The organism is Solibacillus sp. FSL R7-0668 (genome assembly GCF_038006205.1).
Lineage (GTDB): Bacteria > Bacillota > Bacilli > Bacillales_A > Planococcaceae > Solibacillus.
On record NZ_JBBOUU010000001.1, the window covers coordinates 1,576,444 to 1,634,114 of the forward strand.

General features: G+C 38.5%; 51 protein-coding genes, 1 pseudogene, 2 CRISPR repeat arrays and 1 other annotated feature (2 of these 55 only partly in view). Of the genes and pseudogenes, 36 read left to right on the forward strand and 16 right to left on the reverse strand.

The features are described from left to right. The 4 genes from MKX47_RS07615 to MKX47_RS07630 all read left to right on the forward strand — a co-directional run. Positions 1-710 carry the 3' portion of an ABC transporter ATP-binding protein gene (locus tag MKX47_RS07615; protein WP_340772626.1) on the forward strand. The gene continues 169 nt to the left of window position 1, outside the view, so only the last 710 of its 879 coding nucleotides appear in the window; the start codon falls outside the window, past its left edge; it ends in the stop codon at positions 708-710. After that, positions 694-1,305 (forward strand): ABC-2 transporter permease, encoded by a 612-nt coding sequence (locus MKX47_RS07620; RefSeq protein WP_340772628.1) that lies wholly within the window; start codon positions 694-696, stop codon positions 1,303-1,305. The genes MKX47_RS07615 and MKX47_RS07620 overlap by 17 nt, the downstream gene beginning before the upstream one ends. An 11-nt stretch (positions 1,306-1,316) precedes the next feature. Then, the gene (locus MKX47_RS07625; protein ID WP_340772630.1) at positions 1,317-1,613 is read left to right on the forward strand and encodes a YfzA family protein; all 297 of its coding nucleotides are present in this window, start codon (positions 1,317-1,319) and stop codon (positions 1,611-1,613) included. A gap of 125 nt (positions 1,614-1,738) precedes the next feature. Then, positions 1,739-2,521 (forward strand): MBL fold metallo-hydrolase, encoded by a 783-nt coding sequence (locus MKX47_RS07630; protein ID WP_340772633.1) that lies wholly within the window; start codon positions 1,739-1,741, stop codon positions 2,519-2,521. Positions 2,522-2,639: 118 nt separating this feature from the next. On the opposite strand, the gene MKX47_RS07635 is transcribed toward MKX47_RS07630, so the two are convergent. After that, positions 2,640-3,488: an MBL fold metallo-hydrolase gene (locus MKX47_RS07635; protein ID WP_340772635.1), complete on the reverse strand. Its 849-nt coding sequence runs from the start codon at positions 3,486-3,488 to the stop codon at positions 2,640-2,642. 255 nt (positions 3,489-3,743) lie between these two features. Here MKX47_RS07635 and MKX47_RS07640 point away from each other — a divergent pair, with 255 nt between their 5' ends. The 7 genes from MKX47_RS07640 to MKX47_RS07670 all read left to right on the forward strand — a co-directional run bounded on the left by MKX47_RS07640 (position 3,744) and on the right by MKX47_RS07670 (position 11,346). Continuing rightward, on the forward strand, positions 3,744-5,546 hold the full coding sequence (locus MKX47_RS07640) for a M3 family oligoendopeptidase (RefSeq protein ID WP_340772638.1): 1,803 nt from the start codon (positions 3,744-3,746) through the stop codon (positions 5,544-5,546). Positions 5,547-5,582: 36 nt separating this feature from the next. After that, positions 5,583-6,587 carry a YeiH family protein gene (locus tag MKX47_RS07645; protein ID WP_340772640.1) on the forward strand — a complete coding sequence of 335 codons (1,005 nt, stop codon included), beginning with the start codon at positions 5,583-5,585 and terminating at the stop codon, positions 6,585-6,587. A 71-nt stretch (positions 6,588-6,658) separates the two neighbouring features. After that, positions 6,659-6,877, forward strand: a binding site (T-box leader). A 38-nt stretch (positions 6,878-6,915) separates the two neighbouring features. Continuing rightward, the gene (gene argS / locus MKX47_RS07650) at positions 6,916-8,592 is read left to right on the forward strand and encodes an arginine--tRNA ligase (RefSeq protein WP_340772642.1); all 1,677 of its coding nucleotides are present in this window, start codon (positions 6,916-6,918) and stop codon (positions 8,590-8,592) included. Between the two features lie 429 nt (positions 8,593-9,021). Further along, a complete protein-coding gene (locus MKX47_RS07655; RefSeq protein ID WP_340772644.1) occupies positions 9,022-9,240 on the forward strand; it encodes a helix-turn-helix transcriptional regulator in 219 nt (72 codons plus the stop codon). Next, positions 9,237-9,596, forward strand: a complete 360-nt coding sequence (locus tag MKX47_RS07660) for a hypothetical protein (RefSeq protein ID WP_340772647.1) — start codon at positions 9,237-9,239, stop codon at positions 9,594-9,596. The genes MKX47_RS07655 and MKX47_RS07660 overlap by 4 nt, the downstream gene beginning before the upstream one ends. A 12-nt stretch (positions 9,597-9,608) precedes the next feature. Next, positions 9,609-9,887: a DUF3784 domain-containing protein gene (locus MKX47_RS07665; protein WP_340772650.1), complete on the forward strand. Its 279-nt coding sequence runs from the start codon at positions 9,609-9,611 to the stop codon at positions 9,885-9,887. A gap of 128 nt (positions 9,888-10,015) precedes the next feature. Next, positions 10,016-11,346 (forward strand): IS3 family transposase gene (locus MKX47_RS07670; protein ID WP_340772652.1). Its coding sequence is split into 2 segments (ribosomal slippage): positions 10,016-10,397 and positions 10,397-11,346, totalling 1,332 coding nucleotides; the frame shifts between segments, so codons are not numbered across the junction. Positions 11,347-11,409: 63 nt separating this feature from the next. Here the strand turns inward: MKX47_RS07670 and MKX47_RS07675 are convergent. Continuing rightward, positions 11,410-12,282: a helix-turn-helix transcriptional regulator gene (locus tag MKX47_RS07675; RefSeq protein ID WP_340772655.1), complete on the reverse strand. Its 873-nt coding sequence runs from the start codon at positions 12,280-12,282 to the stop codon at positions 11,410-11,412. A 291-nt stretch (positions 12,283-12,573) separates the two neighbouring features. On the opposite strand from MKX47_RS07675, the gene MKX47_RS07680 reads away from it, so the two are divergent. Both MKX47_RS07680 and MKX47_RS07685 read left to right on the forward strand, forming a co-directional pair. Continuing rightward, positions 12,574-13,116, forward strand: coding sequence for a DJ-1/PfpI family protein (locus tag MKX47_RS07680; RefSeq protein WP_340772657.1), 543 nt, complete (start codon positions 12,574-12,576; stop codon positions 13,114-13,116). A gap of 56 nt (positions 13,117-13,172) precedes the next feature. Further along, positions 13,173-13,349 (forward strand): annotated as a pseudogene (locus tag MKX47_RS07685) (NUDIX domain-containing protein); the annotation flags it as partial. Between the two features lie 281 nt (positions 13,350-13,630). On the opposite strand, the gene cydC reads toward MKX47_RS07685, so the two are convergent. Continuing rightward, a complete protein-coding gene (gene cydC / locus MKX47_RS07690) occupies positions 13,631-15,304 on the reverse strand; it encodes a thiol reductant ABC exporter subunit CydC (protein WP_340772659.1) in 1,674 nt (557 codons plus the stop codon). Next, positions 15,292-17,004, reverse strand: coding sequence for a thiol reductant ABC exporter subunit CydD (gene cydD / locus MKX47_RS07695; protein ID WP_340772661.1), 1,713 nt, complete (start codon positions 17,002-17,004; stop codon positions 15,292-15,294). The genes cydC and cydD overlap by 13 nt, the downstream gene beginning before the upstream one ends. Positions 17,005-17,191: 187 nt before the next feature. On the opposite strand from cydD, the gene MKX47_RS07700 reads away from it, so the two are divergent. The 7 genes from MKX47_RS07700 (at position 17,192) to MKX47_RS07725 (ending at position 22,913) form a co-directional block, all read left to right on the forward strand. Next, the gene (locus MKX47_RS07700; RefSeq protein WP_340772663.1) at positions 17,192-18,226 is read left to right on the forward strand and encodes a sensor histidine kinase; all 1,035 of its coding nucleotides are present in this window, start codon (positions 17,192-17,194) and stop codon (positions 18,224-18,226) included. After that, positions 18,219-18,854, forward strand: coding sequence for a response regulator transcription factor (locus tag MKX47_RS07705; protein ID WP_340772665.1), 636 nt, complete (start codon positions 18,219-18,221; stop codon positions 18,852-18,854). Before MKX47_RS07700 ends, MKX47_RS07705 begins: the two co-directional genes overlap by 8 nt. A 502-nt stretch (positions 18,855-19,356) precedes the next feature. Next, positions 19,357-20,688: a cytochrome ubiquinol oxidase subunit I gene (locus MKX47_RS07710; RefSeq protein ID WP_340772666.1), complete on the forward strand. Its 1,332-nt coding sequence runs from the start codon at positions 19,357-19,359 to the stop codon at positions 20,686-20,688. Continuing rightward, a complete protein-coding gene (locus MKX47_RS07715) occupies positions 20,688-21,716 on the forward strand; it encodes a cytochrome d ubiquinol oxidase subunit II (RefSeq protein ID WP_340772669.1) in 1,029 nt (342 codons plus the stop codon). Before MKX47_RS07710 ends, MKX47_RS07715 begins: the two co-directional genes overlap by 1 nt. Before the next feature lie 11 nt (positions 21,717-21,727). Then, complete coding sequence (gene cydS / locus MKX47_RS21430) at positions 21,728-21,823, forward strand: cytochrome bd oxidase small subunit CydS (protein WP_445683575.1); 96 nt, start codon at positions 21,728-21,730, stop codon at positions 21,821-21,823. A gap of 249 nt (positions 21,824-22,072) precedes the next feature. After that, positions 22,073-22,396, forward strand: a complete 324-nt coding sequence (locus tag MKX47_RS07720; protein WP_340772672.1) for a PadR family transcriptional regulator — start codon at positions 22,073-22,075, stop codon at positions 22,394-22,396. After that, positions 22,389-22,913, forward strand: a complete 525-nt coding sequence (locus MKX47_RS07725) for a DUF2812 domain-containing protein (protein ID WP_340772673.1) — start codon at positions 22,389-22,391, stop codon at positions 22,911-22,913. Before MKX47_RS07720 ends, MKX47_RS07725 begins: the two co-directional genes overlap by 8 nt. Before the next feature lie 73 nt (positions 22,914-22,986). On the opposite strand, the gene MKX47_RS07730 is transcribed toward MKX47_RS07725, so the two are convergent. Beyond that, positions 22,987-23,541, reverse strand: coding sequence for a hypothetical protein (locus MKX47_RS07730; RefSeq protein ID WP_340772676.1), 555 nt, complete (start codon positions 23,539-23,541; stop codon positions 22,987-22,989). Positions 23,542-23,707: 166 nt separating this feature from the next. On the opposite strand from MKX47_RS07730, the gene MKX47_RS07735 reads away from it, so the two are divergent. Beyond that, the gene (locus tag MKX47_RS07735) at positions 23,708-24,235 is read left to right on the forward strand and encodes a GNAT family N-acetyltransferase (RefSeq protein WP_340772677.1); all 528 of its coding nucleotides are present in this window, start codon (positions 23,708-23,710) and stop codon (positions 24,233-24,235) included. Between the two features lie 471 nt (positions 24,236-24,706). Continuing rightward, positions 24,707-24,889, forward strand: a complete 183-nt coding sequence (locus tag MKX47_RS07740; protein ID WP_340772680.1) for a hypothetical protein — start codon at positions 24,707-24,709, stop codon at positions 24,887-24,889. 693 nt (positions 24,890-25,582) lie between these two features. Next, positions 25,583-27,803: a CRISPR direct-repeat array (repeat unit 33 nt; unit sequence GTCATTCCCTGTATTGGGGATGTGGATTGAAAC). 120 nt (positions 27,804-27,923) lie between these two features. On the opposite strand, the gene MKX47_RS07745 is transcribed toward MKX47_RS07740, so the two are convergent. From MKX47_RS07745 to MKX47_RS07755, 3 genes are all read right to left on the reverse strand, one after another. Further along, positions 27,924-28,838, reverse strand: a complete 915-nt coding sequence (locus MKX47_RS07745) for a zinc-binding dehydrogenase (protein WP_340777752.1) — start codon at positions 28,836-28,838, stop codon at positions 27,924-27,926. Between the two features lie 136 nt (positions 28,839-28,974). Then, on the reverse strand, positions 28,975-29,370 hold the full coding sequence (locus tag MKX47_RS07750) for an SDR family NAD(P)-dependent oxidoreductase (RefSeq protein ID WP_340772682.1): 396 nt from the start codon (positions 29,368-29,370) through the stop codon (positions 28,975-28,977). 232 nt (positions 29,371-29,602) lie between these two features. After that, entirely contained in the window at positions 29,603-29,752 is a 150-nt protein-coding gene (locus MKX47_RS07755) for a hypothetical protein (RefSeq protein WP_340772685.1), read from the reverse strand. Positions 29,753-30,271: 519 nt separating this feature from the next. Between MKX47_RS07755 and MKX47_RS07760 the strand changes: the two genes are divergently transcribed. The 8 genes from MKX47_RS07760 to cas2 all read left to right on the forward strand — a co-directional run bounded on the left by MKX47_RS07760 (position 30,272) and on the right by cas2 (position 38,558). Then, positions 30,272-30,556 (forward strand): helix-turn-helix domain-containing protein, encoded by a 285-nt coding sequence (locus MKX47_RS07760; RefSeq protein ID WP_340772687.1) that lies wholly within the window; start codon positions 30,272-30,274, stop codon positions 30,554-30,556. 175 nt (positions 30,557-30,731) lie between these two features. Beyond that, entirely contained in the window at positions 30,732-33,113 is a 2,382-nt protein-coding gene (gene cas3, locus MKX47_RS07765) for a CRISPR-associated helicase Cas3' (RefSeq protein ID WP_340772689.1), read from the forward strand. Positions 33,114-33,136: 23 nt separating this feature from the next. Beyond that, complete coding sequence (gene cas5c / locus MKX47_RS07770; protein WP_340777754.1) at positions 33,137-33,853, forward strand: type I-C CRISPR-associated protein Cas5c; 717 nt, start codon at positions 33,137-33,139, stop codon at positions 33,851-33,853. Continuing rightward, positions 33,850-35,766 carry a type I-C CRISPR-associated protein Cas8c/Csd1 gene (gene cas8c, locus MKX47_RS07775; protein WP_340772691.1) on the forward strand — a complete coding sequence of 639 codons (1,917 nt, stop codon included), beginning with the start codon at positions 33,850-33,852 and terminating at the stop codon, positions 35,764-35,766. Before cas5c ends, cas8c begins: the two co-directional genes overlap by 4 nt. Then, complete coding sequence (gene cas7c / locus MKX47_RS07780) at positions 35,763-36,587, forward strand: type I-C CRISPR-associated protein Cas7/Csd2 (RefSeq protein ID WP_340772693.1); 825 nt, start codon at positions 35,763-35,765, stop codon at positions 36,585-36,587. Before cas8c ends, cas7c begins: the two co-directional genes overlap by 4 nt. After that, entirely contained in the window at positions 36,574-37,227 is a 654-nt protein-coding gene (gene cas4 / locus MKX47_RS07785; protein WP_340772696.1) for a CRISPR-associated protein Cas4, read from the forward strand. The genes cas7c and cas4 overlap by 14 nt, the downstream gene beginning before the upstream one ends. Next, positions 37,227-38,258, forward strand: a complete 1,032-nt coding sequence (gene cas1c, locus MKX47_RS07790) for a type I-C CRISPR-associated endonuclease Cas1c (RefSeq protein WP_340772698.1) — start codon at positions 37,227-37,229, stop codon at positions 38,256-38,258. The genes cas4 and cas1c overlap by 1 nt, the downstream gene beginning before the upstream one ends. Before the next feature lie 9 nt (positions 38,259-38,267). Further along, entirely contained in the window at positions 38,268-38,558 is a 291-nt protein-coding gene (gene cas2 / locus MKX47_RS07795; RefSeq protein ID WP_340772700.1) for a CRISPR-associated endonuclease Cas2, read from the forward strand. A gap of 160 nt (positions 38,559-38,718) precedes the next feature. Then, a CRISPR array of direct repeats spans positions 38,719-43,601; the repeat unit is 33 nt; unit sequence GTCTCTCCCAACATAGGGAGAGTGGATTGAAAT. A gap of 559 nt (positions 43,602-44,160) precedes the next feature. Here the strand turns inward: cas2 and MKX47_RS07800 are convergent. The 5 genes from MKX47_RS07800 to MKX47_RS07820 all read right to left on the reverse strand — a co-directional run bounded on the left by MKX47_RS07800 (position 44,161) and on the right by MKX47_RS07820 (position 46,983). Continuing rightward, positions 44,161-44,595, reverse strand: coding sequence for a hypothetical protein (locus MKX47_RS07800; protein ID WP_340772702.1), 435 nt, complete (start codon positions 44,593-44,595; stop codon positions 44,161-44,163). Between the two features lie 431 nt (positions 44,596-45,026). After that, complete coding sequence (locus MKX47_RS07805) at positions 45,027-45,290, reverse strand: 2TM domain-containing protein (RefSeq protein WP_340772705.1); 264 nt, start codon at positions 45,288-45,290, stop codon at positions 45,027-45,029. A gap of 44 nt (positions 45,291-45,334) precedes the next feature. After that, positions 45,335-45,760: a DUF3021 domain-containing protein gene (locus MKX47_RS07810; RefSeq protein WP_340772707.1), complete on the reverse strand. Its 426-nt coding sequence runs from the start codon at positions 45,758-45,760 to the stop codon at positions 45,335-45,337. A gap of 1 nt (position 45,761) precedes the next feature. Further along, the gene (locus tag MKX47_RS07815) at positions 45,762-46,214 is read right to left on the reverse strand and encodes a LytTR family DNA-binding domain-containing protein (RefSeq protein ID WP_340772710.1); all 453 of its coding nucleotides are present in this window, start codon (positions 46,212-46,214) and stop codon (positions 45,762-45,764) included. A 181-nt stretch (positions 46,215-46,395) separates the two neighbouring features. Next, complete coding sequence (locus MKX47_RS07820) at positions 46,396-46,983, reverse strand: hypothetical protein (protein WP_340772712.1); 588 nt, start codon at positions 46,981-46,983, stop codon at positions 46,396-46,398. A 142-nt stretch (positions 46,984-47,125) separates the two neighbouring features. Here MKX47_RS07820 and MKX47_RS07825 point away from each other — a divergent pair, with 142 nt between their 5' ends. Together MKX47_RS07825 and MKX47_RS07830 are read left to right on the forward strand one after the other, a co-directional pair. Then, on the forward strand, positions 47,126-47,893 hold the full coding sequence (locus MKX47_RS07825; RefSeq protein WP_340772715.1) for a hypothetical protein: 768 nt from the start codon (positions 47,126-47,128) through the stop codon (positions 47,891-47,893). 567 nt (positions 47,894-48,460) lie between these two features. Beyond that, complete coding sequence (locus tag MKX47_RS07830; protein ID WP_340772718.1) at positions 48,461-50,887, forward strand: heavy metal translocating P-type ATPase; 2,427 nt, start codon at positions 48,461-48,463, stop codon at positions 50,885-50,887. A 113-nt stretch (positions 50,888-51,000) separates the two neighbouring features. On the opposite strand, the gene MKX47_RS07835 is transcribed toward MKX47_RS07830, so the two are convergent. Then, the gene (locus MKX47_RS07835) at positions 51,001-51,675 is read right to left on the reverse strand and encodes a Dph6-related ATP pyrophosphatase (protein ID WP_340772720.1); all 675 of its coding nucleotides are present in this window, start codon (positions 51,673-51,675) and stop codon (positions 51,001-51,003) included. Between the two features lie 156 nt (positions 51,676-51,831). Beyond that, positions 51,832-52,476 (reverse strand): 2OG-Fe(II) oxygenase, encoded by a 645-nt coding sequence (locus MKX47_RS07840; RefSeq protein WP_340772722.1) that lies wholly within the window; start codon positions 52,474-52,476, stop codon positions 51,832-51,834. Between the two features lie 293 nt (positions 52,477-52,769). On the opposite strand from MKX47_RS07840, the gene MKX47_RS07845 reads away from it, so the two are divergent. The 4 genes from MKX47_RS07845 (at position 52,770) to MKX47_RS07860 (ending at position 56,592) form a co-directional block, all read left to right on the forward strand. Further along, positions 52,770-54,407: a YceG family protein gene (locus tag MKX47_RS07845; protein WP_340772725.1), complete on the forward strand. Its 1,638-nt coding sequence runs from the start codon at positions 52,770-52,772 to the stop codon at positions 54,405-54,407. Positions 54,408-54,490: 83 nt separating this feature from the next. Beyond that, entirely contained in the window at positions 54,491-55,108 is a 618-nt protein-coding gene (locus MKX47_RS07850) for a TerD family protein (protein WP_340772726.1), read from the forward strand. Between the two features lie 17 nt (positions 55,109-55,125). Next, positions 55,126-55,701: a TerD family protein gene (locus tag MKX47_RS07855; RefSeq protein ID WP_340772727.1), complete on the forward strand. Its 576-nt coding sequence runs from the start codon at positions 55,126-55,128 to the stop codon at positions 55,699-55,701. A gap of 363 nt (positions 55,702-56,064) precedes the next feature. After that, positions 56,065-56,592 carry a DUF3841 domain-containing protein gene (locus MKX47_RS07860; RefSeq protein WP_340772729.1) on the forward strand — a complete coding sequence of 176 codons (528 nt, stop codon included), beginning with the start codon at positions 56,065-56,067 and terminating at the stop codon, positions 56,590-56,592. Positions 56,593-56,687: 95 nt separating this feature from the next. Here MKX47_RS07860 and MKX47_RS07865 read toward each other — a convergent pair whose 3' ends face one another. Further along, positions 56,688-57,671, reverse strand: partial view of an aminotransferase-like domain-containing protein gene (locus MKX47_RS07865; RefSeq protein ID WP_340772731.1) — the 3' portion only. It continues 465 nt past the right edge of the window; 984 of the gene's 1,449 nt are visible here — the last part of the coding sequence; the start codon falls outside the window, past its right edge; its stop codon occupies positions 56,688-56,690.

Consider the following 57,671-nt stretch of genomic DNA (forward strand, 5'->3'; position numbering starts at 1 on the left):
AAGGAGAAGTATCTGTATTTGGTTTAGATTATCAAACGCATGAGCGTGAGATTAAACAACGTATTGGCTTTGTCTATGATGAACATGTCTTTTACGAAAATTTAACACTGCAAGAGATGAAAAAAATTATTGAGCCGGCCTACGATAATTGGGATGAAGGGATTTTTCAGCGCTATGTAGCTGAGTTTCAATTGCCGCTCAAGAAAAAGCTTAAAACGTTTTCGAAGGGCATGCAGATGAAAGCATCACTTGCAATTGCATTATCACATCACGCAGACTTAATTATTATGGATGAACCAACAGCAGGGCTAGACCCGGTATTTCGACGGGAATTGCTGAGCTTATTACGCACGATTGTGCAGGATAGTGAAAAAACGATTTTCTTCTCGACACATATCACATCTGATTTAGATCGCATTGCAGATTATATCGTATTTATTCATGAAGGACAGCTTATCTTTACACAGGAATTTTATAAGCTGGAGCAGCAATATGTTCTTGTAAAAGGTGGCTTGGACTTACTGGATGCCGATACTAGAAAATCATTTATTGCGATTCAACAATCAAAACATGGGTTTGAGGGATTATCGGCTGACAAATCGGCTGTAATGGAGCTGTTTGGCGACTTGGCGATTTATGAGCCTGCAACGTTAGAAGATATTTTATACTACACGAAGAAGGGGACGAAGGAAGTTGCTGAAACTTATTAAAAAGGATTTTTATATTCAAAAAATGGTTTGGCCATTTATGATTTTAGCCATTGCGGTTTATACTTTTGTGCAAGTATCACCACTATTTGTTGGAATTGTTTTTGGGATTGTGATGTCTGTTAATCTCTTTGCAATAGATGAAAAAAAGTCGGCACAATTATTGCTAAATTCCTTACCATTTACGCGGAAAGAAATTGTAAGCTCCAAATATATTGCCGCGTTTCTATATATTATGTGCATTATCGCCACGATTAGCGTGTTGCATTTAATCGTAAATCAAGCCATTCCGAATATGTATCATTTACTTATGATTGGTATTATGAGCCTGTTGGCCGTTGCGATTTTTTATCCGTTTGCCTATCGATTCAGCAGTAAATACTTTACGTTTTTATTTATCGGTATTTTTGCGGCCTACTTATTATGTGTTCGATTATTTATTCCGAATATTAATGATCAAATTCGTGCGTTTGTTGGCTATTTATCAAGTGCCAGCCAGCCGATGATTTATGCGTATATTTTTGTAGGCACTGTTATTTTTTACAGTATCTCTTGGCTGCTTTCGATTCGTATTTATTCGAAAAAAGTGTTTGAATAGGGGGAATGAACGTGAATAAAAATCAAAAAACCCCTTTTTATAATCGTACATGGTTTGTATCTATTGCCGTATTTTGCATTGTGCAGTTGCTATTCTTGTTTGTGGAAAAAACAGGTTGGATACCAAATGTAAGAGATTTTGACGGAAAGCTATTAGGAAAAGTAACGGAATTTCACTTTTTTAAAGAATGGTTCCAGTTTTATGAAACGCAGTGGTTTAATCTATTTACAGTGTTTTCAGCATTATTTGTGATACTTCAACTTGCGGCTAGCGCGGTGAAGGGGATTTCACTGAAGTGGAAGGGATAATATTTGAACGAGGGCCTAGTTTGTAGATACTAGGCTCTTTGATTTGGAATATTAAGATAAATAGATTTCGAATATAGCTTTCGTAGTGTTATATTTGATCTATAGTATAAATCTGGAGGTGTATCATGTTAAAGGATGATTGGTTTACCGTTAGACAAATTGATGATAAGACCTATGCAATTAGTGAATTAGGTCATTGGGAAAAAGTACATTCTTTTTTGTTGTTAGGGGAATCCAAAGCCGCTCTTATCGATACAGGCTTAGGAATTGACAGCATGAAGCGAATTACAGACCAGTTAACAACCTTACCAATTGATGTACTTACAACACATGTTCACTCTGATCATATTGGTAGTCATGGGGAATATCCGCGCATTTTTGTACATGAGGATGAAGAATCTTGGCTAACGAATGGCATTGTAGGATTATCCATCGAGCAGATCAGAGCAAATACAGCCAGGGATATTTCGATTCCTACACCGAAAAGCTTTAACCCCGATACATATATGCCATTTACAGGAAAGCCTACTGGATTGTTAAAAGATGGGGATGTCATTGATTTAGGAAATCGAAAATTAATGATTTATCACACACCTGGGCATTCACCAGGACATATTGCTATATTTGATGAAGCGAAAGGCTATTTATTTACCGGTGATTTGCTTTATGATGAAACTCCGATCTATGCCTTTTACCCAACAACGAATCCTGTAGATTTAGTCAATTCTTTAGAAAAAATAACGGGAATTCCTAATATAAATATTATATATGGTTCACACAATTCATTAGGCATTACACCAGATATCTTAAACGAGGTTAAATTGGCAGTAGCACACTTAAGAGATAAAGATTTAGTGAAATTCGGTACAGGCATACATAAATTTAATGGTTTTAGTGTGCAATTTTAGTGGAACTATTTTTCTAATATAAAATATCATTTTCAACATTATTAAAGATAGAAAAACCATCTCATTTAAAATGTAAATGAGATGGCTAATTTTTATACTTTTTTAATATCTTAGTGGATTATTGCGATTGAATAATATGATCATTAACAAAAGCTTTTATGAAAAATAATTCATTATCATTAGGGTCTCTCTTATTTTCTAGCTTAAAGCATGCTACAGCATTTTCTATTGAGCCTGATGTTACAGCCTGACTTGCTGCTGTTAACTCTTCCCAGAATATATTCATTTCATTTAAATCACATATTGATTCATGACCAAGTAGGAACCCTTCTGCATCATACTTTTGGATGTCGTCAATCATTGGTAATAGCAAGGATTGCCTATAATGATGTAAAGAATTTGTCGTTTTACCGTATGGACAGTCTCCTAAGAAAATTACTTTTTCGTCCGGAATATAAACGACTGTAGAATCATCAGTATGGGTAGCTTTAATTCTCTCAATTATGCAAAGTTTATTTCCTAAATCAATCGTTAATGAATCTTCAAAAATAACATCTGGAGAACGCAATTGAAAGCTATCTCTGTTGGGTATTTCAGATTGTATAATTTCCATGCACATAGAGTTGATTTCATTATTAGCTACATACTCATGTAATGAATCATCATCAAATGTATAGTTTCTCCATTTTTCCAACATTTCATTAGTTAGACGATTAACAATAATTGTTGCATCAATTTCATTCATTCCTAAAAAGTGATCCCAATGCGCATGCGTAATCACCATATATTTAACTGGGGGTACATTTAGCTTTTCGATTTCTACTAAAAAATCAAGAGCATGCTGTGTTGAATTCCCAGCGTCAATTATTAAACTATATTGGTCACCACATACCAAGCCTAATGTTGGTCGGTCTTTTTCATCTTGATTCGGTAAATAATAGATTGTATCACTTAGTTTATTTAACATGTTATGTTTCCTCTATTCTTGAAATTTGTTGTGATGAAAGAGAAAATCTACATGTATATGATTAAAATTATGAAAGATTTCCTCGTATTATTTTTTTACCATTGGACTAATACCTCCTACATTATTAGGTAAATTATAACATATTTTATTTCTTTTGGTTGATAAAATCACAAATGCAACTTTGAGTGTTTTGTAGTCGGAAAATTCAACTTAATGTAATATAGAATGTACGTTCTTGAAGTGGGGGGAGATTAAGTGGCTAAAAATAAATATCGACAAGTCTGGAATTTAGATAGTATCTTTCAAAGTATGAAAAAATCAAATCAATTGACAAATCATATACAGGATATTGAACAAGGATTAGCTAAATTAGATGGATGTATTGCAGTTACAAGAATTTCAAGTGTAGAAGATGCTGAGCCTATTCTCAACATACTAATGGATTTCGACAGGTTGAAGCTTAAATTGTCACAAGCCTCCTCCTTTATCACTTGCGTTTTAGCTCAAAACTCACCTGATCAAGAGGCGAGTGTTTTGCAAGGCAGAGTTACTAAATTAAAAAGTAAATATGGTATTACATTAACAAATTTTCAGGCTATCTTAGCGAGCACTGCATTGGAAATCTGGATTAATGTTCTTGAATCTGAAGAGTTGAAAGCCTTTAAATTTATTTTGGCAGAATGGCGTGAAGAAGGTGAAACAACATTAACTTCTAATGAAAAAGCGATTGTGTCTAAGCTATCAATTGATGGCTATCATGCGTGGGGACAGCTCTATCAAACATTAATGGGCAATCTCGAAATCGAAATTCAACTGGATGGGAAGTCGCAAAAATATTCAATAGGGCAAGCTTTGAATTTGCGCGCACATCCGAATGAAGAACTTCGTAAAGTAGCACACGAAAAATTAGAGCTTACATGGTCAGAACAAAAAGAAAACTTTGCCAAAGTGTTAAATCATATCGCTGGTTTTCGACTTCAACTATATGGTTTTCAAGGTAACGAGGATGTTTTAGAAGAGCCTTTACGTAAAAATCGAATGAAAAGACAAACACTTGAGGCAATGTGGTCTGTTGTCAGTAAGCATAAAAATGCCTTTGCACAATATTTAATTCGAAAAGGGAAAATGACTGGTGAAGAAAAGATGCAATCCTATAACTTTTGGGCAAATTTTGAATCAAACAGCCAAAAGATTCATTATGATGATGCATTTGATTTCGTAAAAGGCTCCTTTCGTAAATTTGGAAAGGAGTTAGAAGCATTCGTAATAACAGCAGTTGAAGAGGGGTGGATTGAAGCGGAAAATCGCCCTAAAAAGTCAGCCGCTGCATTTTGTGCGGGCTTTCCGATGTCTGAGGAATCAAGAATTTTTATGACATTTGATGGAACGATGAAAGGTATTTTAACACTTGCACATGAACTAGGTCATGCCTTTCATAATACAGCCATGAAGGGGATTTCAAGTTTGAACCGACAATATCCACTATGTATTGCTGAAACGGCTTCATTCTTTGCTGAAATGATTGTATTGGATGCTGCAATTGAAGCGGCTGAATCGACATCAGAAAAAATAACATTACTTGACGAGAAATTAAAAAGAAGTGTCATGAATTTTATGAACATTCACAGTAGGTTTCTTTTTGAGCAAAATTTTTATGAGGAAAGAAGAAATGGGCTCGTTTCGACACAGCGATTAAATGAGTTAATGCAAGAAGCAATTTTGGATGGATATAGAAATTCTCTTGATAATGTCTCAGTATATACGTGGCTTTGGACACCGCATTTTTATATTACAGATGCACCATTTTATAATTTTCCATACACATTTGGCTATTTACTAACATATAGCTTATATGAAAAAGCTAAAGAAATTGGTCCTGACTTTGAAAATATGTATATTCTATTGTTGCGAGATTCAGGGGAAATGTCCATGGAAAAATTGATCCTAAAGCATTTAGGTGAGGATATTACAAAAGAAGCCTTTTGGGAAAAAGGAATGAAGCTTTGTGTACAGGATGTCGAACTTTTTCTGGAATTAACCGCGTTAGAAAGAGTTTAAAAATATAAGCATTAAAGGGCGAAAGAAGTGAACTAGATGGACATTCGAAAGCATTTTTCTGCACCGTTTGTGAAAGGTTTATTATTAACGCTTGTCATTGCAATCGCCGCAAAATACATTGCCTTGTTGCCTTTTTTCTCGATTATGGGGCAGCTTGTCATTTCAATCATCATCGGGATGATTTGGAAAGCAACGATTGATGTTCCAGAGGCATGGCAAACGGGTATTTCATTTTCAAGCAAAAAATTATTACGTTTAGGGATTATTTTACTAGGAATGCGCTTAAATTTAGTGGATATTTATCATGCGGGCGCGAGTGTATTTTTGATTGCTTTGATTAATTTAGTTTTTGCATTATTTATCGTATACGGACTTTCAAAGGTTTTCGGCATAGAGAAAAAACTTGGCATTTTAACAGCATGTGGAACCGCTATTTGTGGTGCGGCTGCGGTTGTAGCGATTGCGCCCCAAGTGAAAGCAAATGAAAAAGAAACCGCCATAAGTGTCGCGATTGTGGCATTACTTGGAACGACCTTTACCCTTGTTTATACGCTGTTATATTCAGTGCTTGGTTTAACACCGACAGAATACGGAATTTTTGCCGGTGGGACATTACATGAAATTGCCCATGCCATTGCAGGCGCTGCAGCTGGTGGTGATGAAGCAGTCAATATTGCCATCGTTGTAAAGTTAACACGTGTTGCTTTATTAGTGCCGGTAGTGATTTTGATTGGGTTTTGGTATCGCAGAAGTGAAGAGGGACAAGAGAAAGAGCCATTTTCATTAAAGACGATACCTTGGTTTATCGTTGGATTTTTAGCAATGAGCGCCTTTAATTCACTGGGCATTGTCCCGCAGTCTGTTGCACAGGTTATTGTTAGTATTGCCTATATTTTAATTGCCATGGCGATGGCTGGTTTAGGATTAAATGTGGAACTAAAAACCTTCAAGAAATTAGGTGGAAAAGCATTTGGTGTAGGGCTTATTGGGTCCGTTTGTTTGTCCGTTTTAGGATATCTGTTAGTTGTTTTGTTTCAGTAAGATGAGAATGGGTAATCAAAATAACTATTGACTAACCTCCTATTATATGTATATAATCAATCTCAAATTTAGAAAAATCAGTGAAGAAGAAAGTAGCTTATATGATTTTGGCGAAGCGAGTTAGGGACGGTGGGAGCCTAATGCAAAAAATATCGGTGAAGCGCACTTTGGAGATGCATCCTGAATGGAGTAGGGAATGCCGGGGAGTCACCTCGTTACGAATGGAAAGCGGTCACAGCAATGTGGCAACTAGAGTGGTACCACGGGAATCAATAGCTCTCGTCTCTTTTTTAGAGACGGGGGCTTTTTATATTGGAGGGAGAAAAAAATGATTCAAACAGTCGCAAAGGTTTTAGAACAGACCATTGAAGGTGAGCTAACAACAGTAGAAATTACCGCTTTACTAGAAAAGCCCAAGCATCAGCATTTAGGGGATCTCGCGTTTCCATGCTTTACACTTGCTAAAAAAATGAAACAAGCACCGCAGCAAATTGCTCAATCCATTGCCGAGAAAATCGAGCACCCATTTATACAAGACGTTCAAGTAGTTGGGGGCTATATTAATTTCTTTGTCAATCAGTCAGCAGTTACGCAGCAGGTTTTGATAAGCATTAGGGATAGTGGGGATAACTATGCTCAGGCAGAGAATAATGGTCAACGTGTTGTCATTGATTTTTCATCACCGAATATCGCAAAGCCGTTTTCGATGGGCCATTTACGTTCGACGGTCATCGGCAATGCACTTGCGAATATTGCACAAAAGAATGGCTATGAGGTTGTTCGTATCAACCATTTAGGGGATTGGGGGACGCAATTTGGTAAGCTAATTGTTGCCTACCTATTGTGGGGTTCCAAGGAAGCAATTGAGGAAGCACCGATTCAAGAGCTATTAAAACTTTATGTGAAGTTTCATGACGAAGCAGAGCAAGATGAAGCACTGAATGACAAAGCGCGTGCTGCCTTTAAAGCCTTAGAGGATCAAGACGCGGAAGCAACTGCATTATGGGAATGGTTTAAAAATGTATCACTTGTGGAGTTCAGGGGAATTTATGAACAGCTTAGTATTGAGTTTGATTCCTTAGAGGGGGAAGCTTTTTACAATGACAAGATGCAGACTGTAGTAGAGGAGCTACATGCTAAACAATTATTAACAGTTTCAGATGGCGCAAATGTGGTGGAGCTAGATGATGAGATGCCGCCGTGCTTAATTACGAAGCAGGACGGCGCAACGCTTTATGCGACACGTGATTTAGCAGCAGCCTTTTATCGTCAAAAACACTATCGCCCAGAGAAAATTTTCTATGTTGTAGGCAATGAGCAAACACTGCACTTCAAGCAATTCTTCAAGGTTATAGACAAGATGGGCTATTCATGGGCAAAGCGGCTCCAGCACGTACCTTTTGGAATGATATTAAAGGACGGTAAGAAAATGTCGACACGTAAAGGTAGAGTGATTTTGCTAAAGGATGTGTTAGATGAGGCTGTTCAAACCGCAAAGCAAAATATTAAGGACAAAAATCCAACGTTATCAAACATTGAGGAAGTGGCACAGCAGGTAGGCGTTGGCGCGGTAATCTTCAATGATTTGAAAAATTTCCGTATGAATGATATTGAATTTTCATTAGAGCAGATGATGAATTTTGAAGGTGAAACCGGTCCTTATGTGCAGTATACCTATGCGCGTATTTCGTCTCTGTTGGAAAAAGCGCAATTTACATCATTTAATCTTGAAGTAACAGACTTAGAGGAACAAGCTTGGCCAGCTATTCTTTGTTTACAAGACTACCCGAAAGCGGTGAAAGAGGCTTACGAGCAGGCTGATCCATCCATTATTGCGAAATATGTGCTTCAATTAGCGAGAGCGTTTAATAAATATTATGGTCATACAAAAATCTTAGTGGAGGATTCGGCAAAGGAGAGCCGATTACTGTTTTGTTACTGTGTAGCAACCGTATTGGAGGACGGGCTGAAGTTGTTAGGATTGAAGGCACCGAGGGATATGTAATAAGAAAAATAATGATTCATTGTAATGAAAAGATGTCCGAGCAGAAATATATGGCTCGGGCATCTTTTTGTGTTTGATGTGTAATATATAATTGATAAAAGTAATTTATATATTACAATTGGTGGTATAGGTAATCATTCCCTTTTATGCGTTTTAGAGTTTCATAACCCGAATATGAGCTTGATTATCCAAATTGGCTTTGCTAAATGCTTCGGTGGGCTATCGCATAATTAGAATGCATAAATATACGTGAGATTTTACAGGTTTTATTTATGATTTCACGTAAGATACGTGCGAATTTTCAGATTTACGTGCGATATTTGGGAAATACGTACGAATTATCAAAAAACTCCAATTAAAATCAAGAGCTTATGGTGATGAGCCATAAAAGAACACAATTTATAAAGTATATCGAAAGGGGGCTTGCTGTTGAAGGATGTTGTGATAACGAATCATGTGAAGGTTCGACGGATTGAGCTCGGCAATTTAACGCAGGGGGAATTAGCTAAACAAGTGGGTGTCACCAGACAAACGATGAATTTAATCGAAGCACAAAAGTATAACCCGACAATTAAAGTTTGTTTGCTAATTGCGGCTGCACTGGATACGTCAATAGATAAATTATTTTGGTTGGAGGAAAAGTCATGACGAAAATATTCACCTATATTCCGCTTGTTTGTTTTTTATTGGTGTTCTTTTTAATGGAAGCTATGTTGTTAAAAGGCTTGCTACTAATCTTAATGATTGTGTTAATTATTTTTGCAAAATATAAACGCAGTCAGTTTGAAGAAGACGTTGAATTTGATGACCGTGTCAATGCTAATATTACAAAATGGTCTTTACGAACTATTTTTATACTCAATACGGTGCTGTTGGCGTTGTTACTGTTAGAGAGCCAAGGTGTTGCACTGCTTGATATGAATATGAACTATATGATTGCGTATTTATTGGTGACGCTCTGTGTACCTTTTTACATTGTTCCAGCGATAGTAAAACGATATTAGGAGGAATTGAACATGACGGTGGATTTAATTATTATTGGTGCAATATTTTTAGTGATGGGCTTTTTAGTTGGCGTGAAAAAAATGACGTGGTTATTGGCAGGCTATAATCAAAAGCGCGTGAAAGATCAAGAAAAGTTAGCGCGTTTAGTTGGTGGTACATTTGGGCTTGTTGGAATTGCTTTAGGTATTTGTGGTGTCGTTGGTTTCACGCAGGTGGAGACGCTACTACCGATAGCTTTAGGTGTTATTTTACTTCAAGTTGTTTATGTCAATATTAAATTAGTAGAATAATAAATTGTAGTAAAAGAAAGCCTGCTCCTATTTATAAAATGTACCCTATAAGATAGACACTTTGAAAAAGTCTATCCTATAGGGTATTTTTATTTATAGTGAGAAAAAAGATGTCGGAGTGGAATCAAATGACGAAAGAATTATTTACAAAAAAAGAACAAGAACAACTAAAATGCAATCCTAATGTGCAAGCTGTTAGTGAGAGATCAATTACATATACAGATGAATTTAAACGTCATTTTATTGCGGAGTATGAGAAAGGGAAGCTTCCTAGAGAGATTTTTGAAGATGTTGGTTTAAATGTTGAATTAATCGGTTTAGAGCGTATTAATTCAGCTCGAAAACGTTGGCGTGCAGCCTATCGTAAATCAGGTGTGGCAGGTCTACAAGATACTCGAAAAACCAATTCTGGTAGACCTTCAGAACGTGAATTAACATTAGAAGAAAAAATCACTCGGCTAGAAGCGAAAAATCGTATATTAGCAGCGGAGAACGAATTACTAAAAAAGCTCGATTTACTCGAAAGGCAGATGTTAAAGAAGAAGTAAAAATTACACCAGAATTAAAGTTCGAACTCATCCAGCATACGATAAAAAAATACAAATTAAAGCGCATGGTGAGCTATTTATGTAACATAATGGGCGTATCTCGTTCAGGTTACTACAATTACTTCACGGAAAAATCAGCACAAAAGCGCGCAATTAAAGCGGAAATAGATGAAGAAGTAAAGGATATCATTTTAAAGGCGTATCATTTCCGAGGACGCAAAAAAGGAGCACGCCAAATTAAAATGACCTTAGAAAATCAATACCAAATTACATATAACTTAAAGCGTATTCGCCGCATAATGAAAAAATTTTCGATTATATGTCCAATTCGTAAAGCAAATCCATATCGTCGCATGGCGAAAGCAACGAAAGAACATCGCACATGTCAGAACAAACTACAACGTCAATTTAAACAAGGTGAAGCAGGTAAAGTTCTGTTAACAGATATCACTTATTTAACGTATAAAGGTGGAAAACGCGCTTATTTATCAACGATTAAAGACGCCGAAACGAATGAGATTTTAGCGTATGAAGTATCCCCTTCATTACATCTAGAGATTGCGCTCAATACGCTTCACAAACTGAAGAAACACCGCCATTTAACAGAAGGCGCCTTTATTCATTCGGATCAAGGTTTCCATTATACGAGTCCGCAATTTCAAAAGCTCGTAAAGAAAATGGGGTTAGGTCAATCGATGTCACGTCGGGGAAACTGTTGGGATAATGCGCCCCAAGAATCATTCTTTGGGCATTTTAAAGATGAAACGAATCTAAAAGAATGTGAAACGCTAGAAGAAGTAAAACGAGAAGTTAAGAGTTATATGACGTATTACAATCATTATCGTGGCCAGTGGAATTTAAAAAAGCTGCCGCCTGTAAAATACAGACAGCAGCTTCAACAAGTTGCCTAGGCTTTTCAAAATGTCCTTTACAAAGGGTACACTTTATTATGTTGAGCAGGCTTATATTCATTATCAATCATCAAAGCCTAAATTCACTGGCTCCAATGGTAAATTTGAAACTGCGTTAGTCATATTTGTTGAAGGGACAGAATGATCAACTTCCTCAAAACTAACCCCGTCAATCCATACTTCACCCGAACCAACAAGCAACACACCAAAATGAATGGCTTCTCCTTCTTCAGTTACATCGAGTACAATTGAATAGTAATTCCAATCTGTTGTGCCATGAATTGAACGATTATCCATATTATCGAATTGTAAGAGGTCTCCGTTTTTCGAATCAATTCGGCACCAAGCCCCGCATTTCATTGCATCCTTTGTTTTAATAAAGCAAGACATTTTCATGCGCTTACCAATCCAATTTTTAGCTGAAAATACTTGCATTAACGTTCCAAATTGACCTTCTTGAGCAGGCTGTGTACTGCCTAAGTAACCCGATTTAGAGCCCGTATGAAACACCTTATGATCGGATTTGATGGAATATAAAGATGGGTTTGTCCCCGTTAAAAGCCAGCCCTTCACTTCATTTGTTGTCATATCCTGTTCCTCCTTAAAGTTTATTGATCGCATTAAATTACGATATTTCCCAGGTGGCATCTGGTATAGCTCTTTGAAAGCACGTGTGAATGCTTCCTGTGATTGAAATTGACATTCCAATGAAATGTCGAGTATTGATTCATCAGAATGCAATAGTAAAAACGCAGCGACAGCAAGACGTCTTTTTCGAATATATATCCCGATAGATAAGCCCGTCTCCTTTTTGAACTGCCTCGTTAAATAAAACTTTGAGTAACCAATTTTTTCGGCATACTGCTCAAGCTGCCATTCAGATAAGATATTTTCCTCAAGCATATCAACAATATGTTGGACTAGCTGACTATACATGACTGCTCACCTCAAAACTTAGTATAAAGAAGAAACCAAATCCATTTTTGATAATTATTGCACTACAGTGAGTTTAGTGTAACGCACGATTTATGTAGTACATTGAGATATGTAATAGGAGTCTATAAGAACCCAATTATAACAAATAATGGGTGTTAAAATATGGCGTTTGTTTTAAAATAGTTATAGGGGATTCAACTTGAGTAAATTTGATATGTTCATGTAAAAGTATGTGGAATTGATGTCCGCCTCTTTTGGATTCTAAACGCTTGATGCAAAGGAGAAGTTATAATGAAAAAAACAGCAGTCCTTATTTATCCCAATTTTAGTGAATATGAGCTAACAACGGCATTGTCCATATTAATGCAAGGTACGAAACCTGTGAGTATTATTTCGATAAACAAAGAACTAGTTAAGGGGGAGGCAGGTCTTACATTAATGGCAGATCAAGCAATTGATCAAGTTAATTACGAAGAATTCGACAGTCTTCTATTAACCGGGTGTATGGATGTTTTCCCTATCCTAGAAAATACTAAATATACTGATTTTATTAAAAACATTGCGGATCAGGAGAATTTCATAGTAGCTAGTATATCAAGTTCTCCTGCTTTACTTGCTAAAGCAGGATTATTAAAGAATAAAAAATATACGGTTGGATTACTTGAGGAAGCTAGAATCAATTCTGGAATATTCGAAGCAGCAAATTATGTGAATCAATTATTAGTAAAGGATGGCAATATTATTACTGCATGGGGGTCAGCATTTATTGACTTTGGCATTCTATTTGGAAAATCATTGGACCTTCAATTTGAAGAAGGTTGGTATGGTAAATAAGAAGCGTTAGTGATTTTGATAGTGGTTGAGAAAATATTATTCGGAGGAAACGAAACATGGGCTACATTGAAAGATTACGCAAAGTCGTTGGTAGCGACCCTTTACTATTGGTTGGAGTTGCGGTTGCTGTCATAAACGACAAGGGGCAAATATTATTACAAAAACGGAATGATGGTGTATGGGGCGTTCCGGGCGGTTTTATGGAATTAGGCGAGTCTACTGAAGAGGCTGGTGTTTGTTAATTGAAGGCCCTTATGGAGCGACGGAATCTGTCACAATCACATACAATACACATAAACGGGCTGTCTAAAAAGTCGAAACTTTTAAGACAGTTGCCTCCTCATATATTAATTATCCGCTTGAGGCTGCTTTTCGCGGTGGTCAGAATAGGAACGAATGCTAAAACCGTCACATCGTGTGACAACGCATTCATGACCAGCATCGTGCTGGCCTCCATCCTCGGCGCAAAGGGAGTGTCCCAGAAATACTTCTCGGACACTCCCTTCACTTTTTCTTACAAAGTACCGTTTTTAGCAACCATCGCGTAGTACAGCCCTTTTTTTGCTAGCAATTCATCATGTGAACCAAATTCAGCAATTTGCCCCCGCTGCATGACATAAATGCGGTCGAATTGGTCTAGGTTTGTCAGCTTATGCGTAACCATCAGGACGGTTTTATCGGCTGCCTCTGAAAGTAGTGTGTGAAATAACATACTTTCAGTTTGCACGTCTAAGCTTGTAAACGGTTCATCTATAAGCCATAGCTGACTTTCTTTTAACAGCAGTCGAGCAAAGGCGAGTCGTTGTTTTTCTCCGCCTGAAAGATTGCCGCCTTTTTCAAAAATCGGGTCATCTAAATTTTTATCCAGTGCTGCTTTCGTCAGCGCTTGTTGTAATTGTGTGTCTGTCGCTTCAGGCTTGGCTAATAGTAAATTGCTTTTAATGGTACCCGAGAAGAAATGATTGTGCTGTAGCATCGTCGCTATTTGCTCATAAAGAGAGTGGGTTGTGATGGATGCAAGTGCATGTTCTCCAACCGAGATTTCCCCATGTGTCGGGTGTATTTCCTTCATTACAAGCTGCATCAGTGTTGATTTACCCGACCCACTAGGACCAACGATCGCTATTTTTTCCCCGGGTTGAATCGTTAACGAAACGTTGTTCAAAGCAGGGCGCGTTGAAGAGGGATAATGATAGCTGACATTTTGTAACTGGATTTTTTTTTGAATATTTTCAAGCGTTCTTGTTCCATCCACTTGCTCGTTTGCAGTCACTTCTTCCAGCTGATCAACTGCTTTTTTCGTATGTCGTGCAAAGATTGGCACCATTGATAGTGGGACGGCGGATTCAAAAACCGTGAGTGAAACAAGGATAATTAAGGCTAAATACACCCCTTCTAGCTGCCCAATCGATGTTAAATAGGCGCCAACAAAGACAACACCAAAGCTCGTGAATAAGGCAATGAGCTGATTCCATAAATAGGAGGTTTGCTCTTGATTGAGCTCTTTTCGCCGAGATTTTCCATAAGCCTGGTATAAAGAGGCTAATTCCGCGTCCTTCGCTTGCTTTTGATTGTGAAGTAATAATTCTCGATACCCATAGAAATACTCGGTTGCTTCAATTGTCAGCTCCTTTTTTTCGACTGTGCTCGTAGGAAATGGTCGATGAAAGAGAAGATAGGGAACGACAATGCTTGTGAGTACGATGCCGATCAGTAAGAGCAAGGCAATCCAAGGTGAAAAGAATAATGTAAATAAAATCGTGACGAAAAACACAAGTAGAGCGATAAAGGGCGGATACAGCACGCGTAAAAAGAAGTTTTGTAGCATCTCAACATCGCTTGTAATCCGCGTTAATAAATCGCCACTTTTATAGTTGTTAAACAGATGTGCTTGTGGCAATAGCTTTTGGAAAAAATTCATCCGTACAATACTAATAAATTTAAAGGTTACCCGATGTGATAGATAGCGTTCGGCATATTTACTGGCGGATTTCGTCACGCCAAATAATTTGAGAAACGCGGTTAAGATTAAAATGACATAAAAGGGAGGCATTAGGGCTGCTTTTGATATGAGCAAGCCACTTTGTGCAAACAGTGCGACCGCCGTTAAGCCACTTACTGTCCCTGCTAATAGTGCAAGTAGGACATCTTTTTTATCATGCCAAATCATGTTCACTAATTGTTGCATGCTGTATTTCTCCCTTCCGCAATTTTTTTGAAATACGGGTGGTTTTTAAGTGTCACTGGTGTACCGGAACTGACAATTTGCCCGTCTTCTACGATATAAATGACATCCGCGAATCGAATGCTTTCATATTGATGGGCAGCAAGGATGATTGTCGCATTTGCCCGTAGTTTTTTAATAGAAGCAACTAATAATTGTTCGGTTACAACATCTAAGCCAGCAGTTGGTTCATCAAAGAATACGATAGCGGGCTCTTTTAGGAAGGCCCTTGCAATTGCCACACGCTGCTTTTCGCCACCTGATAATCCAAGGCCACCTTCACCAATCGCTGTGTCAAGTCCGTTCGGTAAAGCGCTCACCCAATCGACTAATTGTGCCTCTTTTAATGCAGCATGAATCTGTGTATCCAAAACGTCGAGCCCCATGCAAATATTTTCACGTAATGTCCCCGCAAAAATATAAGGGTGCTGTGAAATATAGCTTGTTTGCGCATACCAATGATCCGCACGATAGTGGCTGCGTGGCGCGTTGTTTAAATAGATTTCTCCTGAATTGAACTCGGTTAAACTGGATAACAGATTTAAGATCGTTGTCTTGCCGTGACCCGTTTTGCCGATAAAAGCCACCGTTTGTCCAGGCTGTATCGTGAGAGTGAGTGGACCAATTGTCGGGCCGTTTGGATAGTGAAATAACCCATCCTTAATCGAAATTTCAGGTTGAATGGCTAATGAATTGTGCCCCCACTGGACAGGGTTTGCCTCTTCTTGAAGCTGCTTTGCAATTAAATCAGCAGCCCCTAAGCTCCCACGACCGGTATGAAAGGCAGCCCCTAGCTCCTTCAAGGAATTATAATATTCTGGTGCTAAAGTCAAAATGAAGAATGCCGGCGCAAAAGTGAGTGTTTTAAAAACAATCATTTGAAAGCCGATTTCCAACGCTACAATCCCAATACCAAGTGTTGCGATGAGCTCGATAAATAGGGTAGAGGCGAACGCAATTTTTAAAACGCTTAATGTCCGGCTCATAAAGCCTTCATTACTTTTCGCTAAAATATGCTCCTGCTGTTTACTTTGACCGAATAACCGAATCGTTTGTAGCCCTTGCAGTAAATCTAAAAATTTCCCCGAAAACTGATTTAACGCATCTAATTGCTCTTCTGATTTTTTCTTCGTTTGCATCCCGATAATAATATACGTAATCGGAACAAAGGGCGCGGTAATTAGCATAATCCAACCACTATTCGGGTGAACAATAAAGACCGCAATTAAAATCATTAGCGGAATAACGCTTGTTTTAATGACTTGTGGCATGTATTCACGGTAATAGCTTTCCAGCTGATCGACGGTATCGACTAAAAGTGTTACCTTTTCACCTGTTTGAAAGGACACATGCTGTTCCATCGTCGTGTGTGACCAATGCTGCATGAGTTTTCCCCGAACAGTGCCCTTTACCTTTTCAGCTAACCAGCCCCCAATTCGACCTAATGAAAACTGCGTCGTGAGCCGAACGATTATGGCAATCAAAAAAAGCCAAAAGAAAAGATACGTATTGGAAAAGGGCGCTTTTTCAATAAAAACAAGATTGACAATTTCTACAATACTGATGCCCTGTAAGATAATGCTTCCCCCTAAAAATAAGGATAGGATAATTAGCAGGACGAGCTTGGATTTATGTTCAAATAGTAAATTTTTTAGAAAAGGCATGTTATCAACTCCTTACCTATATAATAGGCAAATTTGGTAAAAACAAAACTAGGGGTTTTCCACTATATTTAGGAGGAATGTTACAGACAGATGAACGTTGAGGAAGTACTTTTATTAGCGCAGTTGGAGAGAACGAGATAGTATTAAAGATGAAAATCAGACATGTTTTAGAAAGGAGCAATCAGCTATGACGGTTCGCCTACCTTATGAGTATTTAAAGGAAATTTATGAACATATTCAAGATGGCATTATTGTGATGAAAGCAAACCGTGAAATTATTATGATGAACCCCGCAGCCGCAAAATTAACGGGCTGGGCAATTGGTGATTCCGTTCCGTATTGTACCTATTGTATGACCCGGGAAAAAAAGGAGGGGGAACCGACCTGCTACTTGATTGCGAATCGTGAGGTGCCGTCCTTTTTATCGCAAATGCCAACGTATCATGGACAAAAAATCGATGTAGAAATGAGTACCGCTGCGATTTATGCAAATGCCGATACTGGGGAAAGTGAGTATTTGCTTGTGTTACGCGACCAGGAATTAATTAAAAAAGCACAGCAAGCCGAAAATACAAAGAAAATGATTCGTGCATTAATTGAAGCAAAGGAATCCGAGCATAAGCGTCTTGCACAGGAATTGCATGATGGTATAGGACAATCCTTATTTACCGTATCCGTCGCATTGCAGGCGGTAGAGTCATTTGTCAAAGAAAATCCGAAATTATCGCTGTATATTCATGAAGTTCAAGCCGAGCTGCAACGAGCAATGGATGATATTAACGCCTATTCCCATCAGTTACGCCCCCATAGCTTAGATCAGCTAGGTCTAGTGCCAACGATTCAAATGATGATTGATACGACGATGAAAAATACACCTGCACTGACAATTGATTTACTGACAGAGGGGGTAGATCGCTGTGATCCTGTTGTCGAAATTAACTTATATCGTGTCATTCAAGAGGCGCTTCATAATGTGGTGAAATATGCGAATGCCAGCCACGTTCAAATTGATATTATAAAGGATTCTCGACAAATTGAGATGAAGATTTGTGATAATGGGATTGGCTTTAATCGCGAAAAAATAAAGAGTCCCGGCTTAGGGTTAAAGCATATGGAAGAGCGCATTGACTTATTAAACGGCCAGTTCGAAATTGAGTCTAATATTGGAGAAGGTACGACGATTGACATTGTTGTGCCAAGATGGAGACCACAAGATGATTAACGTATTATTAGTAGATGACCATGTGCTCATTCGTAAAGGAATTGCACTATTATTAGAAAACCATGTCGATATTGCAGTTGTTGGTGAAGCAAATGACGGCGAAGAGGCGATTCAATTAGCTTACCAAACAGATCCAGATGTCATATTGATGGATATTTCGATTCCAAATGGGCTGGATGGTTTTACAGCGACGAAGGAAATTAAAAAGAATTTACCTCATATTAAAGTGATTCTGTTAACGATGCATGATGAAGTGGCCTATATTCAACAAGCCATTGATATAGAAGCGGACGGCTATATTTTAAAAAATAGTCAGGGCGGGATCATGTACGAGGCGATTTTGTCTGTCTATCACGGTAAAACCTATTATGAAGTGGGCTTACCACAGGAGCAGTTAGAAAAGCTATTTAAAAATAAAGGTAATCCAAAAACCGATGTGCTCTCCACACGCGAGCGAGAAATTGTACGCCTAACCATTTTAGGGTATAGCAATATTCAAATCGCGGAAAAACTATTTATTAGTGCCAAAACTGTCGAGAATCACAAGGCCAATAGTATGAAAAAGCTCAATTTGAAAAGTAAGGCAGAGCTGATTCAGTATGGCATTACCAATGGTTATATCCAATAAATTCTATACCCAACGCAAAGACTATATGCTTTGCTGTTGGGTATTTTTTGTTGCAAAAATGACATAATTGCCGCTGTCTTCAAGGCTTTATAGTGGGAAACCCCTATATTTTATCAACAACATCCTCACTATACTTGAAGTTAGTTAAAGGATTGAACTTAATTCAGTAGGGTTCAAGCTCCGGCTGAATCAAGTTAAGCCGAGGTGTAATTGATAAGAGGTGAATACGCATGAAAAAGAAATGGATGCTTGTTAGTTTTACATTGTCATCAATTGGGATGGCGGTTCTAGTATCAGCGATGTTTTAACTTAATTCAGTAAGTTCTTTCTGCATCATAAGCAAAATGATAGGTACGAAAAATCCTCTATTTCTATAAGTGGGGATGAATCAAGCTAAAGCCTCGGCGGATGTCACAGATTTTAAAGGATTTTTTCAAGCAAGCTCGAAAAAATCTGGACACAATTACGCCGAGGCGAAATTGATAAATAGGAGGTATAAACGATGGAAAACTTAGCTGTGTTTTGGAGTAGAGCTTTAACAGAGCTTACATTATCCTTTCATATTCTGTTTGCAACATTAGGTGTCGGGGTGCCGCTCATGATCTTAATTGCACAGTATGTAGGATATAAGAAGAATGATATGCATTATACATTAATGGCACGCAGATGGGCGCGCGGATTTACGATTACAGTGGCGGTTGGGGTCGTGACAGGTACCGTCATTGGCTTGCAGTTATCGTTATTATGGCCACAGTTTATGGAATTAGCAGGTCAAACGATTGCATTGCCATTATTTATGGAGACCTTTGCATTTTTCTTTGAAGCGATCTTTTTAGGTATTTATTTATATACATGGGATCGATTTAACAATCCAAAGCATCATATGCTACTGCTTATTCCCGTAGCGATTGGGGCATCGATGTCCGCGGTATTCATTACAATTGTCAATGCCTTTATGAATGCGCCACGTGGGTTTGATTTGGTGAATGGAGAGCTTATTAATATTCAACCGATTTTAGCGATGTTTACACCAGCGATGCCTACGAAAATTGGGCATGTACTCGCATCAAGCTTTATGACAGTGGCCTTTATTTTTGCGGCGATTGCAGCGTATAAGTTACTTAAAGGTGAGGAGCATGTTTACCATAAAAAAGCGCTTTATTTAATGATGAAGCTTGGGGTGATTTTCTCCATTGCGACTGCCTTAATCGGGGATTTCTCGGCAAAATATTTAGCCGAATATCAACCAGAGAAATTAGCTGCTGCAGAATGGCACTTTGAAACAGAGGAAGGGGCAGATTTAATCTTCTTTGGGGTGCTTGATGGTGAAGAAGTGAAGTACGAAATTCGACTTCCGAAAGTATTAAGCTTCTTGGCAAGCAATGATTTTAACGCAGAAGTGACAGGGCTAGACGCCTACCCAGAGGATGAAAGACCACCACTTATTACGCATTATTTCTTTGATGTGATGGTGGCAATTGGGGTGCTGATGATTTTCTTATCCATCGCATTTGTGATCGGAAAATGGAAAAACTGGCACTGGATTGAGGCACGTTGGTTCAGATGGCTCGTCGTATTAAGTGGTCCTTTATCACTCGTAGCGATTGAGGCGGGCTGGTGGTTAGCTGAGCTTGGACGTCAGCCGTGGATTTTATATGGCCTGATGCGTACGGAGCAAGGTGCAACTACGGCAACGGGTGTTGAATGGTTATTTATCGCATTTGCGGTCGTTTACTTCATATTAGGTATTGGTAGTCTTGTAGTACTACGACGCATGTTTAAAAATAATCCAGTAGAAAAAGAATTAGCATTACGTAAAGGCGGTGCGCAATAATGTGGTTAGAAATATTAGGGGTATCGGTTTTATGGATTTTCTTGTTTGGCTATGTCATTGTCGCATCCATTGACTTTGGTGCAGGCTTTTTCAATGGCTACAGCTTATTAACAGGGAAAAATCAGATTTTATCAAAGGTGATTAAACGTTATTTATCACCTGTATGGGAAATAACAAATGTGTTCTTAGTATTCTTCTTCGTTGGAATTGTTGGGTTCTTCCCACAAACGGCTTATTATTACGGAACGATTCTTTTAGTCCCAGCCTCAATTGCGTTGATTTTATTAACAATCCGAGGAAGCTACTATGCCTTTGAATCCTATAGTGGCTTGCGAGGTCATAAAGGCTATGCAGCGGCTTATGGAATCGCTGGTTTATTAATTCCTGCATCGTTATCGGTTGTGCTAACGATTTCAGAGGGTGGTTTTGTCACAATGAATGAAACTGGTCCGCAGCTGGATTACGGTGCCTTATTGACAAGTCCACTCGCATGGTCGATTGTCGTCTTAAGTATTACCGCCGTGCTGTACATTTCCGCCGTCTTTTTAACATGGTATGCCAAAAAAGCAGGCGATGTAGAGGCAAGCAGCTTAATGCGTAAATATGCGCTAATTTGGGCGGTTCCACTAATCGTCAGTGCCTTTGGGATTATCATTGAACTGCGTGCAACTGGCAATTGGCATTACGAGAACATGATCGACATATCTTGGTTATTTATTGTATCGGGCATTTTATTTTTAGCGACGATTTGGTTACTTTGGGGGAAAGTGAAATATGGTTTAGCTGTCGTTATCATGATCGCACAGTTTGCCACAGCATTCTTTGCTTACGGAATTTCGCATTATCCGTATTTACTGTATCCGTACTTATCAATTCATGATAGCTTCACAAATCAAACGATGGCGATTGCACTTGTTATTGCATTTGTCGCTGGTTTAATTTTACTTATTCCATCCATGTATTTAGTATTTAAATTATTTATTTTCAATAAAGGTTATCTTTCTGGCGAAGATGAAACGCATGTATAGGAGGCGTTACGATGAATGACTTTTTAATTTTCTACGCACCATTTCTTGTTGTTATTTTAGCAGTGTTCGCAGCGTTCTTTGTTGCAACGAAAACGAAGACACATTAAATAAGAGTGTTTGTAGGGGATCGAATAAATAGCTGGTTAAAAGGAAGTGGGTGCTGTCACTAAGTGTGATGGCACTTGCTTTTTGTTGTTTTTTGCATGGTGCTGGGGGCTGGATACGTGTGATTTCCCAATAATACCCTTTTAAAACTAAAAAAGCAGCTTATTTTTCAAAAAAATGGTTGATTTTATATCACTTTATGATATATTAATTTTAGATATATCATAAAGTGATATAAAGGGGTGACGAAAATGAAATCTTTAGAGCAACTGACGGATTCGGTATTTTATATTATGGCTGCCTTCACAAAGCCAAGGCATGGCTATGCGGTGATGAGCGAAATTGAAGCGCTAACGAACGGCGAGGTAACGATTGGCCCCGCATCGTTATATACCATTATAAAAAAGCTGATGGCACAGGAATACATTACGCTATATGACGCGAGTGATTCACGCCGAAAAGTGTACACATTAACAGAAAAAGGGCGTGATGTGCTAACACATGACATAGCACGTCGAGAAAAAATGATTCGCTTTGCCAAAATTGGACTAGAGGGAGATGTTTCACATGACTAAAACAAAGTATATCGTTTCCGGTGGTATTGCATTTTCAGAAAAGAAGGATTTGAAAATATTAAAAAAATACGCTGCAAAAGGCTGGATTGCCAAGCGCTATAAGGCAATGGGCTACGAGCTAGAAAAGGGTGAGCCTGAAATCATTGACTACAGCATTGATGTGCGCCGTTTAGCACCAGAAGATGAGGAAGAATATTTTGCGATGTTTGAGTTTGCAGGCTGGCAGCATGTTTGCTCAAGCTATGATACACATTTGTTCAAAGCGCCAGTAGGGACGACACCGATTTATTCGGACACTACTTCAAAATCTGAAAAGCTGCTACGTTTGCGAAAATCGATTATGCCCGCAATGTGGCTTACGGTTTGTTTAACGGTGATGAGTTATTTCGCGATGGTAGTTACGGGTGGGACAATTGAACTGGTATCTAAAATGTTATTTAATTTCTTTATTATTTTGATGATACTATGTGTGCTCATGTTTATCGCTTTAACATATCGTAGCATGCGTATTCGCTAGGGGGAATATCGGTTTCGAAGGCTAAATAGCAGGGAATACATTTTACTAAATAAACGAGCTGAAGGTTATAGAATCAACCGCCAGCTCGTTTTGCACGCCATTTCCAAATAAAGATACTCAAAGCAGTTACAAGTAAAAGTACGAACAACAGATCTAAATCCTTATCATACTTAAACCACATTTTAGACTTTAAGTTGACCTCTTGAGTTGGTGTGAATTCCTTTTCGGCAATTTTGGGGACATCCTCACCTGAATTTACAACCGTCACAGGACTACAAGGGCTATTGGTATAGGCACCGTTATTTTCGTGCAAATAAACGAGGTATTTTTTGTTCTTTTCAAAGTCATGACCCCATGTAAAATCCACTTCAAAAATAAGTTGAGTGGCTACTTCGGTTTTCCAGCTCTTTTCTACATCGAGCAAAACATACTTCTTTGTCTCTTTTGTCCCCGTGAATCCTTTTTGTACAATATCATTTTTTACATTCAATACCGTTCCGACTACAGCCATATCAAAATTATCTATAATCGGCTCTTCAAGCTCAGCACAACTTAATGCCTGCGCTTGTTGTGGGAAAATGGTGTGTAATGACAGGGTACAGAGTATAGTGAGCAATAATAATCGCATAATGCCTCCTAAAAACGAGATTTGATGGATTAGACGCGTGAGGCTTTAAGAAGTTACATAAATACGCTAGATAATTGGTATGGTTATTTCAAAATAAAGGAAATAGATTGCTTTGCTCGAATAATTAATAAAGTACGATAATGATACAAAGATAGGGAGGAATGACATGTTTCCGATATTAGAAACTGAACGATTAATTTTAAGAGAGATAATTCCGCAAGACGCGCAAAATATTTACGCCAATTTTTCCAACGAACAGCTGATCAAATATTATGGCATGAATGCGATGACACAGCTTGCCGAGGCCCAAGCATTAGTCCAATCATTTACAGCAGGCTTTATGAATAAAAGAGGAATCCGCTGGGGGATTGAAAGAAAAGAGGAGACTGGCTTAATCGGGACAATCGGCTTTAACCTATGGTCGCCACTACATAGACGTGCAGAAATTGGCAATGAATTGCACCCAGATTTTTGGCGTGCAGGCTATATGTCAGAAGCGATCAATCAAATTGTAGACTATGGCTTTCAAGAGCTCGATTTAACAAGAATCGGTGCCGTTGTTTTTGTGGGAAATGAAGCCTCCAACCAGCTATTATTGAAAAATGGCTTTGAACTGGAAGGTGTTTTGCGCAATTATATGTATCAAAATGATCAGGTACATGATGTGAATATGTTTTCGAGGGTGAAGCGTTAGACAGAATATAGGGAGTTGGCACAGGTGTGTATTTTTATTGCATGGGAAATAATTTTGGTGAAATGTCTTGACAATGGAAATAGAGTATAGCGAATTAGAAATGAATAATTATTTTTAATAACTTAAGGGAATTGGTTAATGCGTTTTGATTATTTTGTCATTTGGAAAATTATTTTGATGATAATATTCTGTTGGGAATACAGGAAATGATTTAATGTCAGTTTCTATTTGTGTAGGAGAGTGGAGGAAAATAAAATGGAGACTTTGCTAATTTGATTTTTACAGATATTTCGGTAAATGTATTGATTTCATTGGGTTTGTAAGCATCTTATTCGTATTCATTCACCAACTTCTAAATATATTAAAATAATTTTATTTGCTTTCCTGTACTGGTTAATATATCCTTATATGTAATCGTTCTACCATAATGGAATGATTTCTTCACAAATATATTATCGAGGTGAATATAGCATGGCAAAGAAAACTAAGAAAAACAAAGCAGAAGAAGTAGTACTAGAAAAAAAGGCAAAGAAAAAAGCAGACAAAAAGAAGCTTGAGAAAAAGATAGAAAAGAAAAAGGCTGAAAAGAAAAAAGCTGCGAAATTAGTTGCAAAGAAGAAAGCTAAGAAGAAAAGCGGCAAAAAAGCAGCTTAATTAGCGCTAACGTTTTTCGGTTATTAGAATCGGAAAGCGACACTATTTTTAATTTTGTGGGCACATCGATAACGAGTTCTTTATGAATCGTTTATCGGTGTGCTTCTTTTATTATCGATCAATTTTGTACACGTTAATGAGGCCGATTACCCGTTGATTTAACAATTAATTTACATCATCTACTTCGTTTTAATATCTGGCTCGAATATAGTGAAATCAAAGATCTTTCATCAAATAATCCCCAGACGTATGTAGTAACCAAATAAATTCGAATATTTCTTGTTATTTCCCAAAGTGTGAGTTGCCCTTTAAATTGGAAGGTATAACAATGAAACGTATATAAGATCTGCAAAAGATAGCAGTCTATAGTAAGATTATTGATTGCCTTATGTATAACCATATGCGAATGATATACGCAATTAATGATGGAGGGTTTAATTGACTAATTAGAAGTGTTTGAATTTTCTTTTTGTAGAGGGGGAGTTTGAGTGTGATGGAGTTAAGAACTGTTAATGAATATGAGAATGGCGTTTAGTGCGGATGTAAAGTGAACATAAAATTGCTAGGAGACTCGCACTGATTTTATTGAAATATTGGTAAATAATGTATTATAATATTGTTAGAATAATAGTGGTTAAATATTATTCTTGTTGGATTTTTGTGGATTTTATTAAAAATGAATCAAAATTCGCAGTCATTCCCTGTATTGGGGATGTGGATTGAAACCAACGTAAACCGTAAATAAATACATTTACGAACTGTCATTCCCTGTATTGGGGATGTGGATTGAAACACAGAGATTCTAGTGGCAATATTTATTATCAGAGTCATTCCCTGTATTGGGGATGTGGATTGAAACTATCAAAGCTCTTTGTCGTGCGTCTTTGCATGGTCATTCCCTGTATTGGGGATGTGGATTGAAACAGAATGGGGAGCTAATAATTCTTGCTGCTCGCCCGTCATTCCCTGTATTGGGGATGTGGATTGAAACAGCTAAACGCGATATGAATATTAGCGGTGTACAGTCATTCCCTGTATTGGGGATGTGGATTGAAACTATCATCGGTACAATGCCTTCGCGTTTGAGTAAGTCATTCCCTGTATTGGGGATGTGGATTGAAACCCGTGAACGAATTATAAGTGTAAGCGTTGATGGTGTCATTCCCTGTATTGGGGATGTGGATTGAAACACATTTGTACATCCTTCCTTAACAATTTTGTTCAAGTCATTCCCTGTATTGGGGATGTGGATTGAAACACGGACATACAATTGTCTGTATTTATATACGCGGTCATTCCCTGTATTGGGGATGTGGATTGAAACTCTTATGGATCGTTAGCAGCTCACATGCGGCTTTGTCATTCCCTGTATTGGGGATGTGGATTGAAACTATGTCTAAACTGCACTTGATTCAAGAAATTGAGTCATTCCCTGTATTGGGGATGTGGATTGAAACCGAGTACTGGGGAAATGGTGCCAATCAGCGCAGGTCATTCCCTGTATTGGGGATGTGGATTGAAACAGATTCGACAGAGTGAGCAGGAAATCAGGCGATGTCATTCCCTGTATTGGGGATGTGGATTGAAACCAAAAGGAATAGAGCTACAAGTATTACAAGTAAAGTCATTCCCTGTATTGGGGATGTGGATTGAAACTTCGCCAACGAATTAACCAAAACTAATTTAATCGTCATTCCCTGTATTGGGGATGTGGATTGAAACAACGTTATACGTCACAAACGGCGCAACATCCATCGTCATTCCCTGTATTGGGGATGTGGATTGAAACAACAATCAATCGTAGAATCAGTACATTAAAAAGGTCATTCCCTGTATTGGGGATGTGGATTGAAACCCTGATAGGGATATAGCAGAGGATTTATGGAATGTCATTCCCTGTATTGGGGATGTGGATTGAAACTTGTTACCGTCTCGACCTTTAACCTCCATTACGTCATTCCCTGTATTGGGGATGTGGATTGAAACTAACTGCTGACGAAATCCGTGAGAGCCGATTTGGTCATTCCCTGTATTGGGGATGTGGATTGAAACTTCGCGTACGACTTTGGGGATGGTTGATTTAATGTCATTCCCTGTATTGGGGATGTGGATTGAAACTTGCGTTAGCTTATCGCGTAGACATGGCTCTTGGTCATTCCCTGTATTGGGGATGTGGATTGAAACCGCATAGTCAACGATAAATTCGTAGGCTTTGCGTCATTCCCTGTATTGGGGATGTGGATTGAAACTATTATTTATACTTCCCACGGGAATTAGTCGTGTCATTCCCTGTATTGGGGATGTGGATTGAAACAGGGATTACGAGCAAGACGAAATTACGCGTACAGGTCATTCCCTGTATTGGGGATGTGGATTGAAACCGCTAGTAGACGCAAGTGCGCGTGCCTATGTCGGTCATTCCCTGTATTGGGGATGTGGATTGAAACCAGCGATTAACTTCGAACACGGCTCGATTGTAGAGGTCATTCCCTGTATTGGGGATGTGGATTGAAACGCACAGCTGGCCGTATATCACCGATAATCGCAGTCATTCCCTGTATTGGGGATGTGGATTGAAACTCACTCGCTTAAAACCTCAATTTACATCACATAGGTCATTCCCTGTATTGGGGATGTGGATTGAAACTGGTAGATAGTCTTCAATAATGTAATAAATATCAGTCATTCCCTGTATTGGGGATGTGGATTGAAACTTCAAATCGGTAGAATGTTTGGCCGCGCTCTTTCGTCATTCCCTGTATTGGGGATGTGGATTGAAACACAGGAAATCCAGTTAACTAATTTGGATCAATATGTCATTCCCTGTATTGGGGATGTGGATTGAAACTTGATGCTTTAACGAATACATCGAATTTATTATGTCATTCCCTGTATTGAGAATGCGAATTGAAAGAAATAAACTAACAAATGAAAAGAAACAGCTGAGTGATGATCAGCTGTCCCTACAAGCCTAATTAGTGAAAGGCAATATTCGGTGGGGATGAGGAAAACGTTTATCGAGCACAGCCTTACTTTATGGCTTCACTAATACTTTTGCCTGTTTAATATCATTAATCAATGTTTCGAAGCCTTTGTCAACAATATCATTCAGCTCGATTTTAGACGTAATTACAGTAGATACGTCTAATCTGCCTGCTGCGATGAGCTCGATAACTGTTGGGAATACATGGAGATAAGCGAGCGTTGATGTGAGTTGCAGAGCCTTGAACATGACCATGTTTGAGTCAATTTCAATCGGCTTTTTAAATGTAGCAAGTAACATAATTTGTGCACCCATTTTCGTTGTATAAAGCGCATTGCTCACGGTAGATTGTACACCGGCACAGTCAAATACAACATCTGCGCCACCGTTTGTAAAGGCTAAAATTTGTTGCACTAAATCCTCGGCATCGCCTTTTACAACAAGAGATGCGCCAAGCTCTTGTGGTGTGATGCAACGTTCCTCTGAAAAATCCACGAGCACAATTTTAGCGGCACCAGCAGCTTTGACGCATAAAAGGGTAAGTAATCCAATAGGACCTGCGCCATAAATAACAACAAAATCACCAGCCTTTAGCTTACTTTCTCTCACACTGTAAAATGACACTGCAGTTGGTTCAACGAGTGCGCCTTCTTCAAACGTCACATTGTCCGGTAATTTATGCAGCATGTTTTCGTCAACTGCGACATACTGTGCAAAGCCACCATGACGATTAATGCCGATAAAGCCTACCGAATGACATTGATTGAAAAAGCCATGCGTGCAAGCAGGGCATGTACCACAGTAAATTAGCGGTTCCACGCAAATGTGGTCGCCTGTTTTGAATTTCCCTACTTTTGCGCCAACTTCAACAATGGTTCCTGAAAATTCATGTCCCAAAATCGTCTGACCAGCATGTTTTGTAATAGGGTGTGGATCCGTACCGAGTCCATAATTGTAAATGCCAATGTCACTACCTCAAATGCCGACCCAAGCAACTTCGACTAGCACCTGATTTGGCTGAATTGTTGGTTTTTCTACATCTTCCACACGAATATTCTTTATCTGATGAAATACTGCTACTCTCATATATATTTGCTCCCCTTTAGAAAAATTTACTTAAATCTGGATACCCACTCGTTTGCCAAGCACCATCAACGATTAAGCTTGCCCCATTAACATAGGATGCGTCCTCGCTCACTAAAAATAATGTAGGACCTGCCATTTCTTTAGGATCGGCAGCACGCTTCATGGGAATGCGCTCCATATAGGCTTCGTGAATAGCGTCAACCCCTGTTAATCCAGCAGTGAGTGGAGTTAACACAAGACCCGTTAAAATCGCATTAACAGGAATATTGTACTGAGCTAACTCCAGCGCGGCATTTTTCGTTAGCATTTCAACGCCCGCTTTTGCGGATGAGTATGCTGTTCCTGCGAACATCGGTACTTGTGCGTTTAATGACGCAACGTTTACAATTGCCCCGCCACCATGAGTCTTCATATGTTTTGCTTAATGCTTTACACATAAAAAGACACCTTTTAAGCATAAATCCACTGTGAAATCCCAATCATTTTCCGATAAATCGGTAATGGGTGCAGCTTTTGACGCCAGCTACGTTAAATGAATAATCTAATTGACCGAATGTCTCGATCGTTTTGTTTACTAAATTTTCGACCTCTTGCTCAACTGTTACATTTGTTTTGATTGCTAGAACATTTCCACCATGTGCAGCTTAGATTTCTTGCATTTTTTGTTCGTTCAAATCAGCAACGACCACTTTTGCGCCTTCATTTAATAGGCTTTCTGTAATTGCATAGCCAATACCAGAAGCGCCGCAGTCACAATCGCCACCTTGTTTTCGAATCGTTTGTTCATCCATCATCTCTACTTAACAAAATAGTATGAGCTTACGAGTTCATTATAACAATAAATTAAAAGTGTAATAGAAGGAATTGCGAATGATTTGAATTTTTTGGAAAGGGATATTTAAACATGGGTATTTAAGTTTTTGTTGGATTAACATTTGATGTTTTTTAAGGTAATTGAAATTATGAGTATGTTTTAATGGTGGTGTGAGTTAGAGTAGTTAATCTAATTTTCACATCGAAAAATTTGTTAGTAATTGACAATATTGGATTTGTGTTTTATTCTTAATTTAGGAGGTTCACTGTATTTATAATGTCATAACAAAATAAAAGGATCAATTGTTATGTGGTTTTAAAAACTGTCTTTATTATGTGTTAAATAAGCAATTTGGAGTCCAAGTAGTCTGTTTTTTGAACGTAGGCTATTTTGGACTCAAAAGCTGTTTGTTACTTAAATATTAAAGTATGCAGCTAGATTTAATAATGTAATGTGTTTGAAAATATGTAGAGCATTTTGATAAAAGGAGCGTACTTAAATGACACGTCATTATGGAACTTATACAACTGAATTTAAAATGCAAATTGTGAAGCTCTATGAAAATCAATTATTATCACGTAAAGACATTCTTGCTAAATATAATATATCACCATCAACATTGGATCGTTGGATATTAAACTATCAAGAAAGAAACGCTATCTGTGTTAGAAATAGCTGTATAAAGGCTGTGGAAGAGTTGTCACTAGCACGTCAACAGCTTAAACGCATAAATAAAGAAAAGAACATATTAAAGCAAGCAACAATTATCTTGGCAACTAGTTAGATGTAATTTATATTGATAAATTATTTAGTTTCAAATTAGACATAAGTAACACTTATTTGGAACTAAATTTATGGTAAAATTTGAATTAAAGTATACTGAATAATCCAAAATTTTGGATTATTTTTCTGTATTACTAAACCTTTTTATTATAATTAAGTTGAATGGAGGTTTACCTATGTTTGTTGCACATCTTCGTAAAAACGATGACACAGTTCAGTTATTAAAAGACCATTTACTTGAAGTAAAGGAGTTATGTGAGCGAAACGGAGAGAAGTTAGGAATGTCTGCGGTATTTGGGTTAGCAGGATTGCTACACGATTACGGGAAATTTTCAGATGACTTTCAGCAATACATACGGGAAGCTGTTGCAAACCCGAATCATCCGCCAAAGAGAGGGACGGTAGATCATTCGACTGCAGGTGGCTTACTATTAATGCAGCGCTACCATCAACCGAAAATGTTACGACATATTATGGTGGAAATGCTTGCAAACGTTATCTTTTCGCATCATGGACAATTATTGGATTACATAGATAGTGAAGGGGATTCCCCATTCATAGAGCGCACTAAAAAAGAAGCGATTCCTCTGGATCAGCTACAGCAACGCTTCTTTGAAGAAGTTATGTCTGAGCAGGAATTTGAAGATTATGTTTCCTTAGCTACACAGCAATATCATCAATTTTTGCAAAAGCATTTTCCGAAAGGACCAGATTTACCAGAAATTCTTTATAAACTTTCTCCATTTTTAACGATGATGATTTTTAGTAGTTTGATCGACGCTGACCGCACGAATTCGCGTCAATTTGATGAAAATGATTTATCTACACCAATAGACCTATCACATAGAACATCAACCTTTGAAAAACACCTTCACACATTAGAGCAAAAATTAAAAAACTTACAGCAACAAGCAATACCTAATGATATTACAAAGCTACGCCAACAAATGTCGGATAACTGTTTTGACAAAGCGACGAAACCCCAAGGGATTTACACACTCTCAATTCCTACAGGTGGAGGGAAGACCCTTTCTAGTTTGCGTTTTGCCCTAAAGCATGCCTGTGAGCATAAATTAAAACGCATTATTTACGTTATTCCATTTACAACCATTATTGAACAAAATGCCGCGGTGGTAAGAGATTTACTCGAAACGGACGAGGTGCTTGAGCATCATAGTAATGTTATTGAGGATGTTAGAGACCCAGAGACATATGAAGAATTAGAGCTGCAAAGGCAGTTAAATCATGCGAAGGACAATTGGGATGCACCGATTGTTTTTACCACAATGGTGCAGTTTTTAAATAGTATGTACAGCGGGAAATCGCGAAATTTACGAAGACTTCATAATTTGAGTGATGCAGTTATTATTTTTGATGAAGTTCAGTCAATACCAATTAATTGTGTCTCGCTTTTCAATGAAGCCATTCAATTTTTAACGAAGTATGCTAAAAGTACAGTGGTGCTCTGTACAGCGACACAGCCAGCGCTTCAATATGTGGAGCATAATATTACGGTAAATGAGGAGATTATTGACGATTTGTCAAAAATCGAACAGGCATTCAAACGGACAAATATTGTGTTTATGAATGAGCGAGAGCAATGGACAACAGAAGATTTAGCTGAATTTATAGAAGACAAGCTAAGCGAAGTTAACAGTGTACTGATTATTACCAATAATAAAAAAACGACGAAGGCACTGTATATGCAACTGAATCACTATGACAATGTGTATCACTTAAGTACAGGTATGTGTCCAGCACATCGTAAGGAAAAGCTACAAGAAATGAGAGCAAAGCTAAAGGCAGGCGAGCAGGTGATTTGTGTATCCACTCAACTGATTGAGGCCGGGGTAGATGTTAGTTTTGAATGTGTCATGCGTGCACTTGCAGGGATGGATTCGATTGCACAGGCTGCTGGGCGTTGTAATCGAAATGGTGAAAGTGGCGTTCGTGAGGTGTATGTATTTAAGCATGCAAAAGAAGTGTTGACCAAGCTACCAACTATTGCAAATGGCCAACAATGTGCACGTTATATTTTAAGAGATATAGAGGAACAACAAGTCTTCAACGGTGAAGCGCTTTCATCTGATGCAATTGAAGCGTATTTTAAACAATATTACATCAATATGAGCGTGCAATTGAATTACCCAGTGAAAGGCTTAGTGCCAACGTTACATGACTTATTATTTAGTGGAGACCGCTCAGTAAACCAAAAAAATCAAGTGTATTTACGAACGGCAATACGAGAAACAGCTAAATATTTTGAAGTGATTGAAGCCAATACGGAATCTATTTTAGTGCCATATGGAGATGGGGAAAAATTGATTGCACAGCTAGTAAGTGGAGAGCCTGTAGATTTTAAAACATTTATGAAAGAGGCTCAGCAGTATTCTGTAAATGTATTTGCACATGAATTCCGAATGTTGCAGCAGGAACGTCTCATTCGAGCAGTAGATTTTGGCTCGTTTAAAATATGGATTGCAGTTGATTCAACCTATGATGATGCATATGGCTTATCGGTGCAAGGTGAGGCAAAGCTTGTTTTATATGACTTTTAAGGGAGGTGAGAAACATGACGAAAATTCGTAATCAAATTGAATTTGAAGTAAGTGGAGACTATGCATTATTTACAGATCCCTTAATGAAGCTTGGTGGGGAAAAAATGACAATGCAAATCCCGTCATATCAAGCTTTGAAGGGGATTACTGAGTCGGTGTATTGGAAGCCAAGTCTGATCTGGATTATTGATGAGGTACGTGTCATGAAGCCAATTCGGATGGAATCAAAGGGTGTGCGTCCAATTAATATGTCAGGTGGAAACACACTTGCCAATTATAGCTATTTACGTGATGTCAAATATCAGGTGCGAGCTCATTTTGAGTTTAATGAACATCGTGAAGATTTAAAGGGAGACTTTAATGAACATAAACACCACAACATCGCCAAGCGCTGTGTGCAAGCAGGTGGGCGACGAGATGTGTTCCTTGGCACACGTGAATGTCAGGCCTATGTGGAGCCGTGTGAATTTGGTAGTGGTGAAGGCTTTTATGATGCGATTGATGAAATGCACTTTGGTGTAATGCTACATGGCATGAACTATCCAGATGAAACGGGGGCTAATGAGCTTGCAACAAGACTATGGCAACCTGTAATGAAATTTGGCGTAGTTGAATTTATTCGTCCCGAAGCTTGTACACTCATTCGTCCAATTAAGCAAATGGAGCCAAAATCATTTGTGTTAAAGCAATCCATGCAACCGGTTGATGATTTAGCGAAAGAATTGGAGGTGGAAGGATGAGCTATTTAAAAGCCTTACATGAAACATACGAGCAAAATTTAGACAAAGTTGGTATAGCTTCTGAAAAAACATTGCGTAATGGTGAAAAAGCTTCGTACATGCTGTTACCTATGTCACATACAACTCAAACTGCTCATATTGAAATCATTGTCGATTTACAGGGCAATTTATATGATGCAAAGGTTGTCCAAAAAGAAAATACCGTTTTACCTTTTACAGAAGGTTCAGGTAGTCGTTCTGGCCAAAATTATGTGCCGCACGTCTTGCATGACAAGTTAATGTTTGTGGCAAAGGATTATGCGCAGTATGTATCAGTGGATGAAAAGAAACGAGTCGCACATGATGCGTATGTACAGCAATTAGCGGGGTGGTGTGCATCTGAATATAGTCATCCATACATTGAAGCAATTTATCAATATGTAAAAAAAGGGACAGTGATTACAGATTTAATCGCAAAAGGAATATTGCATATTGGTGAGGATGGACAACTTTTAAAAAAATGGACGGGAGATATAAACGAACGTCCTGAAATATTTGCTGTTATTGCAAATGAACAGGAAGCTGCATTGGTCCGTTTTAACGTTCATATTCCAGGGGAGACTGTTGTACCAATATGGCAAAATGCTCAAATTTTCGATGCCTATAGCAGTTATTATAATACGCAGTTGAAGGATGTTGACCTTTGTTATGTAACGGGTCAATTGTTACCTCGTTCAGAGCGCCATCCGAATAAACTTCGCAACTCAGGTGATAAGGCAAAGTTGATTTCTGCAAATGATGCGACAGGCTTTACATTCCGCGGTCGCTTTCAATCAAGCTTACAAGCCGCAAATGTTAGCTACGAGGCATCGCAAAAAGCACATAATGCCTTAAAGTGGCTGATTGAACGTCAGGGAACAACGATTGATGGACGTGTCTTTTTAGTGTGGGGTGCTAAAAACTTAGATATTCCGGCAGCGCATGAGGATTTATCTAGTTTAGAGCTTAGCTGGGATAATTTTAATTTTGAACAGGCGCATGAACAGCTAGAAACGAAGAAAGTAGATTTAAAGGAAAACTTGGCATTACAGAAAAAGGCGTTGTTAGCAGGTTTATCAAAGCATATTCGTTATGAAGAACTACCAAACGAAAAAATCTATATTTTAAATGTAGATGCGGCAACACCGGGACGACTAGCGATTTTATATTTCCGCTCTTATGATAGTAAGCTCTACTTCGATCAGTTATCCGACTGGCATGTAAAAACGAGCTGGCGTCAAACGCGTGGGAAGGACAAGGTGTTTTATGGTGCACCTTCATTTTATTCCATTGCTCATGCGGCATATGGCCCACGTCCAAGTGACAAAGTCGTGAAGGGTGTCATGGAACGTATGTTACCATGTGTGCTTGATCAGCGGAAAATCCCGTTAGATATTATTAAAAGTGCGGTTATGCGCGCTTCGAACCCACAATTTTTTGGTGAGACCTGGGAATGGGAGCAAACACTGTCAGTTGCGTGTGCGTTAGTCCGTAATTTATATGAACAGGAGGAGTTTACAGTGGCATTAGATGTAAATTGTAAGGACCGCGATTATTTATTTGGTCGTATGTTAGCGGTAGCAGATGTGCTAGAGTATAGATCTCTAAAAAAAGATGAGAAAAGAACAACGAATGCAGTGCGCTATATGAGTGCATTCCAAAGTAATCCTGAGCGCACATGGTCTACAATTCAAAAAGCCATTTTACCGTATCAAATGAGCTTAGGAGAGAAGGGAAATTTTTATCGCCGATTAATTGATGAAATTGGTTCTGCAATTTCTATTGAAGATTTTAACAATCAAGCACTTAGTGGGAAGTATTTACTAGGCTACTATAGCCAACGTCAAGATTTATATACAAAAAAAGAGATTAAGGAAGGGGAACAACAATCATGAGTTCATTAGATCATAAAATTGATTTTGCTGTTGTATTTTCTGTAACAAATGCTAATCCAAATGGAGATCCACTTAACGGGAATCGCCCACGTCAAAACTTTGATGGCTATGGTGAGGTTTCGGATGTCGCGATTAAACGAAAAATGCGTAATCGTCTGCAAGATTTGGGGGAAGCAATTTTTGTACAATCGGATGACCGTGCGAATGACGGTTTCAAATCATTAAATGAGCGTGCGGAATCAATTCCAGAGTTGGCGAAAATTAAAAAAGATAAAAAAGGGAATGCGGATACATATGCACTTGTTGCTTCTCAAACATGGTTTGATGTGCGCGCATTTGGACAAGTATTTGCATTTAAAGGGGATTCATTATCTGTAGGGGTACGTGGCCCAGTGTCTTTACATCCAGCAATTAGTATTGAACCAGTTGATATTACGAGCTTACAAATTACGAAATCCGTGAACTCAGTTACAGGTGACAAAAAAGGCTCGGACACGATGGGGATGAAGCACCGTGTAGACAAGGGGATTTACAAATTTGTTGGTAGCATCAATACACAGCTTGCCGAGAAAACAGGCTTTTCAAATGAAGATGCTGAGAAAATTAAAGAAGTACTAGTTTCATTATTTGAAAATGACGCGTCTTCTGCACGTCCTGAAGGCTCACTTGAGGTGTTAAAGGTAATTTGGTGGGAGCACAATTCGAAGCTGGGCCAATATTCTTCTGCTAAAGTGCACCGCTCGTTACAAGTTACAGCGGATGGCCAAGTTAACGTTTTACCATTAGAAGGGTTGAAAGTGGAAGAACTTGAAGGACGCTAATGAAGAGAATTATTTAATGTTGTCTGGTGTGCAGCATTTTCGCTTTTGTCAGAGGCAATGGGCGCTTATTCATATTGAGCAACAGTGGGAAGAAAATGTGAAAACGATTGAGGGGCAGTTTGTGCATCAAAAGGTGGACCTGCCCCTAATTCGCGAAAAGCGTCGAGACAAATTGATTGTGCGCGGGATGCCTGTAAAATCTCATGAGCTGCAAACAACTGGGATTTGTGATGTGGTGGAATTTATAGAAGATCCTAGTGGGATTCCTATTATGAATGAATCCGGTACTTATCGTGTTGTGCCTGTAGAATATAAGCGTGGCAAGCCAAAACAAGGGGAAGAAGACGTGATGCAGCTCGTGGCACAAGCGATGTGCTTGGAGGAAATGCTTGTTTGTGATGTACCAGTTGGCTATTTTTTCTATGACGAAATTAAGCGTCGGGTAGAAGTGCCGATTACGGAAAGTTTGAAGAATGAGGTACGCGCGTTGTTTAAGCAAATGCATCAATATTTCGGACGGCAGCATACTCCTAAAGTCAAGATGGGAAAACATTGTAAAAGCTGTTCATTAGAAAATTTATGCATGCCCGTTTTGAATGAAAAGCACAATGTACGAGCCTATATGGAGGGGTATTTATAATGAGAAAATTATTGAACACCTTATACATTACAACACCCAATATCTATTTGACGCTAAAGGGCGAAACGGTTGTGGTCACAGCAGACGAACAGGAACTTGGTCGCATTCCGTTACATAATCTCGAAGGCATTTGTACATTTGGTTATGCCGGGGCAAGTCCGAAATTGATGCATGCCTGTGCGGAGAAAAATATTGCACTGACCTTTTTAGATGTGAGGGGCAAATTTTTGGCAAGGATTATTGGGGAAAGTAAAGGAAATGTGGTACTGCGAAAAACACAGTACCGCATTTCTGATAACGAGCAAGAAAGCGCTAAAATCGCTCGCAACTTTATTTTTGCTAAAATTGCCAATCAAAAATGGCTGTTGGAGCGTGCAACAAGGGAAAATCCGATGCGTATTGATGTGCCAGAGTTTAAACGAATTTCACTAAAATTGTCCGAGGATTTGCCAAAAATTTTGGATTGTGATGATTTAGAGCTATTGCGAGGGCTTGAAGGTCAGGCTGCGAATGCCTATTTTCAGTTATTTGATCAAATGATTTTACAGCAAAAGGAAGCATTTTACTTTAAAAACCGAAACCGTCGTCCACCAACCGATAATGTGAATGCACTACTAAGCTTTAGCTATACATTGCTCGCAAAGGATGTTTCCGCAGCACTAGAAGCAGTTGGCTTAGATGCATATGTCGGCTTTTTACACCGTGATCGACCAGGGCGTGCTTCTTTAGCTCTAGATGTAATGGAGGAATTACGTGCAGTCGTCGCAGATCGTTTTGTACTAAAGCTGATTAACAAAAAAATGGTGATGGCAAAGGACTTTGTACAAAAGGAAGATGGGGCAGTCATTTTAACAGATGAAGGTAGAAAGAAATATTTACAAGCCTGGCAGGAACGAAAACAAGAACCGCTAACACACCCATTTTTAAAGGAAAAAATCAATTGGGGACTAGTACCTCATGCACAGGCGATGCTACTTGCTCGCTTTTTGCGCGGTGATTTGGATCAATACCCCCCATTTTTATGGAAATGAGGTCTTTAGATGCTCGTATTAGTAACCTATGATGTGGTCACTCAAACCGCAGCAGGACGAAAACGATTAAGAAAAGTCGCCAAAATATGTGAAAACTTTGGTGTACGTGTGCAAAATTCAGTATTTGAATGTGTGGTAGATGCTACGCAATTTAAGCAACTAAAGCTACAGCTTCAGGACATTATCAATATTGATGAAGATAGTTTGCGCTTTTATCAGCTCGGCAACAACTACAAGTCGAAGGTTGAGCACATTGGCGCAAAGGAAAGTATTTCGGTTGATGAAGTGATGATTTTATAAGTGCGAACCCTAAGCAAACATAAAATCCCTAAGAGACCCGCACCGAAATTTTGACTGATTTAACGGGGTGTTGGGATCTATTTTGTGAGGATTGGTAGATGAATTAAAGGTTTACTAATAAATTTTTTTGAAGATGGATATTTTTTTGTCCATTTTCGCAGTCTCTCCCAACATAGGGAGAGTGGATTGAAATATAACAAATAGGTTAAAAGGGTTACTCGTTCGAGTCTCTCCCAACATAGGGAGAGTGGATTGAAATTGAAATGACGGGGATTAGACAAGCGGCAATTAGTGTCTCTCCCAACATAGGGAGAGTGGATTGAAATCTGCATCAGGTACAATCATCTGTATCAAATTACGTCTCTCCCAACATAGGGAGAGTGGATTGAAATTAAGTACAATTGACTATATGCAATGCAAGAATGTAGTCTCTCCCAACATAGGGAGAGTGGATTGAAATTCAATAAAAGAGTGATTTTAACTCGAAAATTAGTCTCTCCCAACATAGGGAGAGTGGATTGAAATGGATTTTACCCTGTTAATGAAGAAGTGGTTGAGCGTCTCTCCCAACATAGGGAGAGTGGATTGAAATTAATGTCGGTTAAAACTACACTAGAAATATTGGTGTCTCTCCCAACATAGGGAGAGTGGATTGAAATTTGCAACAAATAAACCAGTACCAGATTTAGAGGGTCTCTCCCAACATAGGGAGAGTGGATTGAAATATTTGAAGGCTCTTGCTTTGCTTTTCTACGTGTGTCTCTCCCAACATAGGGAGAGTGGATTGAAATAATATTATCGTTATCCAAATAATCCTTGTAAACGTCTCTCCCAACATAGGGAGAGTGGATTGAAATAAGCGGAAATTCATCGCCAACACGAAAGACTTTTGTCTCTCCCAACATAGGGAGAGTGGATTGAAATCAATTGAATGGATTGAATTTTTGCAGCCATCCGTCTCTCCCAACATAGGGAGAGTGGATTGAAATGGAATGGCATTAATGAGTAGCGCTCTTTCAAATGTCTCTCCCAACATAGGGAGAGTGGATTGAAATAAAAGAAATAATTGCTTCATCAAGTAAAACTTTGTCTCTCCCAACATAGGGAGAGTGGATTGAAATCTTTTCAAGGGTTTCACTAACAGTACTAGGTGCGTCTCTCCCAACATAGGGAGAGTGGATTGAAATTGTTTTTACATCCATCTTGACGCCAATATTGCTGTCTCTCCCAACATAGGGAGAGTGGATTGAAATAAAAGAAATAATTGCTTCATCAAGTAAAACTTTAGTCTCTCCCAACATAGGGAGAGTGGATTGAAATACGTAAAACAGCAAGTTCATAGTTGTAAATGAAGTCTCTCCCAACATAGGGAGAGTGGATTGAAATATCAATTGGCATCTGATTTTGTATTAATTGATAGTCTCTCCCAACATAGGGAGAGTGGATTGAAATTTTACTTGGTACTGAATACCCTCATTGGTTAACCGTCTCTCCCAACATAGGGAGAGTGGATTGAAATCACTACGACCATTTCAAGAAAGTAATGGAGCAACGTCTCTCCCAACATAGGGAGAGTGGATTGAAATACATTAGCGAATTGGTGCCAGTTATATTTTCGGACGTCTCTCCCAACATAGGGAGAGTGGATTGAAATAGCAATTGCCGCGCGATTAAATTGATAATCAGAGTCTCTCCCAACATAGGGAGAGTGGATTGAAATTGCTTTTACTACTCCTACTAGGTCTGCGTACGCAGTCTCTCCCAACATAGGGAGAGTGGATTGAAATAGTTTTCAATGTACAAACTTGCATACTACAACTTGTCTCTCCCAACATAGGGAGAGTGGATTGAAATATTTGTTAGATTACACATCTTGCCACCCCTTTGAGTCTCTCCCAACATAGGGAGAGTGGATTGAAATTTTACTTGGTACTGAATACCCTCATTGGTTAACCTGTCTCTCCCAACATAGGGAGAGTGGATTGAAATTCCAAATATCATCTTATTTGGAAACCTTGAAGCGTCTCTCCCAACATAGGGAGAGTGGATTGAAATAAGCCGGATTAGGTACAACGAAAGCCGAAGCGGAGGTCTCTCCCAACATAGGGAGAGTGGATTGAAATTTGTTTTCCTAGTGATAATAATCCCGGGTATGAAGTCTCTCCCAACATAGGGAGAGTGGATTGAAATTCGACATGTAAGCTCAGGTATTGTTGATTCAATGTCTCTCCCAACATAGGGAGAGTGGATTGAAATGCGAAAATCCCAGACGAATTCCGAGTGGACGTGCGTCTCTCCCAACATAGGGAGAGTGGATTGAAATTTTTTCGTGTAACTATCTGGCACACGATCCGTCGTCTCTCCCAACATAGGGAGAGTGGATTGAAATTGCCTGTGGGTGGAGATAAAGTTGCTTACAAAAAGTCTCTCCCAACATAGGGAGAGTGGATTGAAATAAAATCGTATTACAGATGCAGCTCCATTAAATCGTCTCTCCCAACATAGGGAGAGTGGATTGAAATTTTGTGAGTGATTTAATCGGGAATACTAACAACTGTCTCTCCCAACATAGGGAGAGTGGATTGAAATGTGTAGTGTTTGATTTGCTGTTGGTGAAGTAACTGTCTCTCCCAACATAGGGAGAGTGGATTGAAATTGTATCAGAAAAAGCATTTAAGGTAATAATATCGTCTCTCCCAACATAGGGAGAGTGGATTGAAATCTAACAAAACTAGCGGAACTAATTAAAGAATTCGTCTCTCCCAACATAGGGAGAGTGGATTGAAATTAGCGATTATTTATTAGGTAACTCTAATAATCCGTCTCTCCCAACATAGGGAGAGTGGATTGAAATAACATATGATTAATCGATTCGGACATACAGATATGTCTCTCCCAACATAGGGAGAGTGGATTGAAATTCAAAAATTCCTAAGGATATTTAGTACAATTTAGTCTCTCCCAACATAGGGAGAGTGGATTGAAATTTTCCACGCAAAAATCTGACGTAGTGGCATTTTGGTCTCTCCCAACATAGGGAGAGTGGATTGAAATCGCAAAATGGCGAATTAAAACATGACGACCCAATCGTCTCTCCCAACATAGGGAGAGTGGATTGAAATTGCGGAGGCTCGATTAGCTAAGGCTCGAGATAAGTCTCTCCCAACATAGGGAGAGTGGATTGAAATTCCGCTTTACATACGAGAATTAATTCGCTACGGTCTCTCCCAACATAGGGAGAGTGGATTGAAATCGCTTGTTGACGATGAAACGTTCAATAAAATCGAGTCTCTCCCAACATAGGGAGAGTGGATTGAAATTGATATGGTCGATGGAAATGCCGAAATTCGAAGTCTCTCCCAACATAGGGAGAGTGGATTGAAATTTACTAGAATCGGAGGACGCTTACGAGAAATTCGTCTCTCCCAACATAGGGAGAGTGGATTGAAATCGTGAGGGTAGGCGAGTTTTGACGTTTATCAGGTCTCTCCCAACATAGGGAGAGTGGATTGAAATCGATGGAGAAATTGTTATCTCTTCGTTATTATCGTCTCTCCCAACATAGGGAGAGTGGATTGAAATCGTGAGCGTATGGTAGTAGGAGAAAAAGAGCGCCAAGTCTCTCCCAACATAGGGAGAGTGGATTGAAATCCTTTTCCAAGGCGATTGGAAAGGTGTCTGGGGTCTCTCCCAACATAGGGAGAGTGGATTGAAATAAGGGACCACCAGATAAGGTCACAATCAAGGCTGTCTCTCCCAACATAGGGAGAGTGGATTGAAATTGGAAGAACTTAGACATGTTCAAAGAGATGGGCGTCTCTCCCAACATAGGGAGAGTGGATTGAAATCAGAATAAAATCAATCGGATCGCTACGAATATTCGTCTCTCCCAACATAGGGAGAGTGGATTGAAATCTCCAGTTAACGATATTGCTCCAATCGCAGAATTGTGTCTCTCCCAACATAGGGAGAGTGGATTGAAATACAAAGTAATATGAGTAATATTTTTAGCGATGAAGTCTCTCCCAACATAGGGAGAGTGGATTGAAATAATACATTTACAAATTAAATCCGCACATTTTTCAGTCTCTCCCAACATAGGGAGAGTGGATTGAAATATAAGTCTGGACAACCTCATTATCATATCCTGTGTCTCTCCCAACATAGGGAGAGTGGATTGAAATTTTATGAAAATGACAGTTAATGAAATGTTTGAGTCTCTCCCAACATAGGGAGAGTGGATTGAAATGAGGAAGAAAAGCAGACGTTAGCTGCGCAATTGTCTCTCCCAACATAGGGAGAGTGGATTGAAATTAAAATTGAATCAAAATATACCATTTCAGTATGTCTCTCCCAACATAGGGAGAGTGGATTGAAATTGTTACACCACCAGCGCCAAAACCTATACATCCGTCTCTCCCAACATAGGGAGAGTGGATTGAAATGTGGTATACCTTCCCGAATGAGCCGGAAAGGGTTGTCTCTCCCAACATAGGGAGAGTGGATTGAAATATATCATACAGGTTATCAAAATACTGCATAAGACGTCTCTCCCAACACAGGGAGAGTGGATTGAAATATTGCGTGTGCGTTTAACATCTTACGCATTTCAGTCTCTCCCAACACAGGGAGAGTGGATTGAAATAAACGTGGGTAACACTGTATTACTACAATGATGTCTCTCCCAACACAGGGAGAGTGGATTGAAATACTGACAATGTGACTGTTGAAGAAATTCAAGTAGTCTCTCCCAACACAGGGAGAGTGGATTGAAATTAAACAATCACCAGTGGATTCAGATAGAATTACGTCTCTCCCAACACAGGGAGAGTGGATTGAAATCTTGTAGATGTCATACGGGCTAAATAGGATTATGGTCTCTCCCAACACAGGGAGAGTGGATTGAAATATCTGGAGATACAAGAAGAAGTAAGCACAGAATAGTCTCTCCCAACACAGGGAGAGTGGATTGAAATCCGAAATTACTGCTACTAAAGTACAGTAGTTCTCGTCTCTCCCAACACAGGGAGAGTGGATTGAAATTACTAAACGTAGTAGCTTGCATAATATCTTTAATGGTCTCTCCCAACACAGGGAGAGTAGAGCGGGAGTAAATAATTGAGGTTGAATTATTGGTCATGCAAAAAGGGCTCAACGAAATGATGGTTATCATTACATCAAATCTAAATCTATATAAATTGACTTTAACATTCTAACCCTGTTAAACGATAAATTTCACAAGATAGATTATTTGCAGAGCTTTGCTGTTACATCAATGTTAGATTCATATTCCAATATGTAAATATCTTTAAGTTCACTAAAAAAAAGGCTATCGCATTGTAAAAGTGTTACCAGATGCGGTTTACTAAGCAAGGGAAGTAGGGCCTTTAATACCGAGGTAGGTTGAAATTCATTTACAAAATGAGCTAGGGCTAGTGAGGATATTCGGTAACCATATATATTTACACAAAATTAGTAAAAAGCCTTGAATATGACTGAGGGAACTATGTCTCTCAATTATTATCAAGGCTATACTTATGAAGAAGTGGAGATAGTGATTTGTAAAATAGTAACTCTTCTGTAACTTATTTACGTTCTTAGGTTATTGCTTTCTTAATTTAAACATTACACGCTCATTTTCTGTTATTTTGTGCGTGTTAAATAGAAGATGTTCCTTTATATCTTCCATTTCAATTTTCAATTCGGTATGGTATTCAGACAGTCTCACAGTGTGATCTAAAATAACATGTTGCTTTGTTTCAATTCGGGAAGTTAATCCTTTTATTTCTTTAATGTCGTGTTCTATAGGATCAATCCGAGTAGTTAACTCTTTCTGCCCAACCTCAATCTTATGAACTTGAGAAACCAGAGCGTTTTGTCCACCATCGAGCTTATTAAATTTAGCAACTAATTCTTGTTGGCCGTTTTCTAACTGACTAACTTGAGCTACTAATTTCTTCTGTCCACTATCAAAACTGGTGACAGTATCCGTTAGCTTTTGCATTTGGTCTAAAATTTGGTTTAGTAATTTTTCCATTTCACCTATCCTTCCTTGGTTATTATAAAATTATGTTATTGTATTATGTCATTTTCCAAAAAATCTAACTGTTAACTTTGGTTGGTAGAATCATGCCGTTTTTTATATGAAGTTCTCATTAATTTTTACTTAATTATACACCAAAATGAGCAGGGAGGAGTTGTAAAAAAACCCCATGCTTTTCTCAAGCGAGCGATAATTTCACTAATTTGGACTGCCATTAAATTAGTAAAACCGAGCAGCAATTGTGTATTTGAATAATCATGATATAGATGCAAAATACTTGTTGGGTACTCTTTCCTCATTCGTCACTACGCATAAATTCAGCCGTACTTCCAATAGGTTGATACATTTGTTGGTAGGGCTGTAAATACAAAAAACAGGTAAGCTTAGCGTAAAGTTAACACCAGCTTACCTGTTTTTTTCAGTTTTTATTTCCTCATATACTTCTCAATTTGCTTTTCTTCCCAGTCTTTTCCTAGGATTAGACCTTTACTGAAAACGGATAAGCCATGAGCAACAATGCCAATTCCCCAGCCTAATAGGGGATAGATAAACCATTTGTAGTCAGATGAGAAAACGAGATTAATGCCAATTAAGCCGATGTTGACGGTTACATAAACAATAAGGTGAATGTAAAAATTTTCTAATGCCTGAACATACTTTGTTGCTTTTTTGTATTGTAAATTGCTCAAATAAATGCCCCCTTATAATAATGATGCGGAGAATTTATCACCGGTTACTCCGTTTCACCTCGTCGTTTTTTAATCGATTTGTTTAAATTCTTAATATCCCTTTTTAATAAAATTTGAATTAACCACCAAGTAAAGCAGTAAATAATAATTAATAAAATGAAGACAATGACGATGGTCGAAAAATCGGTTATGTCGTACCAATTGCCAAAGTATCCTGCGGTAAACACACATACAAGAATTCCGAAAAAATGTAGCAGTAGCTGACCGATAAACGGGATTCTTTCTACCTCAAAAATAAATGAAAGGAAACTGATTGCTATTCCTAAAAGAATGGCAATGAAGACTTGTTCCAATAAATCCTTTCCCGTCATCACGTCATTGGGTGATGCGTAAATCATGGATGACATGATGATGTATGAGCAACTCAAAGAAATGAGCACGCAAATTAACAACAGTTGTAAAAATCGCATCCTAACGCTCCTTTCCAATCCCTAATTTTGACTTTAGTTCTTTTATGTATTTTCGGCTAATATGTATGGACACACCATTTTCTAAAAGTGCTTGCGTAGAGCTCAGTGTTGCTAATTGAATGGATGTAATTTTATTCAGATTGATGAGCGTGGATTTATTAACGCGAACAAAATCTTTTGCGAGCTGTGCCTCTAGTTCATATAGCTTTTTCTTCGCTTCAAACTCTTGCTCCTCCGTTTGCAAATAGACTTTAGGCCCCTCTGCATAGATAGAATAAATTTCGTCAACCTTGAGCATATGGATATCCTGATTGAAATAACCGTTAATCATGGTTGGGGATTGAGTCGCTTGTAATTGCTTCATCAATTGTTCAATCTGCTCATTATATTCTTTTGCATGAATATGAATTTCCGTTGTTTCAATTTCATTATTGATGACTAAATGAATTTTCATGTAATTATTTCCTCCATGCGATTACTTTAACACGATTATTTCTCAAAATTCCTATTGTAAAATAAGGGGTTAAAAAGATAGGATAAGCGGCTTTTATTTGATTATATGTGGGGGAATTTTAGTAGGGATTGCGCTGTTATTTTTAGTCTCTAAAATAACAGCTTACCTGGTGATCATTATTTTACTTTGCTAATTTGGGCTGCCAATGGAATGGAACCGTTGTCGGATGCGTCGTTGTCCAAAGTAAAAAATCCTCCACATTTTTAATGCCAAACTCTAATACGGCTTGATAAATGAAAATCGATGAGTAATCTTCCTGTCGCTCAATTAACGCTTCTTTAATATCCAAGATAATTTCTCTCGTTTCGGACGTTAAATGGGCTTTCATAAAGGGGACTAAATCCCTTGAAAGTGCACCGTTCCTCTTATTTGAAAATAGCCACATATCAATTGTCCATTCAGTTTCTTCTGCTTGATAAATGATTTTAAAATAATGTCCATCAAAATCTGATTTTGAATAGTCATGGTATTTTAACTCAAGTACATTTGGATTTGCTACGAGTATTACCAATTCCTGCATAATTTTTTGAGGATGTATTTCATCGCAAAATGTTTCTAGGTCAATATCTGGCGTAACGATTAAATCGTATGCTGTAGCGCCAACGATGTAACATTCCCCAATCGTGTTCCATTTTTCTATCAATTGTAGTTCGTTAAGTATTTTCTCTGCCTGTTGTTTTTTCTGAAAAGCGCGATCTAAGCTAGTCATCCTCATTCCTTCTTTCTATTTTAGGTGACATTACAGAATACTATAATTTGGATAAATGAACAACTGCTTTTTGTGATTTACTTCACGCGTTAAATAGATTGTTTTGGGTAATTATGGTACATTTATTTCGAGGTGGAAATAAATGTTTAAACAACTATTTGCATTTGAAGGTATAGAAGAATATGAGCGTAATATAGAAGAAATCCAGTTATTAAGTAACAAATTAGATGATTACAAAAGCATATTAATCGATCAATTTGATCTTCAGGAGCTACCTAAAGCGATTGTCTGGACCTCTAGCGAAAATGCTACAATTGTTTTTTCACAAGTGCCCGTACCAGCGTATACGAATCGAGAAACCATTTTCATGTGTCCAAGTGTCAAGGAATGGAGAAGTTTTCATCTTTCCCAATTAGAAAATGAAGAGCTTCTTGAAAATGAGGATATTCATGAGTTGATAAAGTATTTTCAATCAATGACAATCGATCATGTTTTTTGCATATTGGCGCATGAATTAACCCATCATATCGAACTATTTCCAGACGAGTTTGAGGATGAACGGATGGATAGCATTTGGTTTGAAGAGGGAATGTGTGAATATCTATCTCAAAAGCTGACGTTAACTAACGAGCAATTTGTTGAATTACAAGCAATAAATGAAAAAATGATCGAGCTATTTAAACCTAAATATGGGCAATTCCCATTAGATCAATTTGGTTCGGGTAGTTATAATCAGGAATCATTAGCAGCGATTATGCTGAATTATTGGCGTAGTGCAGCAGCCATTCACTATTTAGTAGAAGATTGTCATAAAGGGGATGTAATGGCGGTATTTAAACAATACAAGGAATGGCATGAACAGGGGAGACAGCAGTTGCTTACGGAATTTTTTGGCGTAAGTCACTTTTAGATAGAACATCGGACTGGACACTGTACAGTCCGATGTTCTTATAAGGGAGTAAATCGAATTGTCCAATCAGGAAACTTTCAGCCGGTGATTTCCTTCTCTTTTGATCTTCACTAAAACGATTCATATCCTTGTCATTGCTTTTTAAAATTAAATTAGTTACTAACTTAACGCACCGAGATATTATTGTCAACCACTTTTTGGATATTGTAAATGGAGCGTGCGGCGGAATTTACGTGCGGAACGTTACTTTCTTCCTATGCGCGGAAAAATGGGTTGCACTAGCAGCTACTGCTTTCGTCGCAAAACTTTGAAGCCATATCCCGATAGCATAGCAGATTATAGCAGATTAAATAAGATAAATGATGTTTATAATGAAAATCTAATTCATTCACCTTTACATACCGTGCGGGGGTATGTTAAAATAAGTTTAAGTTAATGATTGTGCTCAAGTCGAAGTATCATTTATGATGAAAATTTAAGAAAAAGTTAAACAATAAGAGTGCTGGTCAGGCGCTTTCTTATTTGTCGAAAATATACCCCATATAGGTATAGAGAGGTGGAAGTAACATGAGTACAGAAGCAAATAATTTAAAAGAAGTAAGCATTCAAATATCAGGCATGACTTGTGCAGCCTGCTCGACACGAATTGAAAAAGGTCTGAACAAAATGGACGGTGTTGAACAAGCAACTGTTAACTTAGCGCTTGAAAAATCAACAATCACATTCGATAAAGCCAAGTTAAGCGAGGTCGATTTTGAAAAGAAAATCGAAGCACTCGGCTATGGTGTCGTCAAGCAAAAATCAGAATTCGATATTACAGGTATGACGTGTGCAGCCTGCTCGACTCGCATTGAAAAGGGTTTAAACAAAATGCAGGGGATTTCGCAAGCTAATGTCAATTTGGCGCTTGAAAAGGCAACGATTGAGTTTAACCCTTCAGAGGTATCCATTGCCGATATTATTGCCAAGGTAGAAAAGCTTGGCTATGGTGCACACCAAAAGAAAGAAGATAAAGATCCGGTAGATTACCGTGAAAAGCACATCAAAAATCAGCAGCGTAAATTCATCATTTCAGCGATTTTATCATTACCGTTATTATGGACGATGGTTGCACACTTTTCGTTTACATCGTTTCTATATGTACCAGACATTCTAATGAATCCATGGGTACAAATGATTTTAGCAACACCCGTTCAATTTATTATCGGGAAGCAGTTCTATGTAGGGGCTTATAAGTCACTTCGAAATGGGTCAGCAAATATGGACGTACTTGTTGTAATGGGTACTTCAGCAGCTTATTTCTATAGTATTTATCAAGCAATTGGGACAGCAGGAACAAATCATAGTCCGCATCTTTATTTTGAAACAAGTGCGGTTTTAATTACACTCATTATTTTAGGGAAATATTTTGAAGCAAAAGCAAAAGGACGCTCATCTGAAGCCATTAAAAAATTAATGGGACTCCAAGCGAAAACAGCCATTGTACTTCGTGATGGCGTTGAAAAAGAACTCCCACTTGAAGAAGTCGTGATCGGTGACATGATTTTAGTGAAGCCAGGCGAGAAAATTCCAGTGGATGGTGAAGTTATCGAAGGAACATCAGCTGTTGACGAATCGATGCTAACAGGTGAAAGTTTACCGGTAGATAAAGCAAATGGTGACCTGTTATATGGCTCGACAATTAATAAAAATGGTTTTATTAAAATGAAAGCAACAAAGGTTGGGCGTGATACAGCCTTAGCCCAAATTATTAAAGTAGTAGAAGACGCGCAAGGTACAAAAGCGCCAATTCAACGTTTAGCAGATAAAATCTCGGGAGTATTCGTACCGATTGTTATTGGGATTGCTATTTTAACATTTATCGTTTGGTATATTTGGGTTGATCCGGGGAACTTTACTCAGGCGCTTGAAGTATTAATTGCGGTTTTAGTTATTGCATGTCCATGTGCGTTAGGGTTAGCGACACCGACATCCATTATGGCGGGCTCTGGTCGTGCAGCAGAATTTGGCATTCTCTTTAAAGGTGGAGAGCATTTAGAGCAAACACAAGCAATTGATACAGTTGTTGTGGACAAAACAGGTACGGTAACACATGGTAAACCAGTATTAACGGATGTCTATACGGCAAACGGACAGGATGAGGAGCAATTTTTATCATTAATTGGTGCGGCTGAAAAGCAATCCGAACACCCATTAGCAGAAGCGATTGTGCAAGGTATTCATGAAAAAGGCATTAAACTTGGCGACATTCAATTTTTCGAGGCCATTCCAGGTTATGGGGTACAGGCAACGATTTCTGGTCAAGGCGTCATTATCGGGACGCGCAAATTAATGCAGCAATATGGCATTGATATTGAAGCCATACTTCCAACGATGGAGCAATTAGAAAGCGATGGCAAAACAGCAATGCTTGCGGCGATTAATGGGCAATATGCTGGTTTAGTAGCAGTTGCAGATACAATTAAAGAGACATCAAAAGAAGCGATTGAGCGACTACAAAAAATGGGTATCCACGTCATTATGATGACTGGTGATAACCAACGAACAGCGCAAGCAATCGGTAAAGAAGTCAATGTTGATGCGGTAATCGCTGAGGTACTTCCAGAAGGTAAAGCAGAGGAAGTGAAAAAATTACAGCAGCAAGGGAAAAAGGTGGCGATGGTCGGAGATGGAATTAATGATGCACCGGCACTTGCAACAGCCAATATTGGAATGGCGATTGGAACAGGGACAGACGTTGCCATGGAGGCAGCAGATATTACACTCATTCGAGGCGATTTAAATAGTATTGCCGATGCCATTCTCATGAGCCGTAAAACAATGCGCAATATTAAGCAAAACTTATTCTGGGCATTTGCCTATAATGTGATCGGAATTCCGATTGCCGCAGCAGGATTCCTAGCTCCTTGGGTAGCAGGTGCAGCGATGGCATTTAGTTCGGTATCTGTTGTATTAAACGCATTAAGATTACAACGAGTGAAGCTTGAGAAATAAGTAGTAGCTTGTCACGTTATCAAAATAATAAAAGGGTCTACTCAAGAAATTATTCTGGGGTAGACCCTTTGTACTGTGGTTGGAAGCTAGCGCGTGGCTACTCGTCACCCAATTTAAATTTCCGTTTCCTCTTGTAGAAGGACCGGAGCAAATACATAATTGTCTTTTTCTATAGGGGAAGAAATTGTAATTGGAACACGCGAGGAGAAAATCGGGCCATCGACAACAATGGTGTGAAATTCCCCATTTTCGCCGCATGAATCAATGCCGTTTGCTTCGAGCTCCTCCATTAATTGTTTTGTTAATCGCTTTCCTACATATGAGGCTGGCATCATCGCTGTATTGACGACAATAATCCAAACCTCAAAGCCAACTTCTAACAGTTCTTCAACTACAGAACGGCGCGGCATATTCCATAGCGGATGAACGGCAACAATATCCGATTTGGCACAAGTGGTTTGCACCCAATTTAAGTGCTCCACCAAATCAATATCCCCGAATACCCCATGCGTAATCCCTTGTGCACGACAGGCATCCATTGCATCGATAAATTCAGTTTCGTAGGTGCTCCAGCTGGCAGGCTTGATCAAGAGCGGTACATCTAAACGCGCAATTTGTGCTTGAATGACGTTCAAAGGAATGGCATGTGACTTGGAAATTTCCGCTTCCTCTTCAAACATTGTTAGCACTTTTTTAGGAATCATTCCTATTGATAGTGCTTTATAATAAGCAAGTGCAGAATCTTTTCCGCCACTCCAAGAAGCAACGAAGGGAATATTTTTCATCATAGTGAATCTCCTTTATCTTATCTATATGGATTGTAACATAGGGATCGTTTTCTTTATTCGTATAGGGTATAAAAAAACGAGCGGTTCCATTGGATTGGACACAGCTCGTTTTCGTGATTGTGTTATTTAATCTAATCTAATGTTCGCCTCCTATACTTAGCGCACCTTCTGCTTTCTCATCCACTGTGTCGCTACCCATTTTTCGCCGGCAATAACAGGAGCACCACCGTGTAATGTTAGTTCGTTTAGATTTTGGTCTGTATAGAAATACTCAAAATATACCGCCATCCCCTTTTTTGGGGTTACGGATAAATTTAGTTTTGGAAAATAGGTTTCGCCACCTTGCTCGACGTCATTTAAATACATCACAAGTGTACTGATTCGATTATTGCTTGCTAATTTACTCGTTGATGAAAAGAAATCAAAATGAGCTTTATATTCTTGACCCGGCTCATATTGAAGGATTTGAAGACCTTCACCGTGTTCAATCGGAATATTCATAATCGTGGAGATGCGTTTTTCAATTGTAGCAATCAAGTCATTTTCACTATCTTCAAAAAACATGCCACTACTTGTTCGTTGATCATTCACTTCACGGGTAGCCCCAATTTTCGAACGATTCAATTTATCTTTAGACATGCGAATGAGTTCATCGCATTCGTCATCACTTAATACATTGTCTAATACCACAATCAATGGTTCTTCAAATCGCGTGACAACCGCAATCTCTCTATCTGTCATGATTTTATTTCCTACATGGTCAAAAATTGTTTGCTCTTTATTTTCTGGTACCAACTTCATAAATCACCTTATCCTTTTTTTGGAATTATCACATTAACATTTTATCATATATTTTTTTTATACCGCAATTATTTTTTATAATTCTTTTCGGAGTATTGTATAGAAGGTAAATATTAAAGTAACTACGAAAAGGAAACTTCAAAACGCCAATACAGGTAATTGGCAGTGTGGTTGATTTTTAGGTTAAGGCTACAAAATAAAATTTATTACGATAAATGAAACTAAACAGGACCTGAATCGTATATTATAATAGACTCAAAAAAGTTTGATGATTTGTAGACTGGAGTGAGGGAATGATGCGATTTAAGCCACATGATTTTATGGACAATACAAAAACATGGGAAGAAATCATTTCGACAAAATTACATACAAGACCAATTTTTTTAGAAACGAATGGGGAATTACAATATACACGTGTTGCAAAGCAAATTTTAGGAATTTACGATAGTGAGTATGATATGCAGGAGTATTTATATCGTCTAACTACTAAAGAAATTGGGTGGACGCTACTTTTTCATAATATGCCGAAAATAATTGATCCCCAAATGCGCACGGATATTGTTAATATTTTGCAAATGCACCGTGAAAGTCCGATTTCGATTAATCGTTTTATGGCGTTTTTTGCAGGGAAACAGTTACTGCCATTGATGAACACGCCATATCGAAATCATTTTGTGAATACGTTGCAAAGCTGGCTAGAATTTCTGCAAATTCGTTATCCGGGTCTTAAGAGTAATCAGCTACAGCGAATCTTTTTAGACTTTGTAAAATGGTCGAATCATTATTTTCCACAATGGCTGGAGCAAGCAAGTTTTGAGTCTGCGATGCCGCGCGTACTGTGGTATGGTCCGGCGAAGGAAAGTGAAGTGTATTTTTTATACTTCTTATACTTATTTGGCTGTGACCTTGTCGTATTTGAGCCGGATGGTGAAAATATTTTTGAGCCCTTTGGCATTACGGATATTTTAACAGAAGTGTTTGAGAATAAAGGAACGGTTTTCGATTTTCCATTTGATAAGCCAATGCGCGTGCAAACGATTACTTCGCGCGCATCAGAGCAAGTAAATGAGCATTTGTACAATCATTCAGCATTGAATTATCCGTGGAAATACGCAGAGCATGAAACGCGAACACGACTATTAAATACAACGTATGATGAATTATTCATTTTGTCGGATGCTCATTTGTATTTACGAGATGGTTTTGAAGAAGAGGAAGGCATTGTTTATTTACCCGTGCTATTTGCGAAAATAGAAGGGGTATCGCTGGATCAGGCGGATTATGCACGTAAAATCCGTAAGCTATATGAGCGAAAAATGACTTATGTGGCAACTTCTTTCCCGCTGCTTCCGCTACATAAAAGCAATATGCAGTTTCATATGCGCGATGCGAGCACGAATGGGAAATTAGATGTAGAAAAAATCATGCAATTATCAATATGGCCGTGCAAAAATATGCCAATTGGGGCACAGCGCAATATGGCCAATACAATGATTCGGTTAATTGAAGGCGACTATATTAAACCATTACCGCAGCAAACGAAAGCAGAGCAAGCACAATATTTATTTGGGCAACTGATGCTCATCCCTGAAGAATTGATTCGGCTGTATCAGCAATTTGACTATAGTTATTTGAACCCGATGATCTTTATTTTTAAAGAAGAAGGAAGCGGACAAATGCAACGTCAAGATGCCGTGCTGTTATTGTTTGCGAGCATGCTAGGGTTTGATGTTGTCATTTGTAGCCCAGGTGCTTCGCGTAGTATTGAGCACTATATTACCGAGCAGCTGCTTCATACACATCGTCTCGAAAAAATAAGCTTTGATGAAACACTGAACAAAACGCTAAACGCCCCTATAGTAAAAGAAGCAATAGAACGGAAACTAGACATAAAAACATTATTCGACCGTATTTCAAAAAAATTGAAGTAATGGAAATGATTATTTGAGTTCTCAATATAAAAACTATAAACTAACAATAGGCTGTACAATCATAGCTACCAGGAGGATACGATATGACAGTTAATTTACAAAAGGGTCAACGAGTTGATTTGACAAAAGGCAATGCAGGATTAAATAAAATTAGAGTAGGGCTAGGCTGGGATCCCGTTCAACAAAAGTCGAGCGGTGGATTATTCGGTGGTCTATTTGGAGGGGGTGGCTCAAAAGCGGCGAATGTTGACTGTGACGCTTCCGTGATTCTCTTAAAAGATGACCGATTATCAGGTAAGCAGGATGTTATCTATTTTGGAAATTTAAGCGGGGCAAACGGGGCAGTTACCCATTCAGGCGATAACTTAACAGGTGCTGGTGAAGGGGACGACGAACAAGTTGTCATTGAGTTAAAGTCGATTCCAGCAGAGTATAATCGTTTAATTTTCGTTGTGAATATTTACCAAGCTGCAGAACGTCAGCAGCATTTTGGTATGATTCACAATGCCTTTATTCGTGTGGTGGATGTGTCAACGAATGAGCAATTATTAAAATATAATTTATCTGATGATTATTCAGGTCAAACAACATTAATTACAGGCGAAATTTATCGACATGAAAATGATTGGAAATTCGCTGCAATTGGTACAGGCACAAAGGATAATTCATTAAGTGAAGTTATTAAAAAATATCAAGCATAATTGAGGAGGAAATGAACATGGTCGTTTCATTAGCAAAAGGTCAAAAAGTAGATTTAACAAAGTCAAACCCAGGATTAACAAAGGTAAATGTTGGTTTAGGCTGGGATACGAATAAATATGATGGCGGAAAAGATTTCGATTTAGATGCTTCAATTTTCTTATTAGAAGGAAATGGTAAGGTATCAGGTCCAGAAGGTTTTGTCTTTTACAATAATACAACAGGAGCGAATGGCGCGGTTGTTCATTCAGGCGACAATTTAACAGGTGCTGGAACTGGTGACGATGAGGTTGTTTATGTTGACTTACAGGCAGTGCCAGCCAACATCGAAAAAATTTCATTTGCTGTTACGATTCATGATGGTGAAGCCCGCGGTCAAAACTTCGGCATGGTTTCAAATGCATTTATTCGTGTATTCAACGAATCAGCAGAATTAATCCGCTATGATTTAGGAGAAGATTTCTCAATCGAAACAGCGCTTGTTGTTGGCGAATTATACCGTCACAACGGTGAGTGGAAATTCGCCGCAATTGGCTCTGGCTACCAAGGCGGCTTAGCGGCATTATGTAATGATTTTGGTTTACAAGTAGGGTAAGTAATAAAAATTAAAGACTATTTTTTGACCAAGTATATTGGTGAGGAAATGTTAAAAGTTTGAACGAATAACAGCAATCGACCACAAGGAGCTGAAATGCTATGTGGTCGATTTTTTCGTTCAAGAAATGCACTCGAGATTATTATAGAACCCACTCCATTCTTTTAGTGTATTGGTATAATATGGACTGGCGGCGGTGAGCTCGATTTTATGATGTGAGGAGATATTTCCGACTTTTGAGTTTTATTTGCGAACGCCCAAAAATCCCCTTTATTTTGAATTATTTCTTAGTTTACCCTATTTTTTAGTTAACATTCTATAAAATGTATCGTAATAATTTAACAGTAAGGTGTGGTATACATAATGGCTACAGAAAATAAAAAGCTGACAACCTATTGGACAATCCAAACGAAAGCGAAGTGGGATCAAGCGCAAAAATTAGGCTATTTGGTAGGGGATTTTTCCTTTATTGATGAGGATTATAAGGAACCCTATCACTGGATGATGGCGCAAATGAAAAAACGGATTCCACATTATGGAGGGGAATATCCTGTTTGGCTATGGACAGAACGACCTGATTTGCGAGAGTCTGGTTATTTAGAAAGGGGCGAGCAAGGGGTTCTTTTAATGGTCGAGCTGCATTTCAATACTGTTTTGTTGAGTGACTTTCAAGCATGGCATATGGTGTTAAATAATAGCTATATGAGCTTGGAGGAGGAAGATGATGAAGTCTATAATTTGGAGGAAATTCGAAAAAGTTGGGAGCTAATCTTTGAGCTGAATCAATTGAAGGCTTCTGAAATGTGGGGGGAGCCGCATCATTTACAAGGAGTAACAGGAAAAATAAAGACAGGTCAAATCGATGTGATGAAGGAATTCAAAGCAAGATAGAGTACTTGCAGGTTAGCAGATAACTCAAAAACTATCGCATATCCAGGCGTAGGGCATCGTAGCGCTGGACAGGCGGTAGCTCATCGAATGCAAATTCATCCGTTTTTTTCATCGCTATGCGTTAGTTTTGACTGGACTAGCGTTGTTAAAATCTTTATGCCTTCTTCTAGCTGTTCGAAGGTTGCATAGGCATAAGAAAAACGGAGATGATGAAAATCATTTGGCTGATAAATATAGCCTGGATTGATAAGCACTTTATGCTGCAGTAATTCTAAAAAAAGTGCCTTGTTTATTACAGGTTTATCGAATCGGAGCCATATATAAAAGCCACCTTTTGGCTGTTCCCAACTAGCGATGTCTTGTACGTATTGTTCGAGTAAGTCTTCAACAAATTTTGCGCGCTGCTTTAATTGATTACGAAGCTGCACTAGATGCTGTTCATACAAGCCAGATGTCAGCCAATAGGTCACAATCTCTTGGGAGAATGCGCTAGAACCATAATCCGTTTGCATTTTTATATCTGCTAAATGCTTAATTACTGCTTCAGGGGCAACAATCCAGCCAATGCGTAGTCCGGGGCTTAGTGTTTTTGAAACGCTGCCAATCGATAAAACTTGCCCATTTTGATCCAGTGCCTTTAATGGCTGTTCCTCGGTCTGTTCAAAAAGTAATTCGTAATACACATCGTCTTCAATAATAGGAATCGATAGCTCCTTACATGCCTCGTATACCGTTGTTTTTTCTTCCGTAGACCAGTTTCGGCCTGTTGGATTATCAAGCGTAGGAATGGCGTAATAAAGACTTTGGCGATTTCTCTTTGCCATTTGTAAAATTTGTTTTAATTGCTTGTGAGGCTTCACTGTAACCATTTGCATCCCAGCAGACTGGAACGGATGAATCGAGTTTAAATACGAAGCCTTATGATGAAAAACGACCGAACCCTTTTCTAATAATCCAAGCGCAATTAATTGAAGGGCTTGTAGTGCGCCAGAAACAATTAAAATATTACGTGGTGTTGTCTCAATGCCGCGTTTTTTCAAGTGAATACATAAGCTTTCGCGCAAGGATTTACTTCCCTG

Bases quoted from the DNA above. Each gene is read 5' to 3' on its own strand.
- MKX47_RS07630 (WP_340772633.1), top strand. From the start codon at position 1,739: ATGTTAAAGGATGATTGGTTTACCGTTAGACAAATTGATGATAAGACC.
- MKX47_RS07635 (WP_340772635.1), bottom strand. From the start codon at position 3,488: ATGTTAAATAAACTAAGTGATACAATCTATTATTTACCGAATCAAGAT.
- MKX47_RS07645 (WP_340772640.1), top strand. From the start codon at position 5,583: ATGGACATTCGAAAGCATTTTTCTGCACCGTTTGTGAAAGGTTTATTA.
- argS (WP_340772642.1), top strand. From the start codon at position 6,916: ATGATTCAAACAGTCGCAAAGGTTTTAGAACAGACCATTGAAGGTGAG.
- MKX47_RS07660 (WP_340772647.1), top strand. From the start codon at position 9,237: ATGACGAAAATATTCACCTATATTCCGCTTGTTTGTTTTTTATTGGTG.
- MKX47_RS07665 (WP_340772650.1), top strand. From the start codon at position 9,609: ATGACGGTGGATTTAATTATTATTGGTGCAATATTTTTAGTGATGGGC.
- MKX47_RS07675 (WP_340772655.1), bottom strand. From the start codon at position 12,282: ATGTATAGTCAGCTAGTCCAACATATTGTTGATATGCTTGAGGAAAAT.
- MKX47_RS07680 (WP_340772657.1), top strand. From the start codon at position 12,574: ATGAAAAAAACAGCAGTCCTTATTTATCCCAATTTTAGTGAATATGAG.
- cydC (WP_340772659.1), bottom strand. From the start codon at position 15,304: ATGCAACAATTAGTGAACATGATTTGGCATGATAAAAAAGATGTCCTA.
- cydD (WP_340772661.1), bottom strand. From the start codon at position 17,004: ATGCCTTTTCTAAAAAATTTACTATTTGAACATAAATCCAAGCTCGTC.
- MKX47_RS07700 (WP_340772663.1), top strand. From the start codon at position 17,192: ATGACGGTTCGCCTACCTTATGAGTATTTAAAGGAAATTTATGAACAT.
- MKX47_RS07705 (WP_340772665.1), top strand. From the start codon at position 18,219: ATGATTAACGTATTATTAGTAGATGACCATGTGCTCATTCGTAAAGGA.
- MKX47_RS07710 (WP_340772666.1), top strand. From the start codon at position 19,357: ATGGAAAACTTAGCTGTGTTTTGGAGTAGAGCTTTAACAGAGCTTACA.
- MKX47_RS07715 (WP_340772669.1), top strand. From the start codon at position 20,688: ATGTGGTTAGAAATATTAGGGGTATCGGTTTTATGGATTTTCTTGTTT.
- cydS (WP_445683575.1), top strand. From the start codon at position 21,728: ATGAATGACTTTTTAATTTTCTACGCACCATTTCTTGTTGTTATTTTA.
- MKX47_RS07720 (WP_340772672.1), top strand. From the start codon at position 22,073: ATGAAATCTTTAGAGCAACTGACGGATTCGGTATTTTATATTATGGCT.
- MKX47_RS07725 (WP_340772673.1), top strand. From the start codon at position 22,389: ATGACTAAAACAAAGTATATCGTTTCCGGTGGTATTGCATTTTCAGAA.
- MKX47_RS07730 (WP_340772676.1), bottom strand. From the start codon at position 23,541: ATGCGATTATTATTGCTCACTATACTCTGTACCCTGTCATTACACACC.
- MKX47_RS07735 (WP_340772677.1), top strand. From the start codon at position 23,708: ATGTTTCCGATATTAGAAACTGAACGATTAATTTTAAGAGAGATAATT.
- MKX47_RS07740 (WP_340772680.1), top strand. From the start codon at position 24,707: ATGGCAAAGAAAACTAAGAAAAACAAAGCAGAAGAAGTAGTACTAGAA.
- MKX47_RS07750 (WP_340772682.1), bottom strand. From the start codon at position 29,370: ATGAAGACTCATGGTGGCGGGGCAATTGTAAACGTTGCGTCATTAAAC.
- MKX47_RS07755 (WP_340772685.1), bottom strand. From the start codon at position 29,752: ATGATGGATGAACAAACGATTCGAAAACAAGGTGGCGATTGTGACTGC.
- MKX47_RS07760 (WP_340772687.1), top strand. From the start codon at position 30,272: ATGACACGTCATTATGGAACTTATACAACTGAATTTAAAATGCAAATT.
- cas3 (WP_340772689.1), top strand. From the start codon at position 30,732: ATGTTTGTTGCACATCTTCGTAAAAACGATGACACAGTTCAGTTATTA.
- cas8c (WP_340772691.1), top strand. From the start codon at position 33,850: ATGAGCTATTTAAAAGCCTTACATGAAACATACGAGCAAAATTTAGAC.
- cas7c (WP_340772693.1), top strand. From the start codon at position 35,763: ATGAGTTCATTAGATCATAAAATTGATTTTGCTGTTGTATTTTCTGTA.
- cas1c (WP_340772698.1), top strand. From the start codon at position 37,227: ATGAGAAAATTATTGAACACCTTATACATTACAACACCCAATATCTAT.
- cas2 (WP_340772700.1), top strand. From the start codon at position 38,268: ATGCTCGTATTAGTAACCTATGATGTGGTCACTCAAACCGCAGCAGGA.
- MKX47_RS07800 (WP_340772702.1), bottom strand. From the start codon at position 44,595: ATGGAAAAATTACTAAACCAAATTTTAGACCAAATGCAAAAGCTAACG.
- MKX47_RS07810 (WP_340772707.1), bottom strand. From the start codon at position 45,760: ATGCGATTTTTACAACTGTTGTTAATTTGCGTGCTCATTTCTTTGAGT.
- MKX47_RS07815 (WP_340772710.1), bottom strand. From the start codon at position 46,214: ATGAAAATTCATTTAGTCATCAATAATGAAATTGAAACAACGGAAATT.
- MKX47_RS07820 (WP_340772712.1), bottom strand. From the start codon at position 46,983: ATGACTAGCTTAGATCGCGCTTTTCAGAAAAAACAACAGGCAGAGAAA.
- MKX47_RS07825 (WP_340772715.1), top strand. From the start codon at position 47,126: ATGTTTAAACAACTATTTGCATTTGAAGGTATAGAAGAATATGAGCGT.
- MKX47_RS07830 (WP_340772718.1), top strand. From the start codon at position 48,461: ATGAGTACAGAAGCAAATAATTTAAAAGAAGTAAGCATTCAAATATCA.
- MKX47_RS07835 (WP_340772720.1), bottom strand. From the start codon at position 51,675: ATGATGAAAAATATTCCCTTCGTTGCTTCTTGGAGTGGCGGAAAAGAT.
- MKX47_RS07840 (WP_340772722.1), bottom strand. From the start codon at position 52,476: ATGAAGTTGGTACCAGAAAATAAAGAGCAAACAATTTTTGACCATGTA.
- MKX47_RS07845 (WP_340772725.1), top strand. From the start codon at position 52,770: ATGATGCGATTTAAGCCACATGATTTTATGGACAATACAAAAACATGG.
- MKX47_RS07850 (WP_340772726.1), top strand. From the start codon at position 54,491: ATGACAGTTAATTTACAAAAGGGTCAACGAGTTGATTTGACAAAAGGC.
- MKX47_RS07855 (WP_340772727.1), top strand. From the start codon at position 55,126: ATGGTCGTTTCATTAGCAAAAGGTCAAAAAGTAGATTTAACAAAGTCA.
- MKX47_RS07860 (WP_340772729.1), top strand. From the start codon at position 56,065: ATGGCTACAGAAAATAAAAAGCTGACAACCTATTGGACAATCCAAACG.